Annotated in this window: 38 protein-coding genes (1 of these 38 running past the window's edge); 21 read left to right on the forward strand and 17 right to left on the reverse strand. The window is 71.6% G+C overall.

The window, feature by feature from the left end; translation table 11 throughout:
• The 4 genes from ACFO6Q_RS07745 to ACFO6Q_RS07760 form a co-directional block, all read left to right on the forward strand.
• The coding region (locus ACFO6Q_RS07745) for an HAD-IC family P-type ATPase (protein WP_380020048.1) at positions 1-776 on the forward strand (776 nt) is incomplete at its 5' end.
• Positions 773-961: a cbb3-type cytochrome oxidase assembly protein CcoS gene (ccoS, locus tag ACFO6Q_RS07750; protein WP_380020049.1), complete on the forward strand. Its 189-nt coding sequence runs from the start codon at positions 773-775 to the stop codon at positions 959-961. The genes ACFO6Q_RS07745 and ccoS, both read left to right, overlap by 4 nt.
• A complete protein-coding gene (locus ACFO6Q_RS07755; protein ID WP_380020050.1) occupies positions 958-1,683 on the forward strand; it encodes a sulfite exporter TauE/SafE family protein in 726 nt (241 codons plus the stop codon). Before ccoS ends, ACFO6Q_RS07755 begins: the two co-directional genes overlap by 4 nt.
• Before the next feature lie 118 nt (positions 1,684-1,801).
• A complete protein-coding gene (locus tag ACFO6Q_RS07760; protein WP_380020051.1) occupies positions 1,802-2,413 on the forward strand; it encodes a GNAT family N-acetyltransferase in 612 nt (203 codons plus the stop codon).
• A 6-nt stretch (positions 2,414-2,419) separates the two neighbouring features.
• Here the strand turns inward: ACFO6Q_RS07760 and ACFO6Q_RS07765 are convergent, their stop codons facing one another.
• Entirely contained in the window at positions 2,420-5,548 is a 3,129-nt protein-coding gene (locus ACFO6Q_RS07765) for an efflux RND transporter permease subunit (protein ID WP_380020052.1), read from the reverse strand.
• A complete protein-coding gene (locus ACFO6Q_RS07770; RefSeq protein WP_380020053.1) occupies positions 5,545-6,681 on the reverse strand; it encodes an efflux RND transporter periplasmic adaptor subunit in 1,137 nt (378 codons plus the stop codon). The genes ACFO6Q_RS07765 and ACFO6Q_RS07770 overlap by 4 nt, the downstream gene beginning before the upstream one ends.
• 198 nt (positions 6,682-6,879) lie before the next feature.
• Here ACFO6Q_RS07770 and ACFO6Q_RS07775 point away from each other — a divergent pair, with 198 nt between their 5' ends.
• From ACFO6Q_RS07775 to hslO, 3 genes are all read left to right on the forward strand, one after another.
• Positions 6,880-8,706 (forward strand): hypothetical protein, encoded by a 1,827-nt coding sequence (locus ACFO6Q_RS07775; RefSeq protein WP_380020054.1) that lies wholly within the window; start codon positions 6,880-6,882, stop codon positions 8,704-8,706.
• 55 nt (positions 8,707-8,761) lie between these two features.
• A complete protein-coding gene (gene mfd, locus ACFO6Q_RS07780) occupies positions 8,762-12,214 on the forward strand; it encodes a transcription-repair coupling factor (RefSeq protein ID WP_380020055.1) in 3,453 nt (1,150 codons plus the stop codon).
• Positions 12,215-12,278: 64 nt separating this feature from the next.
• On the forward strand, positions 12,279-13,163 hold the full coding sequence (hslO, locus tag ACFO6Q_RS07785) for an Hsp33 family molecular chaperone HslO (RefSeq protein ID WP_380020056.1): 885 nt from the start codon (positions 12,279-12,281) through the stop codon (positions 13,161-13,163).
• 22 nt (positions 13,164-13,185) lie between these two features.
• Here the strand turns inward: hslO and ACFO6Q_RS07790 are convergent, their stop codons facing one another.
• From ACFO6Q_RS07790 to ACFO6Q_RS07810, 5 genes are all read right to left on the reverse strand, one after another.
• A complete protein-coding gene (locus ACFO6Q_RS07790) occupies positions 13,186-15,651 on the reverse strand; it encodes a zinc-dependent metalloprotease (RefSeq protein ID WP_380020057.1) in 2,466 nt (821 codons plus the stop codon).
• An 82-nt stretch (positions 15,652-15,733) separates the two neighbouring features.
• Positions 15,734-16,849: an alpha/beta fold hydrolase gene (locus tag ACFO6Q_RS07795; RefSeq protein ID WP_380020058.1), complete on the reverse strand. Its 1,116-nt coding sequence runs from the start codon at positions 16,847-16,849 to the stop codon at positions 15,734-15,736.
• Positions 16,850-16,883: 34 nt separating this feature from the next.
• Positions 16,884-17,564: a YceH family protein gene (locus tag ACFO6Q_RS07800; RefSeq protein WP_380020059.1), complete on the reverse strand. Its 681-nt coding sequence runs from the start codon at positions 17,562-17,564 to the stop codon at positions 16,884-16,886.
• Positions 17,565-17,637: 73 nt separating this feature from the next.
• Positions 17,638-19,584 carry an LVIVD repeat-containing protein gene (locus ACFO6Q_RS07805; protein WP_380020060.1) on the reverse strand — a complete coding sequence of 649 codons (1,947 nt, stop codon included), beginning with the start codon at positions 19,582-19,584 and terminating at the stop codon, positions 17,638-17,640.
• 211 nt (positions 19,585-19,795) lie between these two features.
• Complete coding sequence (locus ACFO6Q_RS07810) at positions 19,796-22,192, reverse strand: winged helix-turn-helix domain-containing protein (RefSeq protein ID WP_380020061.1); 2,397 nt, start codon at positions 22,190-22,192, stop codon at positions 19,796-19,798.
• A gap of 93 nt (positions 22,193-22,285) precedes the next feature.
• On the opposite strand from ACFO6Q_RS07810, the gene ACFO6Q_RS07815 reads away from it, so the two are divergent.
• Both ACFO6Q_RS07815 and ACFO6Q_RS07820 read left to right on the forward strand, forming a co-directional pair.
• Complete coding sequence (locus tag ACFO6Q_RS07815; protein WP_380020062.1) at positions 22,286-22,966, forward strand: HAD family hydrolase; 681 nt, start codon at positions 22,286-22,288, stop codon at positions 22,964-22,966.
• A complete protein-coding gene (locus tag ACFO6Q_RS07820) occupies positions 22,966-23,667 on the forward strand; it encodes a YrbL family protein (protein ID WP_380020063.1) in 702 nt (233 codons plus the stop codon). Before ACFO6Q_RS07815 ends, ACFO6Q_RS07820 begins: the two co-directional genes overlap by 1 nt.
• 151 nt (positions 23,668-23,818) lie before the next feature.
• On the opposite strand, the gene ACFO6Q_RS07825 is transcribed toward ACFO6Q_RS07820, so the two are convergent.
• On the reverse strand, positions 23,819-25,555 hold the full coding sequence (locus tag ACFO6Q_RS07825; protein ID WP_380020064.1) for an ArnT family glycosyltransferase: 1,737 nt from the start codon (positions 25,553-25,555) through the stop codon (positions 23,819-23,821).
• 184 nt (positions 25,556-25,739) lie between these two features.
• Between ACFO6Q_RS07825 and ACFO6Q_RS07830 the strand changes: the two genes are divergently transcribed.
• The 3 genes from ACFO6Q_RS07830 to arsC are packed head-to-tail and all read left to right on the forward strand — an operon-like array spanning position 25,740 to position 29,355.
• Positions 25,740-28,610, forward strand: coding sequence for a PKD domain-containing protein (locus ACFO6Q_RS07830; protein WP_380020065.1), 2,871 nt, complete (start codon positions 25,740-25,742; stop codon positions 28,608-28,610).
• The gene (locus ACFO6Q_RS07835; protein WP_380020066.1) at positions 28,607-29,002 is read left to right on the forward strand and encodes a hypothetical protein; all 396 of its coding nucleotides are present in this window, start codon (positions 28,607-28,609) and stop codon (positions 29,000-29,002) included. Before ACFO6Q_RS07830 ends, ACFO6Q_RS07835 begins: the two co-directional genes overlap by 4 nt.
• 2 nt (positions 29,003-29,004) lie before the next feature.
• Positions 29,005-29,355, forward strand: a complete 351-nt coding sequence (gene arsC, locus ACFO6Q_RS07840) for an arsenate reductase (glutaredoxin) (protein WP_380020067.1) — start codon at positions 29,005-29,007, stop codon at positions 29,353-29,355.
• Positions 29,356-29,364: 9 nt separating this feature from the next.
• On the opposite strand, the gene ACFO6Q_RS07845 is transcribed toward arsC, so the two are convergent.
• The 5 genes from ACFO6Q_RS07845 to htpG all read right to left on the reverse strand — a co-directional run bounded on the left by ACFO6Q_RS07845 (position 29,365) and on the right by htpG (position 36,977).
• Positions 29,365-30,162, reverse strand: a complete 798-nt coding sequence (locus ACFO6Q_RS07845) for an amidohydrolase (RefSeq protein ID WP_380020068.1) — start codon at positions 30,160-30,162, stop codon at positions 29,365-29,367.
• Positions 30,163-30,187: 25 nt separating this feature from the next.
• The gene (locus ACFO6Q_RS07850; RefSeq protein ID WP_380020069.1) at positions 30,188-30,466 is read right to left on the reverse strand and encodes a hypothetical protein; all 279 of its coding nucleotides are present in this window, start codon (positions 30,464-30,466) and stop codon (positions 30,188-30,190) included.
• Positions 30,467-30,478: 12 nt separating this feature from the next.
• A complete protein-coding gene (locus ACFO6Q_RS07855) occupies positions 30,479-31,627 on the reverse strand; it encodes a pyridoxal phosphate-dependent aminotransferase (protein ID WP_380020070.1) in 1,149 nt (382 codons plus the stop codon).
• Positions 31,628-31,731: 104 nt separating this feature from the next.
• Positions 31,732-34,893: a M36 family metallopeptidase gene (locus ACFO6Q_RS07860; protein WP_380020071.1), complete on the reverse strand. Its 3,162-nt coding sequence runs from the start codon at positions 34,891-34,893 to the stop codon at positions 31,732-31,734.
• A 194-nt stretch (positions 34,894-35,087) separates the two neighbouring features.
• Positions 35,088-36,977, reverse strand: a complete 1,890-nt coding sequence (gene htpG / locus ACFO6Q_RS07865) for a molecular chaperone HtpG (protein WP_380020072.1) — start codon at positions 36,975-36,977, stop codon at positions 35,088-35,090.
• A gap of 179 nt (positions 36,978-37,156) precedes the next feature.
• On the opposite strand from htpG, the gene ACFO6Q_RS07870 reads away from it, so the two are divergent.
• The gene (locus ACFO6Q_RS07870; RefSeq protein WP_380020074.1) at positions 37,157-37,843 is read left to right on the forward strand and encodes a DUF2461 domain-containing protein; all 687 of its coding nucleotides are present in this window, start codon (positions 37,157-37,159) and stop codon (positions 37,841-37,843) included.
• Between the two features lie 154 nt (positions 37,844-37,997).
• Here ACFO6Q_RS07870 and ACFO6Q_RS07875 read toward each other — a convergent pair whose 3' ends face one another.
• The 4 genes from ACFO6Q_RS07875 to ACFO6Q_RS07890 are packed head-to-tail and all read right to left on the reverse strand — an operon-like array spanning position 37,998 to position 41,893.
• Positions 37,998-38,999 carry an HlyD family secretion protein gene (locus tag ACFO6Q_RS07875; RefSeq protein WP_380020075.1) on the reverse strand — a complete coding sequence of 334 codons (1,002 nt, stop codon included), beginning with the start codon at positions 38,997-38,999 and terminating at the stop codon, positions 37,998-38,000.
• Positions 39,000-39,059: 60 nt separating this feature from the next.
• Entirely contained in the window at positions 39,060-39,260 is a 201-nt protein-coding gene (locus ACFO6Q_RS07880) for a DUF1656 domain-containing protein (RefSeq protein ID WP_380020076.1), read from the reverse strand.
• Complete coding sequence (locus ACFO6Q_RS07885) at positions 39,250-41,376, reverse strand: FUSC family protein (RefSeq protein WP_380020077.1); 2,127 nt, start codon at positions 41,374-41,376, stop codon at positions 39,250-39,252. The genes ACFO6Q_RS07880 and ACFO6Q_RS07885 overlap by 11 nt, the downstream gene beginning before the upstream one ends.
• A 16-nt stretch (positions 41,377-41,392) precedes the next feature.
• Positions 41,393-41,893, reverse strand: a complete 501-nt coding sequence (locus ACFO6Q_RS07890; protein ID WP_380020078.1) for a MarR family winged helix-turn-helix transcriptional regulator — start codon at positions 41,891-41,893, stop codon at positions 41,393-41,395.
• Between the two features lie 314 nt (positions 41,894-42,207).
• On the opposite strand from ACFO6Q_RS07890, the gene ACFO6Q_RS07895 reads away from it, so the two are divergent.
• The 8 genes from ACFO6Q_RS07895 to ACFO6Q_RS07930 form a co-directional block, all read left to right on the forward strand.
• Positions 42,208-43,461, forward strand: coding sequence for an efflux RND transporter periplasmic adaptor subunit (locus ACFO6Q_RS07895; RefSeq protein WP_380020080.1), 1,254 nt, complete (start codon positions 42,208-42,210; stop codon positions 43,459-43,461).
• Positions 43,462-43,632: 171 nt separating this feature from the next.
• Positions 43,633-44,388, forward strand: coding sequence for an ABC transporter ATP-binding protein (locus ACFO6Q_RS07900; RefSeq protein WP_380020081.1), 756 nt, complete (start codon positions 43,633-43,635; stop codon positions 44,386-44,388).
• A 43-nt stretch (positions 44,389-44,431) separates the two neighbouring features.
• On the forward strand, positions 44,432-46,843 hold the full coding sequence (locus ACFO6Q_RS07905; RefSeq protein WP_380020082.1) for an ABC transporter permease: 2,412 nt from the start codon (positions 44,432-44,434) through the stop codon (positions 46,841-46,843).
• Positions 46,844-46,880: 37 nt separating this feature from the next.
• On the forward strand, positions 46,881-49,313 hold the full coding sequence (locus ACFO6Q_RS07910; protein ID WP_380020083.1) for an ABC transporter permease: 2,433 nt from the start codon (positions 46,881-46,883) through the stop codon (positions 49,311-49,313).
• A gap of 57 nt (positions 49,314-49,370) precedes the next feature.
• Entirely contained in the window at positions 49,371-51,803 is a 2,433-nt protein-coding gene (locus ACFO6Q_RS07915; RefSeq protein ID WP_380020085.1) for an ADOP family duplicated permease, read from the forward strand.
• 39 nt (positions 51,804-51,842) lie between these two features.
• A complete protein-coding gene (locus tag ACFO6Q_RS07920) occupies positions 51,843-54,266 on the forward strand; it encodes an ABC transporter permease (RefSeq protein WP_380020086.1) in 2,424 nt (807 codons plus the stop codon).
• Positions 54,267-54,356: 90 nt separating this feature from the next.
• On the forward strand, positions 54,357-56,753 hold the full coding sequence (locus tag ACFO6Q_RS07925; RefSeq protein ID WP_380020087.1) for an ADOP family duplicated permease: 2,397 nt from the start codon (positions 54,357-54,359) through the stop codon (positions 56,751-56,753).
• Positions 56,750-57,671: the 5' portion of an ADOP family duplicated permease gene (locus ACFO6Q_RS07930; protein WP_380020088.1), read on the forward strand. The gene runs 1,511 nt beyond the window's last position; the window shows 922 of its 2,433 coding nt (coding positions 1-922); it begins with the start codon at positions 56,750-56,752; its stop codon lies off the right edge, out of view. Before ACFO6Q_RS07925 ends, ACFO6Q_RS07930 begins: the two co-directional genes overlap by 4 nt.

Genomic DNA, 57,671 nt, shown 5'->3' on the forward strand with positions numbered 1-57,671 from the left:
ACGCCGCCGGACCCGCGCCGCAGCGCGACGCGCAGGCGCTGCGCGCCCAAGCCGGCAGCGGCCTGGAAGGCGTGGTCGACGGCCGCCGCCTGCGCCTGGGCCGCGCCGATTTCGCCGTCGGCGGCGCCTCCTGCGCGCCGTTCGACGACGCCGTCGTGCTGGCCGACGAGGACGGACCGATCGCCGCCTTCCGCTTCGGCGAACGCCTGCGCGCCGACGCGCGCGCGACGGTCGACGCGCTGCGCGCGGACGGCCTCGCCGTGGAGATCGTCAGCGGCGACGCGGCGCCGAAGGTCGCCGCCGCCGCCGCGCGGCTGGGCATCGACGACTGGCACGCGCGCCAGCGTCCGGCCGACAAGCTCGCACGGCTGGCCGCGCTGCGCGCCGGAGGCGCGCGCGTGATCGCCGTCGGCGACGGCATCAACGATGCGCCGGTACTGGCCGGTGCCGACGTCGCGGTCGCGCTGGCGGCCGGCGCCGAACTCGCGCAGGCCTCCAGCGACGTGGTGCTCGCCGGCGAGCGCCTCAGCGCGATCGCGCAGGCGCGCTCGATCGCGCGCGAAACGCTGGCGATCCTGCGCCAGAACCAGCGCTGGGCGCTGTGCTACAACCTGTCGGTGGTGCCGTTCGGCGCGCTCGGCTTCGTGCCGCCGTGGCTGGCCGCCATCGGCATGTCGCTCAGCTCGCTGTTCGTCGTGCTGAACGCGCTGCGCATCGGCCGCCGCGCGGAGCCGCCGCCGCGCGCGGCGCGATTCGCCCGGCAGGCTCCGGCATGAACATCCTGCTCGCCCTGATTCCGGTCTCGATCCTGCTGGTCGTCGGCGCCGGCATCGCCTTCTTCTGGGCGGTCGACCACGACCAGTTCGACGACATGGACACGCCCGCGCTGCTGCCCATGCTCGACGATCCCGACGCCGGTGTGGAACGCGCAGGCGACCCGTCGCGCGACGCAGCCCCGTGAGCGACGGCCTCACGCTCGGCGCCGCCCTGCTGCTCGGCCTCGCCGCGAGCGGGCACTGCCTGGTCATGTGCGGCGGCATCTCGGCCGCGCTGGGCATCGCCACCGCCAGGCGCGCCGACGGGCGGCCGCGGCTCGCGCTGCTGGCCGGCTACCAGTTCGGCCGCATCGCCTCGTACACGCTGGCCGGCCTGCTCATCGGCGGCGCGCTGGGCGGACTGGTCGGCCTGCTCGATCTCGACGCCGTGCGCCGCGCGCTGCGCGCGCTCGGCGCCGCCGCCCTGCTGCTCGGCGCACTGGTCGCGTTCGGCCGCGTGCGCGACCCGGGTTTCGGCATCGGCCGGCGCCTGTGGGCGAAGCTCGCCCCGCTCGGCCGGCGTCTGCTGCCGGTCGACAGCCTGCCGCGCGCGTTCGCCTTCGGCCTGCTCTGGGGCTGGATGCCGTGCGGCTTCGTCTACACCGTGCTGCTGATCGCGGCGACGCGCCTGGACGCATTCGACGCGGCGGCGACGATGGCCGCGTTCGGACTGGGCACCGCGCCGGCCCTGTTCGCCGGCGCGCTCGGCGCGCAGCGCCTGGCCGGCTACGCCGCGCGCCCCGGTGCGCGCCGGCTCGCCGGCGTGGTGCTGCTGGTCAGCGCCGCGCTGACCCTGCTCGGTCCCTGGCTGCCGGGCGGCGGCCACTGGATGCACGGCTGGTTGCCGTTCGATTGCCGTCACGTTTGACGACGACCACGCTTCGTTCACCGAAGTTGACCTATTTTTCGTTGCTGACTGCGCGCTGACACCGGCGCACGGCGAGGTCGCGCGGCCGTGCGCGTTCCGATATTGTGCAATGCGGCAAATGAATCCCTATCGCTCCCCCACCCGTCCGCCCCGTCGCGACCAGCGCAGCGCCGCGCAGGCACCGTCGCCTGCGCCCGCCGCGGCCGACGGCGAAGCGTTCCGCACCCTCGACGGGCAGACCCTGTGGCTGCGCCCGGTCCGGCCGGACGACGTCGAGGCCCTGCAGCGCGGCTTCGCACGCCTGACGCCGGAGCAGATCCGCCTGCGCGTGTTCCACCGCATGAACGAGCTGTCGCCGCAGATGCTGCACCTGCTCGCCAACGTCGATCCCGAGCGGGGCGCCGCCTACGTGGCGACCGACGCCGACGGCGAGATCCGCGGCGAGGGGCGCATCTACGTCGACCGCACGCTCGACGGCGCCGAGTTCGCGCTGATCGTCGATCCGGCGCTCACCGGAAAAGGCGTCGGACGCGCGCTGCTGCAACGCCTGATCGCCGAGAGCCGCCGCCGCGGCCTGCGCGAGCTGTGGGGCCTGGTGCTGACCGAGAACGTGGCCATGCTCGACCTCGCCGCGTATCTGGGTGCCGCGCGCGAGCCGGTGCCCGGGGAACTGGATACCGTGCGCGTGCGCTTCGACCTGACCGACCCGCGCATCGCCGCCGGCGGCTGAGCGCGCTCAGGCCGCCGCGCGTCGCTGCCGGCGCCGCTCCAGCCACTCCTGCAGCCGCTCGAAGTAGATGTAGATCACCGGCGTGATGTAGAGCGTGAGCAGCTGCGAGGTGATCAGGCCGCCGACCACGGCCAGGCCCAGCGGGCGGCGCGCGTCGGCGCCGGCGCCGAAGCCGAGCGCGATCGGCAGGGTGCCCATCAGCGCGGCGAACGTCGTCATCATGATCGGGCGGAAGCGGATCACGCTGGCGTCGACGATCGCCTGCGCGGCCGGCTCGCCCTCGCGCTGCTTCTCCAGCGCGAAGTCGATCATCATGATCGCGTTCTTCTTGACGATGCCGATCAGCATGATCAGGCCGACCGCGCCGTAGAGGTCGAGGTCGCGGCCGAACACCATCAGCGTCAGCAGCGCGCCGAAGATCGCGGTCGGCAGGCCGGACAGGATCGTCAGCGGGTGGATGAAGCTCTCGTAGAGGATGCCGAGCACCAGGTAGATCACGAAGATCGCCAGCAGCAGCAGCACGCCCATGCCGGCGACCGAGTCCTGGAACGACTGCGCGGTGCCCTGGAACGAGGTGGTGATCGACTCGGGCATCTTCAGTTCGGCGACGGCGCGGTCGACCGCGCTGACCGCATCGCTGAGCGACATGCCCGGCGCGAGATTGAACGACACCGTCGTCGCCGGCACCTGGCCGAGGTGGTTGATCGTCGCGGCGCCGACCGAATGGCCGGTGCGCGTGACCGCCGACAGCGGCACCAGCTGCGCGGACGGCGTGACGGTGGCGTCGCCGGCCATACTCTTGGGCGGCAGCGTCGGCGTGACGTAGATCGAGGACAGCACCGAGGTGTCGGCCTGCCGCTTCGGATCGACCTGCAGCAGCACCCAGAACTGGTCCGAGTCGGTGTAGATCGTCGACACCTGCGCCGGGCCGAACGCGTAGTACAGCGCGTTCTCGATCGCCTGCGGCGTGACGCCGTAGGCGGCGGCCGCGTCGCGGTCGATGCTCACGTCGAGCTGCGGATTGGCGATCAGCATGTCGCTGGTCACGTCGAGGAAGCCCGGCTGCCGGGTTAGCGCGGCGACCAGCTTCGGCGTCCACTCGAACAAGCGCTTGCTGTCGGTGTCCTGCAGCGCGAACTGGTAGGCGCTGTTGGTCAGGCGCCCGCCGATGCGGATCAGCGGCAGGTTCTGCGGAAACGCCTGCAGGCCGGCGATGCCCTGCAGCTGCGGGCGCAGCTGGCGCACCACCGTATCGGCGCTCTCGCGCTCGTGCGGCGGCTTCAGGTTGACGATGACGCGGCCCTGGTTCAGCGTGGCGCTGGCGCCGCCGGCGCCGACGAAGGCCATCGTGTTGGCCACGTTCGGGTTCTTGCGGATGATCTCGACCGCCGCGCGCTGCTTGGCCAGCATCGCGTCGAAACCGATGTCCTGCGCCGCCTGCGTGAACACGAACAGCTGGCCGGTGTCGTCGTTGGGCAGGAAGCCCTTCGGCACCCGCACCACCAGCAGCGCGGTGACGCCGACGAGCACCACGAACAGCGTCATCATGATGCGCGGATGGCGCACGCAGGCTTCCAGCGTGCGCCGGTAGAAATTCTGCACCGAGTCGAACGCGCGCTCGCTCCACTGGTACACGCGCCCGTGCTTGATCGAATGCGGCGAGCGCAGCCAGCGGCTGCACAGCATCGGCGTCAGGCTCAGCGAGACGAAGCCCGACACCAGCACGGCGGCGACGATGGTCACCGCGAACTCGTTGAGCAGGCGCCCGACGATGCCGCCCATGAACACCACCGGGATGAACACCGCCGCCAGCGACAGCGTCATCGACACGATCGTGAAGCCGATCTCGCGCGCGCCGTCGAGCGTGGCGGTCAGGCGGTCCTTGCCCATCTCCATGTGGCGCGCGATGTTCTCCAGCATCACGATCGCGTCGTCGACGACGAAGCCGACCGCCAGGGTCAGCGCCATCAGCGAGAGGTTGTCGATGCTGAAGCCGAACGCGTACATGATCGCGAAGGTGCCGACGATCGACATCGGCAGCGCCAGCGACGGAATCACCGTCGCCGACAGGTTGCGCAGGAACAGGAAGATCACCAGCACCACCAGCGCGAGCGCCAGCAGCAGGCTGAACTTTACCTCGGCGACCGACTCGCGGATGCTCTGCGAGCGGTCGTAGATGACGTCCAGCTGCGCGCCCGCCGGCAGCGAGTGCTGGAACGCCGGCAGCAGCTTCTTGATGTCGTCGACGACCTCGATCGTGTTCGCGCCGGGCTGCTTCTGGATCGCCAGCACCACGCCGCGCTCGCCGTTGAGCAGCGCGCCGCCCTTGTCGTTCTGCACGCCGTCGTAGACGTCGGCGACGTCCTTCAGGCGCACCGGCGCGCCGTTCTGGTAGCTGACGATCAGGTCGCCGAACGCGGCCGCGTCGAACATCTGGCCGTCGACCATCACGTTGTAGACGCGGTTCGGCCCGTACAGCGTGCCGGTCGGCAGGTTGACGTTGCCGCGGCCGACCGCATCGGCCACGGTGTCGATGCCGAGCCCGCGCGCGGCCAGCGCGTCGGGGTTCAGGTCGATGCGCACGGCGTATTTCTGCGAGCCGTACACGTTGACCTGCGCCACGCCGCCGACCATCGAGATGCGCTGCGCCAGCGTGTTCTCGGCGTACTCGTTGAGGTTGGACAGGCGCAGCGTCTTCGAAGTGAAGGCGATGTAGAAGATCGGCGAATCGGCCGGATTGACCTTGCGGAAGGTCGGCGGCGTCGTCATCTGCGTCGGCAGCTGGCGCAGCGCCGCCGAGATCGCCGCCTGCACGTCCTGCGCGGCGGCATCGATGTTGCGGTCGAGCGCGAACTGCAGGGTGATGTTGGTCGAGCCGAGCGCGCTCTGCGAGGTCATCGAGTCGATCGCCGGGATCGTCGAGAACTGCTTCTCCAGCGGTGTCGCCACCGCCGAGGCCATCGTCTCCGGCGAGGCGCCGGGCAGGCTCGCGTTGACCGAGATGGTCGGGAAATCGACGTTCGGCAGCGCCGCCACCGGCAGCGCGCGGTAGCCGACGATGCCGAACACCAGGATGCCGATCATGACCAGGGTGGTCATGACCGGGCGACGCACGAAGACTTCCGAGATGTTCACCGCGCGGCTTCCGCGGCCTGGCCGGCGCCGGCCGGCGCATCGATCTTCAGCTGCACGCCGTCCTCCACGCGCGACTGTCCGTCGAGCACGACGGTTTCGCCGACGGCGAGGCCGCTCTCGACCACCGCCTGTCCCTCGACGATGCGCGCGACCTTCACCGGACGCTGCTCGGCGTGTTCGTCGGCCTTGACGACGAAGACGTAGGTTCCGTTCGGGCCGTTCTGCACGGCCGCGTCCGGCAGCACGACGGCGTTCGCGTCGTGTCCGAGCGTCAGGCTGACGCCGACCAGCTGGCCCGGCCACAGCACGTGCCCGGCGTTGGCGAATTCGCCGCGCAGCTTGATCGTGCCGGTGGTGGTGTCGACCGCGTTGTCGACGAAGGCGATCTTGCCCTCGACCGGCTCGTCGATGCCGATCACGCTCGCCTTGACTGCCAGCGGCGCCTGCTTCTGCGCGGCGAGCAGGCGCCCGAGCAGCGAACTGGGCAGCGCGAAGTTCACGTAGATCGGCTCCACCTGGTTGATCACGACGAGAGGATTGACGTCGTTCGTCGTGACCACGTTGCCGGGCTGGATCAGGATGCGGCCGATGCGGCCGGCGATCGGCGCGCGGATCTGCGTGTATCCCAGCGTCAGCTTCGCCGCGGCGACGTTCGCCTCGTCGACCTTGACCGCCGCCAGCGCGACGCCGAGGTTGGTGCGGTACTGCTCCATCTGGTCGGCCGAGATGTAGCCCTTGGCGGCGACGTCCTGGTAGCGCTCGACCTGCGAGCGCGCCTGCGTCAGCGTGGCCTGGTCCTTGGCCAGGGTCGACTGCGCCTGCTGCAGGGCGGCCTGCGCCGGGCGCGGGTCGATCCGGAACAGCAGCTGGTCGCGCGCAACGTCGGCGCCGTCCTTGACCAGCGATTCGAGCAGCTGGCCTTCGATCTGCGCCCTGACCGCGACGCTGTTGATGGTTTCGACGCTGCCCGGCGCGGTGGCGAGCACCGGCATGTCGCGTGCGACGGCGCGCGTCACGGTGACCGGAACCGCCGCCGGTTTCGACGGCGCGTGTTCGTTCGAGCAGGCAGCCAGGGCCACGCTCGCGCTCCAGACGAACGCAGCGGCAAGGCGGGGAAAGACGGATCGTTGCATCCAGTACGGTCCGGAAAGCAGAGTGAGTCTCATTCTGAACGATCGCGATGACGCAGGTTCCGCGCACGCCGGTAAACCCACGTAAAGAGCCGCCATGACTTTCGGCCCGCGCATACGCCGCGGTCAAGCCGGCAGCGGCGCGGCTTGCGCGCCCGCGGACGGGCCGGGATCATGCGCGCCCGACATGACGGCCGTCCGATGACCCGCACGACCCGCTACTGCGTCCTGCTCGCACTGGCGTTCTGCTCGCTCGCGACGGCAGTCTACGGCGCCGCGCAGATGGACCTCGCGCGCGACGTGTTCACCGCGCTGCGCATCGTCGACGGACAAGCCTTCCCGCTGGTCGGCCCGGTCCTCACCGGCTCGTTCCATCTCGGCCCGGTCTGGTACTACGCCCTCGCCGGGCTGCTCGCACTGACCGGCGGCAGCTGGCTGCCGACGATGCTGGCGATGGCCGCGCTCGCCGCCACGCAGGTTCCGCTCGCCTATCTCGCCGGCAAGGCCGTGTACGACCGCCGCATGGGCATGGCTTGGGCCGCCCTGCTGGTGGTTCCCGGCTGGCAGACGTTCAATTCGCTCACCCCGTCCCATCCGCTTTTGGCGGCGGCGGCGATGCTCGCCTTCCTGCTGTGCGCGGCGCGCTTCTGGCGCCGCCCGCGGCGCCGCTACCTGTACGGCATGGCGGTGTGCTTCGCGCTCGCCGTGCACGCCCATCCGGCCTGCCTGGCGCTGGGCTGGGTTGCGCTGACCGTCGGCCTGCGCGCGCTGAAGCGGCGCGAATGCCGCTTCGTCGACCTCGCCGGCGCCGTCCTGGTCGTCCTGCTGCCGCTGCTGCCGATGCTGTACTGGGACGCCTCGCGCGGCTTCGTCGATTTCGGCGCCGCGCGCACGTACGCCGAACGCATCGACCTCGCCGGCAATCTCGCCAACGCATGGGCGCTGTTCGAAGGCGTCGCCTGGGGCGGCCTGCGCTACTGGTTCGGCACGATGCTGGGCTGGCCGCAGGCGCGCGTCGCCGCACTGCTCGTCGCGTTCGCCGCGCTGACCGTGCCGGCCGTGTACGGACTGCTGCGACTCGCTGTTTCGTCGCGACGCACGCGTGCGCTCGTGCTGTTCGCGCTGGCGACGACCGCCGCGGTGTTTCTCGGTGTCGCCGCGATGCGCGACGTGACGCCGTTCTACATGGCCACGCCGCCGCAGGTCGTGCTGGCCGGCCTGCTGGGCCTGGGCTTCGCCGGACTCGGCGCGGCGCGCCCGGCGGCCCTGCTGCGCGGCGCGATGATCGCCGCGGCCCTCGCCACGGGCTGCGTCGTCGCGGCCGGCTGCGCGCGCTTCCAGGTGCGCGGCGCGCTTCCCTTCGGCTGGCTGCCGCTGTTCGACGTCAAGAGCGCGCCGTCGCCGACCGCACCGCTGCTGCTGATGCCGGCCTACGCGATGGACGCCAGCGGGCGCTTCCTGTGCTCGCAGCCGGCGCCGAGCGTGCACGGCGCCTACGCCGCGCACGTGGTGATGAACTACGCGATCGAGATGCGCCTGGCCTGCGGCCGCAGCGACGTGCTCGCCGGCGGCGACGAAGCCGGCCGCCAGCACTGGCTCGGCCTGTCGCGCGCGCTGTTCGCGCAACTGGACGTCGAACCCGAGCGCCGCCTCGGCCCGCTCGGCCTGGTGCCGGCGCGGCCGCTGGCGCCGGCGCGCTCGATCCCGGCACTGACGCAGCCGAGCTATCCGGCCTACGTCGCGCCGCCCAGGCCGGCTCGCGAGCTGCGCGCGCAGGTCCAGCTCGCCCCCGGCGAATACCTTGCAATCAGCGACATCGCCTCGATGTTCGGCGACGGTTACGAGGTCGAGGCCCGCGTCGCCGGCCAGCGGCTGGAGCCGAAGGCGCGCGACCGCGTTTCCGTCGTCTACCGCTGCGAGTCCTGCGACACCGGCGAGCCCGCGACGGTCGACCTGTTCCTGCACGGCGGCAACCTCGACGCGCTCGACTTCGTCGCGTTCCGGGCGAGCCGTCCGCCGTTCCATTAGACTTCAGGGTTTGGCTCGCGGCAGGTTTCGCCGCAGCCCCGCAATCTCCGATCGCATGTCCTCCCCGCTGATTCTTCCGCCTCTCCCGACCTCGACCCGGCAGCGCCGCTACTGGTCGCCGCCGCACGGTTCCGCGCTGGCGCTGACGCTGGCGGAAGCCGCGCGCGCCTACGACGGGCTGCTCGTCGCGGTCGCGCCGGACACGCACGCGGCGCACGCGCTCGAAGCGGAACTGGCCGTGTTCGCCGGCGTCGATCTGGAGGTGCTGCAGTTCCCGGACTGGGAAACCCTGCCCTACGACCTGTTCTCGCCGCACCCGGACATCGTCTCGCAGCGCATCGCGACGCTGTACCGGCTGCCGTCGCTGCGGCGCGGCGTGCTGGTCGCGTCGGCCGCCACGCTCATGCAGCGGCTCGCGCCGCGCAGCTACGTGGCCGGCTCAGGCCTGGTGCTGGAGCTGCGGCAGAAACTCGACATGGCCGCCGAGCAGCGCCGCCTCGAGGCGGCCGGCTACCGCAACGTGCCGCAGGTGCAGGAGCCCGGCGACTTCGCCGTGCGCGGCGCTCTGCTCGACATCTTCCCGATGGGCAGCGCCGAGCCGTACCGCGTCGAGCTGTTCGACGACGAGATCGACTCCATCCGCAGCTTCGACCCGGAGACGCAGCGCTCGGCGCAGAAGGTCGAGTCGGTGCGCCTGTTGCCGGCGCGCGAGTTCCCGCTGACCGACGAGTCGGCGAAGGCGTTCCGCAACACCCTGCGCGAGCGCTTCCCGATCGATCCGCGCCGCTGCCCGCTGTACCAGGACATCAAGGAAGGCGCCACGCCGGCCGGCATCGAGTACTACCTGCCGCTGTTCTTCGCGCAGACGCAGACGCTGTTCGACTACCTCGGCGACGACGCCCTGTTCGTGCTCGGCGAAGGCGCGCTGGACGCGGCCGAGACGTTCTGGACGCAGACCGGCCAGCGCTACGAGCAGCGCGCGCACGACGTCGAGCGCCCGGTGCTGCCGCCGGCCGAGCTGTACCTGCCGCCGCAGCAGCTGCGCGAGCGGCTCAATCTCGTGCCGCGCGTGGACATCGTCGCACGGGGCACGAACGACCACGCGGTCGACCTCGGCACGCAGCCGGCGCCGACGTTGCCGCTCAACCGCAAGGGCGAGGAACCCGGCGAAGCGCTGCGCCGCTTCCTGGCCGCCTATCCCGGCCGCGTGCTGATCGCCACCGACTCGGCCGGCCGGCGCGAGGCGCTGATCGAGCAGCTCGCCGCGGCGCAGATGCGCCCGCAGACCTACGCCTCGTGGCGCGACTTCGCCGCCGACACGAACCGCTTCGGCATCGTCGTCGCTCCGCTCGAACAGGGCTTCGCCCTGACCGAGCCGGCGCTGACCGTGCTCACCGAGCGCGAGCTGTACGGCGAGCGCGCGCAGCAGGCGCGGCGGCGCAAGCGTGCCGCGCGCGATCCCGAAGCGGTGCTGCGCGACCTGTCCGAGCTGGTGCCCGGTGCGCCGATCGTGCACATCGACCACGGCGTCGGCCGCTACCAGGGCCTGCTCAAGCTCGACGTCGGCGGAGAGTCGTCGGAATTCCTCGCCATCGAATACGCCAAGGGCGACAAGCTCTATGTGCCGGTGGCCCAGCTGCACCTGGTCTCGCGCTACTCCGGCACCGCGCCGGAGCTGGCGCCGCTGCACGCGCTCGGCGGCGACGCCTGGGAGCGCGCGAAGAAGAAGGCCGCGCAGAAGGTGCGCGACGTCGCCGCCGAGCTGCTGGCGATCTACGCACAGCGCGAGGCGCGCCAGGGCACCGCGATCCCGGTCGACCGCGAGATGGCCGAGCAGTTCGCCGCGGCGTTCCCGTTCGAGGAGACGCCGGACCAGTCCAGCGCGATCGAGGCGGTCATCACCGACCTCGCCGCGAAGCGGCCGATGGATCGCGTCGTCTGCGGCGACGTCGGCTTCGGCAAGACCGAAGTCGCGCTGCGCGCCGCGTTCGTCGCGGCCACTGCGGGCAAGCAGGTCGCCGTGCTCGCGCCGACCACCCTGCTCGCCCAGCAGCACTACCAGAACTTCCGCGACCGCTACGCCGACTGGCCGATCAAGGTCGAGGTGCTGTCGCGCTTCAAGTCGAAGAAGGAGATCTCCGACGCGCTGGCGAAGCTGGCGGCCGGCCAGATCGACGTGATGATCGGCACGCACAAGCTGGTGCAGCCCGACGTGCGCTTCAAGGATCTGGGCCTGGTCATCATCGACGAGGAGCAGCGCTTCGGCGTGCGCCAGAAGGAGGCGCTGAAGAAGCTGCGTGCCGAAGTCGACCTGCTGACGCTGACCGCGACGCCGATCCCGCGCACCCTGAACATGGCGATGGCCGGGCTGCGCGACCTGTCGATCATCGCCACGCCGCCGGCGCACCGCCTGGCCGTGCAGACCTTCATCGGCCCGTACGATTCGGCGCTGATCCGCGAGGCGATGCAGCGCGAGCACGCGCGCGGCGGCCAGGTCTACTTCCTGCACAACGACGTCGAGACGATCGAGAAGACCGCGCGCGAACTCGGCGAGCTGATGCCGGACGCGCGCATCCGCCTCGCCCACGGCCAGATGCCGGACCGCGAACTCGAGCAGATCATGCTCGACTTCTACCGCCAGCGCTTCAACGTGCTGGTCGCCACGACGATCATCGAGTCCGGCATCGACGTGCCGAGTGCGAACACCATCATCATCAACCGCGCCGACCGCTTCGGCCTGGCCCAGCTGCACCAGCTGCGCGGCCGCGTCGGCCGTTCGCATCACCGCGCCTATGCCTACCTGATGACGCCGGAAGGCCGCTCGATCACCGCCGACGCGGAGAAGCGCCTGGAGGCGCTCGCCTCGCTCGACGAACTCGGCGCCGGCTTCACCCTGGCCACGCACGACCTGGAGATCCGCGGCGCCGGCGAACTGCTCGGCGAGGAGCAGAGCGGACAGATCGAGGAGGTCGGCTTCTCCCTCTACACCGAGATGCTCGACCGCGCCGTGCGCGCGCTGAAACAAGGCAAGGTGCCGGACTTCGACCTCGCCAGCGAACACGAGGCCGAGGTCGAGCTGCACCTGCCGGCGCTGATTCCGGACGACTACCTGCCCGACGTCAACACGCGCCTGACGCTGTACAAGCGCATCGCCAGCGCACGCGACGAGGACGCCCTGCGCGAGCTGCAGGTCGAGATGATCGACCGCTTCGGCCTGCTGCCGGACCCGGTCAGGCAGCTGTTCGCGGTGACCTCGCTCAAGCTCGCGGCGACGCCGCTGGGCATCCGCAAGCTGGAGGTCGGCGCCAACGGCGGCCGCGTGATCTTCCGTCCGCAGCCGGCGGTCGAACCGCTGACGGTGATCCGCCTGATCCAGTCGCAGCCGCGCGTGTACGCGCTCGACGGCCAGGACAAGCTGAAGTTCAAGATGCCGCTGGAAGGCGCCGCCGAACGCCTGCGCGCGGCCGGCGACCTGCTCGCCGCGCTCGGCGCGCGCCGGGCGGCGTGATCAGAAACGCGCGAAGAAAAGAAATGCCCCGAAGAAAAGAAACGCCCGAAGAAAACCTGCCCGAATGAAAGACGACGACTTCCTGTACCGCTTCCAGCTCGAACGCTCCGGCGTGCGCGGCGCGATCGCCCGCCTCGACCGGACCTGGCAGCGCATCCGCGGCAACGGCGGCTACGACGAGGCGACCGCGCAGCTGCTCGGCCGCACCCTTGCCGCCAACGCGCTGTTCACCAGCGCGCTGAAATTCGAAGGCCGGCTGTCGATCCATCTGCGCGACAGCGGCGCGCTGCGGCTGCTGTTCGCCGACTGCACGCACGACGGCCGGCTGCGTGGCATCGCGCGCACCGATCCGCTCGCCGCCGGGCAGATCGGCGCGACGCTGCGGCCCGGCGCGCGCCTGGCGATCACGATCGAGAACGCCGCCACCGACGCGCGCTACCAGGGGCTGGTACCGGTCGAGGACGGCGATCTCACGCGCGCGTTCGAGGGCTACTTCGACCGCTCCGAGCAGTTGCCGACCAAACTCGCGCTGGCAGTGGACGCCCAGCGCTGCGGCGGCCTGATGCTGCAGCAGATCGCCGTCGCCGGCGGCGCACCGCTCGGTGACGCGGACGGCTGGAACCGCGTCCAGCACCTGCTCGCCACGCTGACCGACGCCGAGCTGCTCGAGCTGCCGCCCGAACAGGTGCTGCTGCGCCTGTTCCATGAGGAAGACGTGCGCCTGCAACCGGCGCAGGCGCTGGCGTTCGGCTGCACCTGCTCGCGCGAGCGCGTCGGCAACGTGCTGCGCTCGCTCGGCCGCGAGGAGAACGAGTCGGTGCTGGCCGAACAGGGAACGATCCAGATCACCTGCGAGTTCTGCGGCCAACGCTACGTCTTCGACGACGAAGACGTCGCCGCGCTGTTCGCCTCCGAGGCGCCGGCCGAACCTCCGCCGACGCGGCACTGAGCCGCGCCGGCGCAGGCGGCGCTCAGATCGGCGCACCCGGCGGAATCGCCGGCAGCGGCCGCAGCTTCACCGACTTCGGATCGGCCAGGTATCTGCCGATCGTTTCGGCCGCCGCGGCGCGGCTCGCCGCGATCGCGCCGTCACCGCCCTGCTTGCCTAGCCAGGTCTTCCAGCGCAGCAGCGCGGCACGCACCTCGGCGTCGACCTGCGCGTGCAGCTGGCCACCGTCGAGCGCGTTCAACGCGGCGTCGAGCACGACCCAGTTCGCCGCCGTCTGCACTGCGTCTGCGGCGGGCGCCGCAGACGCTGCCGGCGCGCTCTGCCAAGTGCCGCGGAACGTCGCGTCGAGCACGTCGGCCACGCCGGGCGCGTCGGCGTCGCGCGCGTGCTGCCAGGCCAGGCGGTTCAGGCGCGCCGGCGCGAACAGGAACTGCAGGGTCTGCGCGCTGGCGGCCTCGACCGCGGCCAGCGGATCGAACAGCGGTCCGTTGCGCGTGGCGAAGTATTCGCGGCTGCGCGCGTAGTCGTTGCCCGGTGGCGTGACCAGGTCGAGCACGTTCGCCGGCAGCGCGAGCTGCGCGGCGCCGAGCGTGGCGACCAGGCGATCGAGCGCGGCGCGCTGCGTCGCCGCCGGCACCGCGCGCGTGCCGGCGCGGCGGTCGCCGGCTTCCGCGTACGCGTAGTCGGCGCCGGCGAGCAGGCGCGCGACGGCTTCGGTCTGGTAGCGATGCAGCAGGTACACCGGCACCAGGCGCGCCTCGATCTCGCCGGCCTGCCGGTCCGGCGGCAGCACGCCGATGGAGAAGTCCGCCAGCGCCTTGCGGCGCACGGCCAGCAGCTCGTCGAAGGCCTTCAGCGTGTCCGGGCCGAAGTCCCACAGCAGGCCGTCCGGCTCGGCGTCGCCGGGGGCGCGCGCGTCGGCGTCGCTGACGTAGCGGAAGCCGGCCGCGGCGACGTCGGCGCGCAGCTTGGCCAGCCCGGCCGCCTCGGCGCCGGGTGCGAACGCCGCGTAGCCGTGCGCGACGAGGAAGTCGTCCCACGGGCCGAGGCCGACGCCGTAGGCATCGGCCAGCGACACCGCGCCGCCGGCGCCGGGTTTCAGCAGCGGATGCGGATAGTCCATCACCGAGCCGTTGCCGAGCCGGCTGGCGGCGAAGTTGTGCGCGAAGCCGAGCGCGTGGCCGACCTCGTGCGCGGCCAGCTGGCGCAGGCGCGCCAGCGCCATGCGCTCGGCCTCGCCTTTCAGCTCCGCCGCGTTGGCCTTGTCGTACGGCGCCAGCAGCGCCTCGGCGATCAGGATGTCCTGGCGCACGCGCTGCGAGCCGAGCGTGACGTTGCCGCGGATGATCTCGCCGGTGCGCGGATCGACGATCGGCTGGCCGTACGACCAGCCGCGCGTGTAGCGGTGCGCCCAGGTGATCAGGCTGTAGCGCACGTCCATCGGGTCGACGCCTTCGGGCAGCAGCTCGACGCGGTAGGCGTCCTTGAAGCCGGCCTTCTCGAACGCGCTCCGCCACCAGTTCGCGCCCTCGAGCAGGGCCGTGCGCACCGGCTCCGGCGCGCCGCGGTCGAGGTAGAACACGATCGGCTTCTTCACCGCGCTGGCGGCGGCGGACGGGTCGGTCTTCTCCAGGCGGAAGCGCGGCTGGTAGCGGCGATCGATGCTCGACGCCAGCGGCTGCGCGAAGTCGTACCAGCCGACGCTGAAGGCACCCGAGGCCGGATGGTAGGCGCGCGGCACGTAGCCCGCTTCGGGCAGGCGCACGAAGCTCAGGTGCTGGCGCAGCGTCAGGCTGGACGGATCCATCGCCACGTCGCGCACGAACGATTCCTCGCCCGGGCCCTTGAAGGTCAGCAGTGCCTCGAGTTCGGTGTTGTCCGGAAAACTCTTCGCGTCGGCGAGGGAAACCGCGCTGCGCCGGTCGTCGACCTCGTAGCGGCCCTGCTTGGTCTCGGCCAGCCGGCGCGCGATGCCGTGACGGTCCGACAGCAGCAGCGCGGTGACGTCGACCAGCACCTGCGCGTCGGCACCCTTGCGCTCGCCGGCGATGTCGCCGGCCCACAGCACCGACTCGGCGAAGGCCTGGCGCACGCTGAGCGCCTCGTCCGGGTTGTTCGAGACGGCGCGGAATTTCATGTTGTCCTCGACCAGCAGCACGCGCGAACCGACGCGGCGGAACTCGACCAGATGCGAGTCGCCGCTCTGGCCGCGGTCGAGGCCGACGTCGTTGGAACCCAGCCCCCACGGCAGCGAGGCCACCATCAGGAACGGCGTGTCGAAGCGGCGCAGGCCGAGCAGCACGCGGCCCTTTCCGGCGTCGCGATAGACGTCGAAGAAGCCTTCCACGCGCTGCAGGCCGCGCGTGGCGGCGGCGAAGTCGGCCGGCGCACCGGGCGCGGGCTTCGCCGCCGGCGCGTCGGCCGCCTGCGCCATGGCGGCGAACAGCGCGCCGAGCACGGCGCCGAGAATTCGTGCGGAACCTTTCATCAGCCCTTCCCCGTTGGAATGCGGTCGTCCAGTGTGCCGCCTGCGTCCGCGCCGCCCATGCGCCGAAAGGCATGCCTGCCGGTCACGGCTGGCGCCCGGACGGTGGCCGCGTGCCTTCGCGCTTCCAGGCGACGAGCGCGTCGAAGGCGCGGCCGACCTGCGCCGGCGTGAACGTGCAGTGCCCTTCGGCAGCGACGTACTGCTGCACGAAACGGTCGGCACGGCCGGCGCGCTGCGCGAGCAGGGCGTAGTCGAACGCGGTGGAGGCGACGACCAGCGGATCGCCGGCGTTGTGCAGGGCGAGCATCGGCCGGCTCAGCCGGCCGCTCGGCGTGTACCAGTGCGACAGGTACGCCGCGGCGCGCGGCTCGGCGCGATGGCGCGCGACGCCGTCGTTGAGTGCGAAGTCGTCGCCGCTGCCGGTGTAGACCAGGTCCGCGTTGCCGAACGGATTGCCGCCGGCGCGCCGCTGCAGTTCGCCGACGAGGTAGCCGGCGAACGCGATCACGCCGGGCAGGCTGCGCTCGTCGCCGCCGCCGTTGAGCGCGCGCAGCGCGGCGTAGGCCCGCGGATCGGATTTCAGCGCCGCGTCGATGCGCGCGGTGATCGCGCCGGTCGGCCGGTAGTCGGCGGGCACCGGCACCAGCGGGCCGAGCAGATCGGGGAAGTAATGGTCGAACGCGGCGCGCAGCGCGAAATCGCGCTGCAGGAAGCGGTCGCTGGCGCCGAGCACGCCGCACAAGGACAGCGCGCCGTCGTACAGCTGCGGCTTCGTCTCGATCGTCATCGCAGTCAGCAGGCCGCCCATAGACATGCCCATGACGTAGCTTTCCTTCGGCGCGCCGCGCGCGGCGACGAAGCGGCGGCGCAGCTTCTCGGTGTCGGCGGCGGCCTGCTCGAGCGCCCAGCCGGTGCTCGAATAGGCGGACTGGATCACCGCGAAGCCGCGCGCGAGGATCGGATCGAACATCGGCGAGAGGCGCTCGCCCTCGCGGAACACCACCGGATCGATGGCATAGCCGTGAAAGAACACGACCACGCCGCGGTTCCAGCCGGCCGGGACGTCGATGCGGTAGCCGGCGCCGTCGAGCTGGCCGATCTCGGTCGACGGTGCCGCCGGCGTGTCGCTGCGCGGCTCGCGCGCGCCTGCCGGCGCGGCGCCGAGCAGGCAGGCCAGCAGCAGGACGGCGAAGCGCATCGGCCGCGTTGTCGGCATCGTGCGCGGCGCCGACTCAGACGCCGGCCGCGTCGAGCCGGTCGCGCAGCCGGGCCAGTTCCTCGCGCAGCTGCGCGACCTCGGCTTCGAGCTGTTCGATGCGCTCGTGCGCGCCGCCGCGCGCGGACGCCGCGGGCGGTGGTGCGCTGGCCAGCGCTTCGACGTCGACGGGACCTGCGAGCAGGTGCATGTAGCGGTCCTCGCGCTGGCCGGCGCCGCGGCCGAGGCGGACCACGCAGGCCGGCTCGCGCTGGATCAGGCGATCGAGCGTGTCGCGCAGGTCGTCCACGCTGGGGAACTCGGCCAGGCGCTCGGTGCGCGTGTGCAGTTCGTTGAGGGTCTGCGGGCCGCGCAGCAGCAACGCGCACAGCACTGCGCGCTGGCGCGCCGTGGTGCCGTAGACCGGATCGAAGCGGTGTTCGTAGCGCAGCGCGCGCTGCGAGGCCGGCGCGATCTTGACCAGGCCGCGTCGCTCCAGTTCGTTCAGCGCATGGCCCACCGCGCCGGGCTCGAGGTTCATGACCGGCTCACGGCTGGTCTTCTGGTTGCACGCGGCGACCAGCGCGTTGAGGGTCAGCGGATAAGCTTCCGGCGTGATCGCTGCCTTCTCGACCAGGCAGCCGAGGATGCGCGCCTGGGCGTCGTCGAGCGGCACCAGCGATGCCGCTGCGGATTCGGGGGAATCGGTGTTTTCCAAGAAGGCGCTCGCGCATGTGGGAGTGCGCGAGTGTAGCGCGCGGCCGCATTGCGGCGGCCGCGCGCGATGCGCTTCAGTCGAAGCCGTCGGCGAAGATCGTGTCCGAACCCGGCGCGAACACGTAGGCGCCGGCGACCTGGGTCAGCGCGAACACGCGGCCGTCCGGAGCCTGCTCGACCTTGCTGACGAAGAAGCCGGTCTCGTGGCGCACGCCGGCCACCGGGGCGTCCGGCACCGACACGTCCACTTCGTCCACGCCGTACTCGTTGCCGACGTAGGCGATCCCGCCGGAGACCACCACCGAGTGCGCGGAGTTGTAGTCCGGCAGGCTCGGCACGCCGGGCAAGGTCACGCTGCCGATCTCCTGCGGGGCGCTGCGGTCGGTGGTGTCGACGATGCGCAGACTGCCGTCGCTGCAGGCGATGTAGGCCGTGTTGCCGTCGGCGCTGACGTCCAGACCGTTGGCGTAGGGGCAGCTCATCTCCTGGCCGACCACGGCCGGATTGGCCGCATCGGACACGTCGACCACGCGCAGGCCGCCGTCGCCGAAATCGGCGCCGTCGGCGAGATAGGCGTAGTCGCCGCGCACGGTCAGGTCGTAGGTCTTGCTGGTGAGCAGAGCGCCCAGTTCGGTGGGCTGCGCCGGATTGCTGACGTCGAGCACGCGGAACACGCCGCCGTTGGTCGTGCTGCCGACGTAGAGGCGGTCGCCGTGCGCCTCGATCGCGGTCGCGGCGAAGAACGGGAAGCGGCCCAGCTCGGTCGGCGCGGCCGGATCGGCGAGATCGGCGATGACCACGCCGTAGCCCCAGGCGGCCAGATACGCGCGCCCCGAATCGATCGAAAGGCCTTCGAAGTCGCGCGCTGCCAGGCTCGGCGGCAGGTCGGCGTCGAAGCGTCCGAGCGGCGCCAGGCTGTGCGCGTCGGCGCTGGCCAGGCCGTAGCCTTCTTCGGCGAAATAGGCTTGATCGCCGTCGAATGCGATGGCTTTGGCCGCCACGCCGATCGGCAGGGTGAACTGCGCGGCGACCGTCGGCGTCTGCGGATCGTCGGTGCCGAGCAGGACGCCGCGGTCGGTGTGGGTCAGGATCAGCGGGCCGAACGCGGTCAGCGCGGTCTGGTCCGGCGCGAACGTCGGCGCCGGCACCGTGCGCAGCAGCGCCGGGGCGCTGGGCGTGGCGAAGTCCCACACCTGGATGCCGCTGTCGCCGACCAGGTAGAGCGTGTCCCCGTCGCGGATGGCGCCGGTGGCCTGGTCGATCGGCGCATCGAAGATCTGCGTGATGTTGGCGGGGTCGTGCAGGTCGTAGACCATGAGGTCGTTGCCGACGCCGATCGCGTAGCCGTCGGTCAGCGCCGCGCGCAGCACCAGCGTGCCGTCGAGCGAGGTGCTGCCGGCCAGCACCGGCGCGGCCGGGTCGGTGATGTCGATGACGTCGACGATGCGTCCGCCGAGGAAGCTGTTGCCGCTGGCCAGCAGCTGCGTGCCGAACACGGCCATCGAGTCGAACACGTAGGCGCCCTCGACCTGGCCGAGCACGGCCGGCGCGAGCGGCTGCTGCGCGTCGAGCACGAACAGGCCGTTCTGCGAATCGCCGAGGTAGACGTGGCTGCCCGAGGCGGCAAGGCCCAGCGGCCCCTTGAAGTCGGACTGCACGTAGTCGTCGAACTCGCCGGCCACGGCCGGCTGCGCCGGCACGTCGAGCGCGTAGATGGTGATGCCCGCGGTGGCATCGGGCCGGCTCCAGGCCGCGTACAGGTAGCCGTCGACCTCGACCAGCGAGTCGATGGCGCCGACCGCCGGCGCGGTGCGGCCGGCGAACGCCGGGTGCGCCGGGTCGTGCATGTCCCACACGCCGATGGTCGCGCCGGTGGCCACGTAGAGGTAGTCGCCCCGTGCGACCGGCGGGGCGACCGCGCCGCCGCCGGCGGTGGCGAATTCGAGGGTCTGGGCGCGCGGCGCCGCGGCTGCGGCGAAGGCGCCCAGGAGCAGACAGGCGGCAGCATGGAGAAACTTCATTCGGAGATCCTCGGACGGGGAACGGGACGGCGGCCGGCGCCCGCTGTGCGGCCGCGCGGCGGCTGTCGGCGACTATGCATCCCGTCCGCGGCGGCGGCATGCAGCATCCATGCGCGAGCGATGTGCATTGCATGCAAACGCCGGCGAAGGCCGCGGCAAGCCGCGGTTTTCGCTGAGGTTTGCGCACCGACCGGCGACCCGGCGACGGCACCTACGGATGCGGCGGAGCGTCCGCCGCGGCCGAGCGGCGCAGGCGTTCCAGGCTCTGCTCGGCCTTGCGCGCGGCGTCGTCCTGGCCGATCGCGCGGAACAGCCGTGCCTGCGCGGCGGCCGCGCGCGGATCGTGGTCGGCCCACATCGCGATGCGGCCGCTGACCGTGCGCGCGGTGTCGAGCTGGCTGGTCTCGATCAGCAGGTCGAGATAGGCCGTGCCGACCGCGACCAGGTCCTCCGGCACGTTCAGGCGCTCGGCGGTGCGCATCGCGGCGGCGAACTGCGTCAGCGCGGGCTCGCGCCGACGCTCGGCCATCGCCTGTTCGGCGGCCGCGAGGTTGGCGTACATCGTCAGCCACTCGTTGCCGGCGGCGCCTTCCGCCAGGGCCTGCGCCGCGCGCGCCGCCTCGGCCGGCCGGTCGCTGCCGCGCAACGCCCGCGCCTGCAGCAGCAGGCCGCGCGCATAGGCCGCCGGGTCCTCGTTGCGCAGGGCCGGACTCAGCGCCGACTGCGCGAACCCGGCCGCCGCCGCGGCGTCGCCGCGCAGCATCGCGATGCGGGCGGCGAGCAGTTCCGCGCGGCCGCGCGCAATGGCATCCTGGCGCGCGTCCGTCTCGCGGCGGATGCGTCCGACCAGCACCTGCGCCTCCTCGAAGCGGCCGACCCCGGCCAGCGCGGTAGCGCGCGCCGCGGTCAGGGTCCAGCGCATGCGCTGGTTGTTGGTGTTGGATTCCGGCGGCCAGAAGCGCTCGCTGGTGGCCAGCGCCGCATCGCTGTCGAGCAGCTCGCTCTCGGCGCCGATCTGCTGCACCAGCGCATAGGCGCGGCCTTCGCGCGCGTCGAGCCGCTCGAACTGGCGCGCCGCGTTCTTGAGGATCGGCAACGCGTCGGCCGGCCGGTGGCGCATCTGCTGGAATTCGCCCAGGTTCACGTCGACGCTGGCGACGCCGAAGCTGTCGCCGATGGCCTCCAGCTCGGTGCGCGCGCGCGACAGCTCGGCGGTGCCTTCCTCGAACTTTCCGCGCTGCGCCAGGATCGTGCCGCGACCCAGGCGCGCGATGCCGAGCACGCTGTGGTCGTTGTGTTCCTGACGCAGCGCGATCGCTTCCTCGTACAGCTCCAGCGCGCGGTCGAACTGGCCGCGCCGCACGTGCGAGGCCGCCAGGGTCACCATCGACCGCGCGCGCACCGCGTCGTCGCGGCCGGGCGGCAGGCGGTCGAGCAGCGCGAGCAGGCGCGTCTCCACCGCCGGGTTCTCGCCCGCGCGCAATTCGATCTGCGCCATGCGCTGCTGCACCTTCGGTTCCTGCTGCAGCTCGGGCGGCGCGTGCTCGATCAGCGCGCGCGCCTGCTCGAGCTGGTCGGCCAGCATCGCCGCACCGGAACGCTGCAGCAGCTCGTCGAGCACCGGCGAGGCCGAGGCGGAATTCGGCGTGCGGCCGAGCTTGCGCAGCAGGGCATCGGCGGCCAGGTGCGCCGCCTGGATCGCATCGCCGGCCTCGGCTTCGACGCTGACCGCCTGCTGCGCACCGAAGCCCTCCAGCTGCACCCGCCAGCGCCCCTGCTCCAGCCGCACCCGCGGCAGCACGCGCAGCGCGGCGAACTGCGACAGACTGGCGTCGCGCAGCAGCGCCTCGCCGTCCATCGCCGGGCGCTGCTTGAGCAGGCCGACCACGCTTTCGCTCGGCGCGGTCGGCACCGCGCCGTCACGCAGCTGGTTGGCGACGAGATCCATGAGCCCGAAGCGCAGCCAGCGCCACTCGTCCGGCGCGCCGACGTCGGCCGGCAGCACCAGCACCGGCGCGGCCGGCGCCATCTCGACCGCCGCGGTGTCCGCCGGCGGCCGCGCGGGGCGCTGCGACAGCAGCCACGCTGCCGCCGCCAGCAGCAGCGCCGCGGCGAGCGCCGCACCGATCAGCCGGCGCCGTCCCGGCGGCAATGCGCGGCCGCCGGCCGCCTCGGCGTCGACACCGCCGGAAGCCGGCGCATCCTCGGGCGCACGCGCCGGCGGCGCCTCGGGCGGCAGCGATTCCTCCACCTCGGCGGCCGCGGCGACGGCCGGCGCGGCGCTGTCGGGCGAGGATGCCTCGACGGTCGTCGCGCTGCCCCAGCGGTAGCCGAAGCGCGGCACCGTGCGCACCGTGCGCTGTTCGTTGCCGGTGTCGCCCAGGCCGCGGCGCAGCTTCACGATCGTATGACTGAGCAGCGCCTCGCTGATCTCGGCGCGGCCCCACACGGCGGCGATCAGCTCGTCGCGGCCGACGGCGCGGTCGCGATGCTCGATCAGGTACGCCAGGCAGTCGAACGCGCGCGCCGGCAGCACGATCGGTTCGCCGGCCTTGCTCAGTTCGCGGGTCGCGCAGTTGAGGACGAAGTCGTCGAAGCGGTAGATCATTCGGCCTAGGTTAGCGGCTTGCCAATCGCGGCGCGCGAACTCGCGCCGCAGCGAATAGACTTGACGGTTTCCGGACCCCGATCGTCGCCGCCGATGAAGACCTCGCCGCAACCCTGCTTCCTGTTCGACCTCGACGGCACGCTCGTCGACAGCGTGTACGAGCACGTGCTGGCCTGGCAGGAAGCGCTCGACTCGGAAGGCATCCAGCTGTCGGTGTGGCGCATCCATCGCCGCATCGGCATGAGCGGCGGCCTGATGATGAACGTGCTCGCGCGCGAGAGCGGCATCCGCATCGACGATGCGGGCGCCGACCGGCTGCGGCGCGCGCATGCGGCCGCCTACAACCGTCGCTCCGCGGCAATCCGGCCGCTGCCCGGTGCGCGCGAGCTGGTGGCCTGGCTCGACGAGGCGCGGCTGCCGTGGGCGATCGCCACCAGCGGACGCATGGAGACCGCCGGCCCGGTGCTCGAATCGCTCGGCGTGGACCTGTCGCGCACGCCGGTCGTCACGCGCGACCAGGTCAAGTACGCCAAGCCCGATCCGGACCTGTTCCTCGCCGCCGCCGACCGCCTCGGCGTGCCGATCGAACGCGCGACGGTGGTCGGCGATGCGGTCTGGGACATGCTCGCCGCGACGCGCGCACGCGCGCTCGGCATCGGCCTGCTGTCGGGCGGCTATTCCACCGACGAACTCGAACGCGCCGGCGCCTACCGCGTGTTCGACGATCCCGCCGACCTGCTCGAGCACATCGACGAAGTCGGCGGACGCCGCTGATGGCCGGCGCCGACACGCACGGTCCGCCGCCCTCGCCTTCCCCGTCGGTGCTGCGCCTCGCGCAGACCGAGCCGCTCGCGGTCGGGCACCTGCGCAAGGTGTACCAGCATCCGCTCGAACGCGACTTCGTCGTCAAGGTCATGCGCGAGGACGCGGTCGAGGCACGCTGGGGCGCCGGCGGGCGCTGGTACAAGAAGCTCGTGCGCGCGCGCCAGTACGCCGGCTACGTGCGCGAGCTGAAGGAATACATCGCCGCGCAGGCGCGCTTCGCCGCGGGCAACGCGCCGATCGCGCGCATGGTCGGGCTGGCCGAGACCGATCTCGGCCTCGGCCTGGTCTCGGAGAAGGTGCGCGGCGCCGACGGCGGACTGGCGCCGACCCTGGCCGCGCTGTACGCGCGCGAGGGCGGTTTCGACGCGCGCATCGAAAGCGACCTGGAACGCTTCCTCGCCGGCCTGCTCGCCTGCAACGTCATCGTCGGCGACATGCACGCCTGGAACATCGTGCACGGCGCGGATTCGCGCGGCGGCCCGCGCTTCGTGCTGATCGACGGCTTCGGCGAGAAGCACGTGCTGCCGCGCTCGTCGATGAGCCGCAGGCTCAACGCCTGGAACACGCGCAAGCTGTTCCGGCGCATGCGCGAGCAGCTGGTGCGGCTGGTGCCGCTGGAGGCTGCGGCGAGCGATCGAGAGGCGTCTTGAAAGCGAAAGATTGAAACACGAAGGACACGAAGAGCACGAAGTAAAGGCGGATTTTGGCTGGCCGCAGCGAGCTTCGTACGGCTTTGGCCTATTCGTTCTTCGATCTGTCTTCGTGCTCTTCGTGTCCTTCGTGTTTCAATCTTTTCCACCTCTACGGATCCCCGCCGTCCTTGAGCAGTTCTTCGTCCTTGCGCGTGACCGGAATGCAGGCCGGCACGATCGCCTCGATGCCGAGCAGCCACCATTCGCGGCGATTGGCGCGGCCCACGCGCACGGCCTTGGACTGGTCCACGCAGTTGCCCATCGCCTCGTCGAGGATGAACAGGCGACGCTTGTCCGGCGCCTGCGCCAGCCAGTGCACGGCTTCCTCGTACTGGCGGTTCCAGCCGGCGGTGAAACCGAACTCGCGCACCGGCCCTTCCGCCATCAGCAGGTTCTGCTCCTTCCACGCGACCAGGCCGATCTCGGTGTCGGCTCCGGCCAGCTCGCGCGCGCGGCGCATGACGCCGGCCGCCGAGCTGGAATCGTTGAGCAGCGGATACGCCCACACGCTCCACACGATCCACAGCGCGGCGATGCCGGCCAGCAGCGCGTGCACGCCGCGGCGCGGCCGGAACCACGCGGCGGCGAGCACGAACGCGGCGCCGATGGCCAGGAACATGCCCCACACGGCGTGGTCGAGGTCTTCCAGCTCGCGCCGCTGCAGCATGTCCTCGAAGCGCGCGGAATGGCCGAGCGCGGCCCAGAGGCCGGCGCCGACGACGATCAGGCCGACGCCCAGCGCGATCGCGAACGCGGTGTTGCGCAGCCAGCGCGCGTTCGCGATCTCGGTCAGGTACGGCGACATCGCCAGCGCGATCATCGGCAGGGTCGGCATCAGGTAGACGTCGCGCTTGCCGGTCGGGATGCTGAAGAACACGATCGTCAGCAGGCCCCAGAACAGCGGCAGCATGACGCGCGCCTCACCCAGCCGCAGGTCTTTCCACCAGCGCGGCACCGCGCCGAAATAGGCCAGGGACAGCGGGAACCAGTTGAACAGCACGATCGGCAGGTAGTACCAGAACGGCTGCGGGTGATCCCACGACTTCGCGTAGCGGCCGGCGGTCTGGCGGAAGAACAGGTCGTCGACGTAGGCCTGGTACTCCGCGCCGCCGCGCGCCTTCGCCACCAGCAGCACCGACAGGCCCCAGGCCAGGATCGGCGCGAGGAAGGCCAGCGCGCCGCCCGCCCAGCGCAACGCCGAGTTCGACGTCCGCACGACGCCTTCCCAGCCGCGCAGGCGCGCGAACAGGTACGGCACGAACATCAGCAGCGCGAGGATGCCCACGCCCTTGGTGATGACGCCGACGCCGGCGGCGAAGCAGCCGAGCCAGTACGCACGCCAGTTCGGCCCGCGCAGGAAATGCAGCAGCAGGCCCCAGTTGGCCAGCGTGATCCAGCCCATGATCACCGGATCAATCTGCGCGCGCTTGACCTGGTACATGAACTGGAACGCGAACAGCACCGCGATCGCGGCGTACAGGCCGGCCCGGTGGTTCCACAGCCTCCGTCCGAGGTCGTAGGTCAGTCCCAGGGTCAGCAGGCCGGCCAGCAGCGACGGCAGCAGGAACGCGATGCGCCAGTTGCGCACTACCTCGTACGCGCTCGCCTGCAGCCAGAACATCACCGGCGGCTTGTCCGAATACAGCTCGCGGCCGCGATGCGGGAACAGCCAGTCGCCCGATTCGACCATCTGCTTGGCGGTCAGGGCGAAACGCGGCTCGTCCGACGGCCAGGGATCGCGCAAACCGATGCCGATACCGAGCAGGACCAGCGCGAACAGCATGAACAGCCAGAATTCGCGGCGCTGCCGGGTCAGCGGGAGGTCCGGCGTATCGATGCGGGGCATGGCGACGAGGCCTGTGGGCGGGGCGCGCATGGTACCAGCCTGGACATTTCAGTCACTTTGAATGAATCGGCTGTACGCCTTCGGATGCATTTCCAATAGTCTTGGAGACGGAGCCTTGAAGCACGCCGGCGGACGCCACGTCCGGTCGGCCCACCGTCCAACCGCACCAGGGGAGAATCGAACGATGTCGGGATCCGTCGACGGCCGCCGTGGCCGCCTCGCGCTGCTCGTGCTGCTGACCGTCCTCGCGCAACCCGCGGCGGCGGAGCGCGAAAAGGAAGGGGAAAACCCGCGCGAAGAGAGCTGGCAGATCGAGCAGCGCCAGTTGTGGTTCGAGCGCACGCGCGGCCTGCGCGCGAACGCCGACGCCTCGCGCCTGCGCGCGAACGCGGCCGGCGAGCTGAAGCAGCAGCGCCGCATCACCCAGGCGCGGCACCTGGCCGGCGGCGAGGTCTGGCAGGAACTGGGCCCGTCCTCGATGGACATGACCGACTGGGTCATGGGCCGCGTCTCCGGTCGCCTCAACGCGATCACGCCCGACCCGACCGACGACGACACGGTCTACGTCGGCGCCGCGGCCGGCGGCGTGTGGAAGACGACCAACGGCGGCGTCGACTGGCAGCCGGTGTTCGACGAGGTCGGCACCCTGCCGATCGGCGCGATCACGCTCGACCCGGCCGACCCGGAATCGGTCTGGGTCGGCACCGGCGACAAGAACGGCGGCGGCTGCGCCGGCTACTTCGGCCAGGGCGTGTGGCTCAGCGAGGACGGCGGCGAGACGTGGAGCGCACGCAACGGCAACGGCAGCGGCGCGATGCCGCTGTCGATCGTCAACGCGGTGGCGATCCAGCCGACCGATTCCGACGTGATCCTGGCCGGCGGCTCGGGCTCGTGCGGCGCCGACGGCGGGCTATCCGGCGCCGGCGTGTTCCGTTCCGCCGATCGCGGCCTGACCTGGGCCCGCGTGCTCGACGGCGACGTCGAGGACTTCGTGTTCGTGCCGGGAACGGCCACGGTCTACGCCGGCCTGATCGGCACCGGCGTGCGCAAGTCGACCGACGGCGGCGCCACCTGGACCGACTCGAGCAGCGGACTGGTCGCCAGCGGGTTCCGCATGCGCCTGGCGATGGCGCCGAGCGACAGCGACGTGCTGTACGCGCTGATCGGCCGCGCCAACGGCAGCCGGCTGTTCCGCAGCGGCGACGGCGGCGCGACCTGGAGCCAGCGCAACACCACGCTGTGCGAGGGCCAGTGCACCTACAACCAGACCCTGGCCGTGCATCCGACCGATCCCGATACGGTGCTGGTCGGCACGATCCGCGCCGCGCGCTCGACCAACGGCGGCACCAGCTTCACGCCGCTGACCGAAACCTGGGGCAGCAGCCAGAGCGTGCACCAGGACACCCACGTGGTGCTCTACTCGCACACCGACCCGGACCGCTTCTGGATCGGCAGCGACGGCGGCATCTGGCGCAGCGACGACGCCGGCGCCTCGTTCCGCAACATGAACTCCAACCTCAACATCACCCAGTTCTACGACATCGCCGTGCATCCGGGCGACGTCAACGTGGTGTTCGGCGGCGCGCAGGACAACGGCTCTTCCGGCCGGCGCACCAGCCTGCTGTGGGATCTCACCTTCGCCAGCGGCGACGGCTTCATGAACGCGTTCGACCAGACCGATCCGTCGGTCGTGTTCCAGACCAGCTATCCGTCCGGCGATCCGCCGCTGCCCTACATCGTGCGTTCGATGCAGGGCGGCAGCAACGGCAGCTACTCGGCGATGCCGACCACCGGCCTGGTCGGCTCGGGCAACTTCCCGTGGGTGACGCCGCTGGCGACCGCCGGCAACCAGCTGTTCGTCGCCTCGGACGTGCTGTACCGCGCGCAGACCACGGGCGATGCGTGGACCGCGATCTCGCCGAGCCTGGGCGCACCCGCCTCGGTGATCACGCCGCAGCGGCACGGCAGCCTGACCACCACCTACGTCGGCACCTCCAACGGCCGCATCTGGGCCAGCGCCGACGCCGGCGTGCCGTCGCCGCTGTTCACCAACGTCACCGGGGACTACCCCGGCGGCTACGTGTCGGACGTCGCCGTCGATCCGCTCGACGCGCAGCGCGTGTTCGTCACGCGCGAGGGCTTCGGCGCGGCGCGCCTGTATCGCTCGGTCAGCGGCGGCACCACCTGGACCGCGGTCGGCGCCGGCCTGCCGAACGTACCGGCGAACAGCGTGGCGATCGATCCACTGGACACCGACCGCGTCTTCGTGGCCACCGACATCGGCGTGTACGAGAGCACCGACGGCGGCGACAACTTCGCCGCGTTCTCCACCGGCATGCCGCTCGGCGTGGTGGTGGTGGACCTGGAGATCGACGACTCGCCGCACGTGCTCACCGCCGGCACCTACAGCCGCGGCGCATGGCGGGTCGTGCTCGCCGGCGGCGCCTCGAACCTGCCGCCGACCGCCGACTTCACCGCCGACACCGCCGGGCTGGTCGCGAACTTCACCGACCGCTCGATCGACAGCGACGGCAGCATCGTCGCGCACAGCTGGGACTTCGGCGACGGCAGCGCGCCGTCCATCGCCGCCGCTCCAAGCCACACGTATCCGGACTACGGCCGCTACACCGTCACGCTGAGCGTGACCGACGACGGCGGCCTCTCCGGCAGCTACGCCAAGATCGTGCGCCTGGCCGCGCCGCCGGTCCCGCTCGCCAACGGCGTCACGCTCGGCGGCCAGCACGCGCCGCAGGGCGACGACCTGCTCTACACGCTGGACGTGCCGGCCGGCGCGACGAACCTGCGCTTCACCGTCGACGGCGTCGACGGCGAGGACGCCGACCTCACGGTGCGCTTCGGCGATGCCTTCGTCTGCCAGTCGGCCGGCGCCACCGCGGACGAGAGCTGCGGCACGCCGGCCCCGCAGGCGGGCACCTACACCGCGGTGGTGAACGCGTATTCGGCGCTGAGCGATTTCTCGATCACCGGCAGCTACGACGAACCCGATTCGATCTTCGCCGACGGCTTCGACGGGAGCGCTCCGGGACACAGATGAACGCCGCTCGAACGCGATCGGAAACGCGCAACTTTCGTGCGCTTCGCCGGTCGGAAAATGGACCCGCCGTCTGCGGCGGCGGGTCCAGCGCGACGCGGTTAACCCCCTCGCAACGGGTCGTTAACCGGATGCACATCGCCGTCGCGTATCGTTCGCGCCATTGCATCAAGGAGTACGCCATGCGTCATCAGCGCCACATTGAAGTCAACGTTCTCGGCTACCGAATCGAACGCATCCGCCAGATCGACGCCGAGGGAGAAGTGACGATGCAGTGGTACGAAGTGCTGGCCCCCGAATCCGAGCAGGTGCTCGGCCGCTTCGCGCAGCGCGCCGAGGCCGAACGCGAAATCGTCACGCGCGAACTCGCCGCGCTGCCGCGTGCGGCAGCGTGACCGTGGGCAAGATCGTCATCCTGCACAATCCGCGCTGCTCGAAGTCGCGCGAGACGCTCGCCCTGCTGCAGCAACGCGGCATCGAACCGGAAATCGTCGACTACCTCGCCTCGCCGCCGTCGGCGCACGAGATCGAGCGCATCCTCGGCAAGCTCGACCTGCCGCCGCGCGCGCTGATGCGCCGCGACGAGCCGGACTACGCGGAACTCAATCTCGACGATCCGTCGCTGAGCCGCGCGCAGCTCGTCACCGTGATGCACGAACGGCCGCGGCTGATCCAGCGTCCGATCGTGCTCGCCAACGGCAAGGCCGCGATCGGGCGGCCGCCGGAAAACGTGCTGTCGATCCTCTGACGGAGCGTCTCAGCGGACGATCGTGAAATCGTCCGCGTCCATCCAGGCCGGAAAGCGTTCGCGGTGCGCCGCGAGCGCGACCGGGTCGAGCACCACCGTGGCGACCTGCTCCTGCGCGCCGAGTTCGATCAGCGGCTGGCCGAGGAAATCGAGCGCGACGCTGTCGCCCGAGTAGTGCAGGTCGTTGCCGTCGACGCCGACGCGATTGACGCCGACGCAGTAGCTCAGGTTCTCGATCGCGCGGGCACGCAGCAGCGTGCTCCACGCGTAGCGGCGCGCACTCGGCCAGTTGGCGACGAAGATCAGCAGGTCGTAGTCGAAACGCTGAGCCGCGCGGTCGTAGCGGTTGCGCAGCCAGACCGGGAAGCGCAGGTCGTAGCAGACCTGCGGGCAGATGCGCCAGCCGTTCAGTTCGACGACCAGCCGCTCCTCGCCTCCAGCGTAGCGCTCGTGTTCCTTCGCCATGCGGAACAGGTGGCGCTTGTCGTACTGCAGGTGGCTGCCGTCGGGGCGCATCCACACCAGCCGGTTGACGCAGCGCTCGCCTTCGCGCACCACCAGGCTGCCGGTGATCGTCGCGCCGGATTCCAGCGCCAGCCCGCGCAGCCAGCGCAGGCCCTCGCCGTCCATCGTCTCGGCATTGCCGAGCGTCTCGTTGGTGAAGCCGGACAGGAACGTCTCCGGCAGCACGACGAGGTCGCTGCGCCCTTTCAGCCCACGCACCAGATCGCCGTAATAGGCGCGGTTGGCGGCCGCGTCGTGCCAGCGCGTTGCGCCTTGAATAATCGAAATACGCAGAGGTTCCATCTTTGAGGACTTCCCATCCTTTCGGCTAACGTCGGCTCGATCGTCCGCGCAAGGCGTCGACCATTGCTTCCAACCATCGGTCCGCCGACCGCACGCACAGCCACATTGCCACGGTCATGGCAGCGACGCTCGCGGCGAGGATCCAAAACGCCGCCTGCTGCGGGCGAAGGATCAAGGGCAGCTCGAAAAGAACGCACAACGACAATGCCAGCAGCGCGCCCGATCCGGCTCCCAGCATCAGCACTCGAGCGCCTCGCAGCACCGCATCGATCGCCTTGACGGAAACCTCGGCGTCATCTTCCACGGGAGCGAACTCTCAGAGCGCCGTCAAGCGTTCGGCCGCCTGCTCCAGCGTCGCGTCGTTCTTGGCGAAGCAGAAGCGGATCAGGCGCTGCTCGGCCGGCGGCGTCTCGTAGAACGCCGAGATCGGAATCGCGGCGACGCCGGCCTCCTTGATCAGCCATTCGCAGAACGCGAGGTCGTCGCGATCGCTCAACGCCGAGTAGTCGACGACCTGGAAGTAGGCGCCGGCGACCGGCAGCAGGCGGAACTTCGTTCCGGCCAGCAGCTCGCGGAAGCGGTCGCGCTTGGCCTGGTAGAACGCCGGCAGGTCGAGGTAGTGCTGCGGATCCTTCTCGAGGATCTCGGCGAACGCCACCTGCGCCGGCGTGAAAGTGCAGAACGTGAGGTACTGGTGCACCTTGCGGAACTCGGCCGACAGCGCGCGCGGCGCCACGCAATAGCCGACCTTCCAGCCGGTGGTGTGGTAGGTCTTGCCGAACGAGGACACGACGAAGCTGCGCTCGGCCAGTTCCGCGTGGCGCAGCACGCTCTGGTGCGGCGCCTCGTCGAACACGATGTGCTCGTAGACCTCGTCCGACAGCACGAGGATGTCGCTGCCGCGCACGAGCTCGGCGAGCCGGTCGAGGTCGGCCGCGCTGAACACCGAGCCGCACGGATTGTGCGGCGTGTTGATCAGGATCATGCGCGTCTTCGGCGTGATCGCGTCCTTGATGCGCTGCCAGTCCGGCGAAAAATCGCGCGGGTCGAGCGGCACGTGCACGGCGCGGCCGCCGTTGAGCTCGATCGCCGGCTCGTAGCTGTCGTAGCACGGATCGAGGACGATCACCTCGTCGCCGGCGCGCACCACCGCGGCGATCGCGGCGAACAGCGCCTCGGTCGCGCCGGAGGTGACCGTGACCTCCGTATCCGGATTGACCTTGCGCCCGTACAGGCGCTCGGTCTTGCGCGCGATCTGCTCGCGCAGCGCCGGCACCCCGGTCATTGGTGCGTACTGGTTGCGGCCGGCGTTCATCGCCGCGGCGAGCGCGTCGCGCAGCGCCTGCGGGCCGTCGAAATCGGGAAAGCCCTGGCCCAGGTTCACCGCCTTGTGCTCCAGCGCGAGCTGGCTCATGACGGTGAATATCGTCGTGCCGACTTTCGGCAGCTTGGTCTGGATCTGCATCGCGCTCGTTTGGACGGCCAAATGAACGCCGATGGTAGCACGCGCGAAGCGGCGAACGGCTCCGCCGCGTCGCCGCAGGCGGAACCGGCGGCCCGGGCGTCGCGTCAGTCGAGGTCCGCGTGCAGCGTGGTGAACATCGGCTGCGCCGCGCCCTGCACCTCGACGCGGGCGATCGCCCAATGGGCGAAGTGCGCGAAATACCCAATGTCCGTCGCGGCGTACCAGCGCAGCTGCAGCGTGCGGCCGGCCAGCGCGGTGCCGAAATCCAGCGTGTCGCTGCGCCAGCCCGAGGAGCTGCCGGCGAAGATCGCGGTGCCGCCGGTCAGATACGCATCGGCGGGCTCCCACTCGCCGCCGTCCACGCTGACCTCCAGCGTGCCCGCGCCGCCCCCGCCCGAATCGCCGGGCAGCCGGTCGAAGTCGTAGTCGTGGCGCAGCACGATGCGCAGCGGATCGGACGACACCTGGAACGGCACGCCGACGAGCTGCGCGTCGACCGCCGCGCGCACGTCGCCGATCACGTAGGCCGCCTCGCCGAGGTAGCTCGTGCGCTGCCAGTGCGCCTCGCAGGTGTAGTAGCAGTAACCGGGATAGCTGCCGTCGCGCAGCTGCGACGTCCAGTCGGCGGCGAAGCCCTGCTCGGTGGCCAGCGTGTCGACGAAGCCGTCGCGCACGCGGTCGTAGTTGACGCGGAACGCCGGTTGCCTGCGGTCGCGCACGCCGGTCCGGCGCTGGTCCATGGCGAGCAGATCGAAACCGAGCTCGGCCGCCGGCTGCGCGCTGCGCACGCTCACCGCGAACGTGGCCGTGTAGCTCGCGCCGGGCGCGAGCGCAATGCCGGTGACCTCGTGTCCGTCCGGGAACGCGTAGGCACCGTCCACCGCCTGTGCGCGCACGCGCACCTTGCGCAGCGACGAGAAGCCGGTGTTCTTCACCGTGACGGCCAGCGTGCCGGCTTCGCCGCGATCGAGCACGCCGTCGCCGTCGCCGCCGCCCGCCTCGGACAGCGAGACGTCGACGATGCCGAGCGCGTATTCGGCGTCGTCGAAGCTCTCGACCGCGCCACGCAGGTCCACCGAGTAGCGTGGCGGCGCGAGCGCGCCCGCGCCCATGCCGCGCTCGGCGAAGCCGGCACGGCAGAGGCGGTAGTCGGCCTCGCTGTCGGCGCGGATCGCCGCCAGCAGCATGTCGCGCGCCTCGACGTAGTCCGCGTCCGCCGGCGCCAGCTTCAGCGAGGCGACGAGGTTGGAAAGGAAACGATCGCGCGCCTCGTAGAAGCGGCGCGGCGGCGCGGCGGCGAGGAGCTTGCGCGAACACTGCCACAGCGCCTCGGTCCAGACCTCGCCGGCTGTGTGGATTTCCGCGTTGGTGAGGAAGCGCCCCTTCCAGTCGTAGGCGTGCGCGTCGTCCGGCAGCGGATGGTCCATGCCGATGTGCTTGAACGTGAGCGGATTGACGGTGAGATCGGCCGAATGCGGGAAGCGGCGGATGCCGTGGTAGTAGGTGTCGTCCGCGTATCCCGGCGAGCCGGCCTGCGGGTACGGATCCCACGGGAACTCATAGTCGCGGTTCATGTAGGCGCCGATCGCGTAGCTGGCGGAGAACGCCGGCCTGCCGCGCAGCGCATGGCGGTCCTGCGGACGCACGCTGAGGATCAGCCCGACGAAATCTGCGATGCCTTCGTTGAGCGCGCCCTGCTGGCCGACGTACTGCATGCTGGTGAGGCGGCCGAACATCGTGTGCGACCACTCGTGCGCCAGCACGCCGAAGTCGAGCGCGCTGACGTCGCGCCGCGACTGGCTGTAGGTGTTGATGCCCAGATACAGGCCGGTCAGGTCGCCGTCGAACTCGGAAACGGCGGCGAAGGTCGTGCCGACGCCGGCGGAGACGTGCAGCGGATCACCGCCGACGCCGCCGCGGCCGTAGTTGTCGGCTTGCAGGTTGCCGGCGGTTTCGTCGAAGCCCAGGTCGTAGAACAGGTCGTGCAGCCAGTTCACCGCGTAGAACGCCTGCACGATCTTCGCGTGCAGCCGTTCGCGCTGCGCCGGGGTCGGCGGCAGCGAGGCGCCGCCGGAGGTGTCGCATTGCAGGTAGTCGTTGCGCGTGTCGTTCGCGTCGAAGGCGTAGTCGAACGTGCGCGTGGAAGTCACCGGCGCACGGAAATCGCCCTGCGCCGGCTGCACCTGCAGCCAGTCGTCGGACGCGTCGTCGATGCAGTTGCCGTCCGCGTCGAGCGGGTCGGCGTTGAAGAACGCGTCGACGTTGTTGCCCAGGGTCTGGGTCGCGCCGTCGGCGAGCCAGGGATCGCCGGTGCTGATTCCGGCGTGGGCCAGCGCCAGCAGGCTCATCGGCGCCGGCGTGTCCGGCAGGTAGCCGCTGGGCAGGCGCGTCGGATACGGATTGGTGAAGCCGTAGGGATCGACGTACGGATACCCCGCCCTGTCGGCGAACACGCGGTAGCGGAACGGCCGCTCGAGATCGTGCACGAGGTCGCTGCTCGACAGCACGCGTCCGTCCGCGTCGGCGACGATCACGGCACGCGCGAGCGGCCGCCCGACGCCAGGCCGGCGGCCGGCGATCTGCACGTGATACGCCGCGACCAGCCCCTGCGCCGTCGGATACCACAGGCGCCGTACCTTCGAATCCGCGCCGGGAACGAAGGTCGGCGAGCGCTCGAAACGGAAATAGGCGTCCTGCCCCTGCGTCTTCAGCGCGTGCAGCGGGCTCGCCGCGAGCAGGCCGTCCACCGCTCCCGCGGCCGAGCGCAGCGCAGTCGTGGCGTCGCGCGCGAAGCCGATCCGCGACGCATCCGCGGCGACCGCGCCGCCGGTGATCGCGCGCACCGCAAGCGAGCGGTCGAGCAGCACGTTGACGCGCGCGCCGTACACCTCCACGCCGTCCACGCGCTGGGCGAACTGCACCACGTACGGACCGTAGCGCGTCGCGTGCACGCGCACGTCGCCGGGCGCCGCGTTCGCGGCCAGATCCGCATTCGCCGTGCCGGCCAGCGCCGCCCTGGCGGCGGCGAGGATCGCGGCGCGCGCGGCGACCGGTCGCGGCGCGAATTCGGCGGCGTCGGCCGTTCCCTCGTCGAGCGGAGCCGCCTTGGCGACGACGTCCTCCGCCTCCGCCAGCCAGCCCGCCTGGGCCTGCAGATGAAGCGGCTCGCCTCGCCCGCCTGCCGGCGGCGAGGCCTCCGCCGCGGAAACGCCCAGGCCGGCGGTGCCGGCCAGCAGTCCTGCCAGAACGCCGCGCAACGTTCGCATGGTCGACTCCCCGCTGATGGCAGCAGGGAACCTGCCCCGCCGCCGCGATGACGGACGCGGCGGCCTGCGGGGCACCCGTCGCCGGGGCCACGCCGGACCTTCGCGCGCCAAATACCCTACGTTTCGTACGTAGACTATGGCAGATATGCGATGGAAGTCATGGCGCGCCGCAGCGCGGGCGCGGCGAGCCGGCTTCAGCCGCCGTGCGCGGCGCCGAGCGCGATGCGGTTGACGCGCGCGACGAACGCCGCCGGATCGGCCAGCTGGTCGCCGGCGGCCACCTGGGCCTCCTCGAACAGCAGCCAGCCCAGATCCTCCGCGCGCGCGGCGTCCGCCTCGTCGGCCAGGGCGCGCACCAGCGGATGCGTCGGGTTGATCTCCAGCGCCGGTTCGTTGCCGGGCACGTCGTGGCCGGCCTCGCGCAGCAGCCGCTGCATGTGCAGAGCCATGTCGTGTTCGCCCAGCACCAGGCACGACGGCGACTGCGTCAGGCGATGGCTGACGCGCACCTCGCTGACGCGCCCGCCGAGCAGGCCGGCGAGCTTCTGCACGACCGGCTGCGCGGCCTCGGCAGCCTGCTTGCGGCGCTCGGCCTCGCTGCCGTCGACCTCCGCGTCGACCTCGCCCTTGCCTGCGTGGCGCAGCTTCTTGCCGGCGTATTCGCCGAGGTAGCCGATCATCCACTCGTCGATGCGGTCGCTCAGCAGCAGCACTTCCACGCCTTTCGCGCGCAGACCTTCGATCTGCGGACTGCCCTTGGCCGCCGCGTGCGAATCGGCGGTGATGTACCAGATGGTGTCCTGCCCGGCCTGCATGCGGCCGATGTAGTCGTCCAGCGAAACGGTCTTGGCCTCGCCCTCGGAGGCGGTCGAGGCAAAGCGCAGCAGCTTGGCGATGCGCTCGCGGTTGGCGCCGTCCTCGGCGATGCCTTCCTTCAGCACGTTGCCGAACGTGGCGCTGAACCTGGCGAACTTCTCCGGCTCGTCCTTGGCCAGCTTCTCCAGCAGGTCCAGCGTGCGCTTGACGCAGGCGCCGCGGATCTGCGCGACGAGGCGGTTCTCCTGCAGGATTTCGCGGCTGACGTTGAGCGGCAGGTCGTCCGAATCGACCACGCCGCGCACGAAGCGCAGGTACGACGGCAGCAGCTGTTCGCTCGCGTCCATGATGAACACGCGGCGGATGTAGAGCTTGAGCCCCTTGCGCTCGTCGCGGCCGCTGAGCACGGCGTCGAACGGCGGCTTCTCCGGCACGTACAGCAGCAGCGTGTAGCTCTGCGAACCCTCGACGCGGTTGTGCGTCCACGCCAGCGCGTCGCCGAAATCGTGCGAGATCGACTTGTAGAAGCCCTGGTAGTCCTCGTCCTTCAGCTCGTTCTTCGGCCGCGTCCACAGCGCGGCGGCGTGGTTGACGGTCTCGAACTCGTCGGTCGGCGCGCCCTCGTGCATCTTCGGCAGGCGGATCGGGAACGCGACGTGGTCGGAATAGCGCGTGATCAGATCGCGCAGCTTCCACACGTCGAGGAACTCGCTCTCGTCCTCCTTCAGGTGCAGCGTCGCCGTCGTGCCGCGCTGCGCGGCGTCGACCGTCTCCAGCGTGTACTCGCCGCTGCCGCCCGACTCCCAGCGCACGCCCTCGCCCGCCGGCGCGCCGGCCTTGCGCGTGGTCAGCGTGACCTTGTCGGCGACGATGAAGGCGGAATAGAAGCCGACGCCGAACTGGCCGATCAGCTGCGTGTCCCTGCGCGCGTCGCCCGAGAGCGACTCGAGGAAGCGGCGCGTGCCCGAGCGCGCGACCGTGCCGATGTTCTCGATCACCTCGTCACGCGTCATGCCGATGCCGTTGTCGCGGATCGTCAGCGTGCGCGCGTCCTTGTCGGCGACGATCTCGATGCGAAGCTCGGCGTCGTCGGCGGTCAGCGCGGCGTCGGACAGCGCGGCGAAGCGCAGCTTGTCGCAGGCGTCGGACGCGTTGGAGATCAGCTCGCGCAGGAAGATTTCCTTGTGCGAATACAGCGAATGCGTGACCAGGTGCAGGACCTGGGACACCTCGGCCTCGAAGGCTCGGGTCTCGGGCTTGGAACTCATGGGACTCCTCGATGTTTCCTTGGATTGCCGCGCAGATAGGGCCACGCGACGGCGTTTCCAATCGCCATCCGCGGCCGCGACGACCGGGCATGATAGCCGCATCGACGGCACTGTCGGAGCGGGGATGTATCCGGCGTCCGCGGCTGGAATAATCCCCCGCTCCTCGCCTGGAGCCCGCGATGGCCGACACCTACTTCACGAAGAAGACCTTCACCTTCCTGCGCGACCTCGCCGCGAACAACAACCGCGAGTGGTTCGCCGCGAACCGGCGCCGCTACGAGGACGACCTGCGCAACCCGTACCTGCGCCTGATCGGCGACCTGCAGGCGCCGCTGGCGAAGATCAGCCCGCGCTACCGCGCCGATCCGCGCGCGCAGGGCGGCTCGCTGTTCCGCATCCACCGCGACACGCGCTTCGCCAACGACAAGACGCCGTACAAGACCTGGGCCGGCGCGCGCTTCGGCCACGAGCGCCGGCGCGAGATCGAGGCGCCCTCGTTCTACATGCACCTGCAGCCGCGCGACTGCTTCGCCGGCGGCGGCATCTGGCACCCGGAGTCGTCGACCTTGAAGAAGATCCGCGACTTCCTCGCCGACAACCCGGCCGCGTGGAAGAAGGCCGTGCACACCAAGGCGTTCGAGCAGCGCTTCGAGTTCTGGGGCGAGAAGCTGACGCGGCCGCCGCGCGGCTTCGATCCGGCGCACGAGCTGATCGAGGACATCAAGCTGAAGAACTACGCCGCCGGCCAGGGCTTCCCCGATGCGCTCGCCTGCTCGGACGAGCTGCACCCGTACCTCGTCGACACGTTCAAGCGCATCGCGCCGATGATCGACTACCTGTGCGCTGCGGTGGAACTGGAATTCTGAGAGTCGGGGTCTGCTTTTCTCCCTCGCCCGCTTGCGGGAGAGGGTCGGGGTGAGGGAAATCGAAGCGCAACACTCCCACTCCCCTCACCCGCGCCTGTGGCGCGACCTCTCCCGCAAGCGGGAGAGGCAACATCCTGCGGCGACGCGTCCGGCTTCATCCCCGCACCGGATGCAACACGACCGTCGCCGTCATCCCCGCCGCCAGCGTCGTTCCGGCCGGCAGGTGCTGCGTGTCGATCGCGATGCGCACCGGTACGCGCTGCGCGAGGCGCACCCAGCTGAAGGTCGGCGTCACGTTCGCCAGCAGGTTCGCGCCGGTCGGGTTGTCGACGTCGCCGATGCCGCGCGCGATGCTCTCCACGCGCCCCTGCAGCTGCGCATCACCGGCCATCAGACGGATCTCCACGTCGTCGCCGACGTGCACGTACGGCAGCTTGGTTTCCTCGAAATAGCCGTAGATCCAGTAGCTGTCGCGATCGACCAGCGCCAGCCGCGCGGTGCCGGCCGCGGCGTAGTCGCCGGGATGGACGTCGAGGTTGGTCACGTAGCCGTCGACCGGCGCACGCACCTCGGTGCGTTCCAGATCCAGCTTCGCGCGATCGAGCGCCACCATCGCCTGCTGCACGGCGGCGACGGCCTGCTCGCGCGCCGCGGTGGCCTGGTGATGCGCGGCCTCGGCCTGGTGCAGGGTCGCGCGCGCCGAACTCGCGCTCGCCGCCGCGTCCGAACGCATTTCCGCCGAGATCACGTTGCCGGGCATCTTCTGGCGCCGCTCGGACTGCTCGGCCGCCTTCTGGTAGTCGGCGCGGCGTGCGGCGATCGCGGCGCCGGCCGCGTCGCTGCTGGCGCCGGCCGCGCGCGCGGCCGCCTCGGCCGCGGCCAGGGTCGCCTCGGCCTGCTCGACCGCGTAGCGGAAGCGCGCCTGGTCGATCACGAACAGCACCTCGCCCTTGCGCACTTCCTGGTTGTCGCGCACGGCCACCGAGGCGACGACGCCGGTCACGTCCGGCGTGATGCGCACGACGTCGGCGCGCACGCGCGCATCGCGCGTCCACGGCGAGTACATGTAGCGCTTCCACAGCGCGTGCGCGACGAAGGCCGAGACCAGCACGATCAGTGCGGTCAGCGCGAAACGCAGGATCGATGGCAGTTTCATGTCGGTTTTCCGTTGAATGAAGGTTCGCGCGACGGGCCGGCGCGGACGGCGCCGGCCCGGTCAGCGCATCGAAATCAGGCCGAGCGTGCCGAACACGCAGGCGAACAGGGCGAGCCGGAACAGCGGCGGATGCCACACGTGCCGGTACAGGCCGAAGCGGCCGAACAGCCAGTCCAGCGGCCACTGCAGCAGCAGGGCGAGCAGGAAGACCGGCAGCAGCCCCGGCATCAGGGCGTCGAGGAACGCGATCTCACGCGGCATGCGCATTCTCCTTCTGCGGCGGCGCCTGCACGTACCCGGCCAGCGCCGAGCCGGCGTCGAGCAGCGCCAGGCGGATCAGGTGCAGCGGCGCCATCAGCGCGGCGCGTCCCGCGGCCTCGTCGATCGCCGCGGACAGCCGGTCGCGCGCGACGCGATAGCGCTCCGGTCCGGGCTCGGCGTACAGCGCCGCCAGCGCGGCCAGCGCCGACGCGACCTCGCCGCGCAGGGCCGCCGGCACTTCGCTGGCGGCCAGCGCCCGGCGCAGTTCGATCACCGCGCGGCCGGTTTCCTGCACGGCCAGCGACCACGCCAGCAGTTCGCGCGACTGCGCGCTGCCGCTGCGCGTGTGCGCGACGATCTGCGCGGCGGCGTCGCGGCTGGCGCTCTCGAAGCGCGGCAGCAGGCCGCGCAGCGGCAGTTCGCACGCGCGCACCAGCTGCAGGCGCAGCTTGCGCAGCAGGCGGCGCTGCAGCCACGGGCTGTCGGAGGCGGCGGCGAACAGCATGAACGACACGCCGGCGCAGCCGACGCCGATCAGCTGGGCGAGGCTGTCGTTGATCGCGTGCAGCGCGTCGTACTGCATCGGGTTCTTCGCCGCGATCGTGTACAGCAGCGCGAGCAGGTAGCCGGTGCCGACGCCGGGCCAGGCCGGCCGCGTGGAGAGATAGAAGCCCGGCAGCAGGAACGGCACCAGCGCGGCGGCAAACAGTGCGAAGCCGTCCATCCGCACCAGCACGCCGTACACGCAGAACAGCGCCGCGAGCGTGCCCAGCGCATAGCCTGCGAGCATGTAGCGGATCGCGCGCAGCGGGTCCGGCACGGTCGCCATCAGGCCGCTGAAGATGGTCGCGATCAGCATCGCGCCGGCGCCCTCCGGCCAGGCGCTGGCGAACCAGAACGCGCCCATCGCGAGCATGGTCAGCGTGGTGCGCACGCAGGCGACCGCGGCGCCAGCCCAGTCGTTGGAATGGCTGAACGGCGCCGGCGGCTCGGCCGGACTGCGCACCGCCTGCGGCGAGGCCAGCACCGCGTACGCGTTCGCGTAGTCGCGCAGCTCGGCGGCGATGCGCGCGAGCAGCTCGGCGCCGGTGTCGAAGTCGAGGCGGTCGGCGCGCGCGTGCAGGCCCTCGCGCGACGCGGCGATGCGCGCGGGCAGGCACTCGCCGAGCGCGGCCAGGCGCCGCGCCAGCGCCTCGGCCTGCGCGCCCATGCGCGGCGCGCTCTCCACCGCGGCGAGTTCGGCGGCGAGGTCGCCGGCCAACGCCATCAGGCGCGAGCGCACCGGCTCGTGCGCGGCGTCCTGCAGGCGGTTGAGCAGGTGATGCAGCGAGTGGTAGCTGGTCGAGGCCGCCATGAAGGTGTGGTTGAGCAGGCGCAGGCGCGGGCTGCGCAGGCGCACGCCGGCGTCCTCGAACACCACCGAGCTGCGCTGGTTCTCGATCTGCACGACCTCACGCACGAAACGCAGGTGCGCTTTCTCCAGATCGCCGCGCGGCAGCGCGCCGCGCAGGCTGTCACGCACGAAGACCACGAAGCCGGCGAACTGCGCGCGCACGCTCTCGCGCAGCACGTCGCCCAGGCGCTGCGGGAACACCGCATCGCTGACCACGCCGGCGACGAGGATGCCGAGCATGACCTCGCCGACGCGCATCACCGCCGAATCGAACACGTTCTGCGGATGGTTGACCACCGGCAGCGCGACGATCGCGGCGGTGTAGCCGGCGAGCACGAAGCCGTAGGACTTGAAGTTCCGGTGCAGCGAGGCGCCGCCCGCGCACAGCCCGATCCACAGCGCCGTGGCGAGCAGGAACGGCACGCGCTGCTGCGCGAACGCGCCGACGATGGCGAACGCGGCGGCGCAGCCGACCAGGGTACCGAGCGTGCGGTAGAAGCTCTTGGCGACGACCATGCCGCTCTGCGGGTGGATCACGATCGCCACCGTCATCATCGCCGTACCCGGCTGCTCGAGGCTGAAGCGCATCGCCAGCCAGCCGGTCAGCAGCACGGCGAAGGCCGCCTTGGCGACGAACAGCCAGTCCAGCGCCGCGCCGCGCAGCCAGGCGGTGATTTCGCCCGAGGCGGCGGGGAACAGCGTGTCGAGGACGCGGGCGCTCATCGTGCGACCGGGCGGATCAGCCCGCCGCCTCGGCGTTGTCGAGCAGGCGCTTGAGCAGGCGCTCCAGCTCAGCGCACTCGGTTGCATCCAGGCCCTGCGTGTAGGTCTCCAGCAGCGTCGCCATCGTCGGCAGCAGCGATTCGATCAGCTGCCGGCCGCGCTCGGTCAGCGACAGCACCACCTTGCGCCGGTCGCCGCCCGGATCGGCGACGCGATCGATCAGGCCCTTCTCGCTCAGCGCGTTGCAGATGCGCGTGATGTTGGCCGACTTCTCGCCCGCCGCGCCGCCGAGCAGCGAGGGATTCACCGCATTGTCCCGGCTGCCGTACAGCATCATCAGCAGGTTGTAGTCGGTGTGGTTGAGACCGTGCTCGCGCAGCACGACGTTGGCCGCGTCGTGCACCTGCGCATAGATGTGCTTGATCAGGCGCACCAGCACGGCGGCGTCGCGCGGGAATCCGGGAAAACGTTCGCGGGTGTGCAGGATGCGCGTTTCGGTGGCGTCGAAGCTGCTCATGGGCCGGCCGGCGGGAATCGAGGCAGCTATCTTACTTCTGAATCATTCATTAGTAAATTACCAATAACTGAATTAGAAGCCGGCTGTTCGCCCGCGTTCACGCACCGTCCGGAAGCGGACGCTCGCGCCGGCGCGCCGCTCGGCAACCAGGTTGGCGTACCGGCACGAAGCGCCGCCGACGGACTTCGACAGCGCCGGCATAAGCTCTCGTAACCAATTGTTTAGAAATCGGATTCCCGGAATGCAGGATCGCCCGCAGCGAACCGCTTCGGCCCTTTCCCGGCCGTTGGCACGGTCCGTGCTGTAGGACCGGCATGGACATCGCCCGCCCCGAACTCAAGCAGCGCAAACGCCGCCGCCAACTCACCCTCTCCGCCGTCGTGGTCGGCCTGGTCGCCGCTGCCGGCATCGGCCTGGCCAAGCTCGGCCCCGCCCTGCCCTCGGTCGAGCGCAGCAGCGTGCTGATCGACACCGTCAAGCGCGGCGAACTGCTGCGCGAGGTCCGCGGCCCCGGCACCCTGGTGCCGAAGGAGATCCGCTGGATCGCCGCCGAGACCGCCGCGCGCGTCGAGCGCATCGTGGTCAAGCCCGGCGCCGCGGTGGAACCGGACACGGTGATCCTCGAACTGAGCAACCCGGAGCTGGAAGAGCAGCTGCTCGCCGCCAAGGCCGCCGTGACCGCGGCCGAATCCGACCTCGCCGCCAAGCGCACCGACCTGAAATCGAAGCTGCTCGACGAGCAGTCCGCCCTCGCCGCCGCCACCAGCGACTACGAGACCGCGCGCATGCAGGCCGAAGCGGAGAAGTCGGTCGCCGAGAAGGGCGTCATTCCGGCCGTGCAGTACAAGAAGAGCCTGGTCACGCTCGAGCAGCTCAAGACGCGCATGACGATCGAGCAGCAGCGCGTTACCGAGTTCGGCCACAACATCGCCGCCCAGCTCGCCGCCGAGCAGGCGCGACTGAACCAGCTGGTCGGTACGCGCGAACTGCGCCAGCGTCAGGTCGACGCGCTGCACCTGCGCGCCGGCATCGCCGGCGTGCTGCAGCAGGTGCCGCTGGAGGAAGGCCAGCAGGTGGCCGCCGGCACCAACCTCGCGCGCGTGGCGCGGCCCGGCGAGCTGATGGCCGAGCTGCGCATCGCCGAAACGCAGGCCAAGGACGTCACGCTGGACCAGCCGGTGCGCGTGGACACGCGCAACGGCATCGTCGAGGGCCGCGTGCTGCGCGTCGATCCGGCGGTGCAGAACGGCAGCGTGCAGGTGGACGTCGAGCTGACCGGCAAGTTGCCGCCCGGCGCGCGCCCGGACCTGTCGGTCGACGGCACGATCGAGATCGAGCGCCTGCCCGACGTGCTCTACGTCGGCCGCCCCGCCTTCGGCCAGCCCGATTCGGAGGTGCGCCTGTTCCGCCTCGACCCGGCCGACGGCGTCGCCGCGCGCGTACCGGTGCGGCTGGGCAAGAGCTCGGTCAACCAGATCGAGGTCAGCCAGGGCCTGGCCGTCGGCGATCGCGTGGTGCTGTCGGACACCAGTGCCTACGATCAGTACGACCGCATCCGCCTGAAATAACCCTTTGCCCTTCCGACGCATCGCAGAGATTCAAGCTTCGAAGATCGAAACACGAAGGACACGAAGAACACGAAGGAAGAATCCCGCCTTGCGCCGCTCCTGCTTTGAATCGTTTTTCTTCGTGTCCTTCGTGTTGAAGGCTCTTTCTTCCCCCTTCCGAGACACAGCCCCATGACCCAAGACAGCCTGATCCACCTCGACGCGATCAAGAAGGTCTTCCTGACCGACGAAGTCGAAACGCACGCGCTGGCCGAAGTGCACTTCGACATCGCCAAGGGCGAGTACGTGTCGATCACCGGCCCGTCGGGCTGCGGCAAGTCGACCCTGCTGGCGATCCTCGGCCTGCTCGACACGCCCAGCGGCGGCACCTACCGCCTGAACGGGCGCGAGGTGGCCGACATCGGCCCCGGCGAGCGCGCGACGATCCGCAACCAGGAAATCGGCTTCGTGTTCCAGGCCTTCAACCTGATCGGCGACCTGACCGTGTTCGAGAACGTCGAGCTGCCGCTGACCTACCGCGACGGCGTGTCGAAGGCCGAACGCCGCGACCGCGCGATCGCCGCGCTCGAGCGCGTGGGCATGGCGCACCGCGTGAAGCACTACCCGGCGCAGCTGTCGGGCGGTCAGCAGCAGCGCGTCGCGGTGGCACGCGCGCTGGTCGGACAGCCGTCGATCCTGCTCGCCGACGAACCGACCGGCAACCTCGACTCGAAGAACGGCGAGGCGGTCATGTCCCTGCTCGACGAGCTGCACAAGGCCGGCTCGACGATCTGCATGGTCACGCACGATCCGCGCTACGCCGATTTCGCCGGCCGCAAGATCTTCATGTTCGACGGCCGCATCGTCGACGAGGAGACCATGCACCGCCTGCGCCACGAGGAAGACCAGCGCCTGATGCGTCCGGCGCGCACCGCGGCGAGCGCGTGACGCCCGCCCGCACCGCCGCCGGAACCGAAACGAGATCCGAACCATGAACGATTTCCGCCTCGCCCTGCGCCAGCTGCTCAAGACGCCCGGCTTCACCGCCGTGGCGGTGCTGACGCTCGCCTTCGGCATCGGCGCCTGCGCCGCGATGTTCGGCATCATCAACGCCGTGCTGTTCAAGCCGCTGCCGTTCCGCGACGCGCAGCGGCTGGCCTGGATCGAGAACGGCAGCTTCGGCACCAGCAGCATGTCCGCGCGCACCACCCGCGCCGACGTCCTGCTCGACTGGCGCCGGCAGAGCCGCTCGTTCGAGGAACTGGGCGGCTACAACGCGTTCTCCGACTACGCGCAGTACACGCTGATCGGCAAGTCCGGCCCGCAGCGCGTGCGCAGCGTGCAGGTCACGCAGAACTTCCTCGACGTGCTCGGCGTGCGGCCGTCGCTCGGCCGCAACTTCGTCGCCGACGAGGCGAAGGACTGGAACGCGCCGGCCGCGATCCTCAGCCACCGCTTCTGGCAGCAGCAGTTCGGCGCCAGCGCCGGCGTCGTCGGCAGCACGATCACCGTCAACGACAAGTCGGTGCAGGTGGTCGGCGTGCTGCCGCCGGAGTTCGACTTCGACTCGGTGTTCTCGCCCGGCTCGAAGGTCGACCTGCTGACGCCGTTCCCGCTCAACGACGACACCGCCGCCTGGGGCAACACTCTGTTCGTGGTCGGCCGCCTCAAGCCCGGCAGCACGCCGCCCAGCGCGCAGACCGAGCTGGAGACAATTAACGTCGCGCTGCAGGCCGAACATCCCGAACGCGGCCAGTTCGGCGCGGCCACCACCAGCGTCGAGCAGCACATCCGCGGCCCGTTCCGGCCGGCCTTCCTGATTCTGTTCGGCGCGGTTCTGTGCCTGCTGCTGATCGCCTGCCTGAACCTGTCGAACCTGCTGCTGACGCGCGGCCAGGCGCGGCGCAAGGAGATCGCCGTGCGCGTGGCGCTCGGCGCCAGCCGCATGGACATCGCGCGCCAGGCGATGGCCGAGAGCCTGGTGCTGGCTTTCGCCGGCGGACTGCTCGGCGTGGGCCTGGCCGTATTCGCCACCTCCGGCCTGGCGCAGCTGCAGGCCTTCGACGTCCCGCTGCTGCGCCAGGCCGGCATCGACACCAGCGCGCTGTTCTTCGCGCTCGCCGTCATCTGCGCCTCGGGCGCGCTGTGCGGCGCGCTGCCGGCGGTGCAGCTGTGGCGCGGCGACCTGCGCGGCGCGCTGGTCGAGGTGGGCAGCAGCGGCAACTCCGGCACCGATGCCGCGCGCGTGCGCAGGGTCCTGGTCGTGTCGCAGGTCGCGCTCGCCTGCGTGCTGCTGATCGGCGCGGGCCTGCTGATCCGCAGCTTCGTCGAGGTACTCGGCGTCAAGCTCGGCTTCCAGCCGCGCCAGGCGATGTCCTGGCGCCTGGACACCGCGCGCACGTTCGACAAGAACGCCGAGCGCGCCGCCTACTACGAGCGCCTGCTGCAGCGCGTGCTGGCGGTGCCCGGCGTGGAATCGGCCGGAATGAGCGATACCCTGCCGCTCGGCCGCAACCGCACCTGGAGCGCCGGCGCCGAAGGAGCGGCCTATGCGCAGTACCAGTATCCGGTCGCCTCGCCGCGCCTGATCGACCATCGCTATCTGCAGACCATGCACGTGCCGCTGCTCGCCGGCCGCTACTTCGACGCGCGCGACGCCAGCGAGGCCGCGCCGGCGGTCGTCGTCAACGAAACCATGGCGCGCACGCTGTGGCCGGGCCGCGACCCGCTCGGCCAGAAGGTCATGAGCGGCCGCGGCTCCGGCGAGAACTACGGCGTGGTGGTCGGCGTGGTCGGCGACATCCCGCGCGGCATCGAGGACCGCGCGTACGCGGAAATGTACTTCGACATGCGCCAGAACCAGGACTGGGGTTCGGTCGAGCTGGTCGTACGCACCAGCCAGCCGCTCGCCACGCTGATCCCGGCCGTGCGCGCGGCGCTGCACGAGGCCGATCCGGAGCTGGCCAGCGAGGACTACGTCGCGCTGGACGAGGTGGTCGACCGCGCGGTCGCGCCGCGCCGGCTGACAACGTCGATGCTCGGCGGCTTCTCCTCGCTGGCGCTGCTGCTCGCGGGCCTGGGCCTGTACGGCGTGATCGCGTACTCGGTCACCCAGCGTTCGCGCGAGATCGCCATCCGCGTCGCGGTCGGCAGCCGGCGCAGCCGCGTGGTGCGCCTGATCGTCGGCGAGGGCCTGCGCATCGCCGCGATCGGCGTCGGCATCGGCCTGGTCGTGGCACTGCTCGGCTCGCAGCTGCTCAAGAGCCTGCTGTTCGGCATCAGCGCGCTCGACCCCGGCGTGTTCGCGCTGAACGGCGCGATCGTGCTCGGCGTGGCCCTGCTCGCCTCGCTGATCCCGGCGCTGCGCGCGGCGGCGACGGATCCGGTGTCCGCCCTGCGATGACCTCCAAGCAAGATCCAGCCAAGGAAACCCCTCGACCATGAAGTCGTTTCTTTCCGACCTGCGCCTGGCCTTCCGCACGCTTCGCGGCAAGCCCGGCTTCGCGCTGACCGCCGTGCTGACGCTGATGCTCGGCATCGGCGCGGTCGCGGCGATCTTCACGGTCTACGACGCGGTGCTGCTCAAGCCGCTGCCGTTCGCCGACTCGGCGCGCATCGTGCGCGTGATGCGCGAGCAGCCACCGGTGAAGAACTCTCCCGTGTCGCCGCCGGTGTTCCGCGAATGGGCCGAGCGCAGCGGCGCGGCCTTCGACGCGATCGGCGCCTACGTGCCGCAGACGATGAACCTGACCGGCGCCGGCAACGCGCAGCGCCTGACCGGCTACACCGTCACGCCGGGATTCTGGAACGTGTTCGGCCAGCCGCTCGCGCTCGGCCGCAGCTTCGGCGATGCGGAGGAGACATCCAACGAGCGCGTGGTCGTGCTCGGCGACGCGCTCTGGCGCACGCGTTTCGCCGCCGACCCGTCGGTGGTCGGCCGCGACGTCGACCTCAACGGCGAGCGCTGGCGCGTGATCGGCGTCGCCGCGGCGGCGTTCCGCTATCCGTCCGACGCGCAATTGTGGGTCCCGACCTACCTGCCGGCGAACACCGCCGGCCGCGGCGCCAACTCGCTGGCGCCGGTTGCGCACCTGGCGCCCGGCGTCACGCTCGACCAGGCGCGCGAGGTCATGCGCGGGATCACCGATTGGCAGGCGGAAACCTTTCCGCAAGGAAGCGGCGCGCTCACCGCCAAGGTCGAACGCCTCGAAGACCTCGTCGGCCGCAACCTGCGCGGGTCGCTGTCGGTGCTGCTCGGCGCGGCGCTGCTGGTGCTGCTGATCGCCTGCGCCAATCTCGCCAGCCTGATGCTCACGCGCGGCCAGATCCGCGCGCAGGAACTGGCCGTGCGCAGCGCGCTCGGCGCCGGTCACGCCCGGCTGATGCGCAGCGTGCTCGCCGAAGCCGCCCTTCTCGCCGGTGCGGGCGCGCTCGCCGCGCTGCTGTTCGCGCAGGCCGCGGTTCCCGCCCTGCTGCACCTCGCGCCCGATCTGCTGCCGACCTACAACGCGCCGGCGATCGACCTGCGCGTGGTGCTCGCCACCACCCTGATCGCGATGGCGACGCTGGTCCTGTTCGGCCTCGCGCCGGCCTGGAAGGCCGGACGCGCCGATCCCGCACTGGCCTTGCGCGGCGGCGCGCGCGGACAGGTCGGCCACCAGGGACAGGCGCGCGCGCGCGGCGTGCTGGTCGCGGCCGAAATCGCGCTGGCGATGACCCTGCTGTCCGGCGCGGGCTTGCTCATCGACAGCCTGCGCCAGTTGTCGAAGGTCGACTCCGGCCTGCGCGATTCCGAACAGGTGCTCGCGGCGAACTTCTCGCTGCCGGTGCCGGCGATGCAGCCTGGCGAGGACTTCGCGACGTGGTACGCCCGCGTCAAGGCCGCGCTCGAACCGCAGCTGGACCTGCTGCAGGCGCGCCTGCGCGCGCTGCCGGGCGTGACCTCGATCGCGCTCACCAACGCCTTGCCCGCATCCGGCCAGGGCGGCTGGAACGGCGGCTTCCGGATCGCCGGCCGGGACGTCCCGCAGGACGCGATCGCCGAGTTCCGTTTCGGCAGCCCCGACACCCTGCGCACCTTCGGCATCCCGCTGAAGGCCGGCCGCGCGTTCGACGAGGCCGACGGCTCGCGCGCGCTGTTCCCGACCGAAGTGCTGGTCAACCAGACCTTCGTCGACCGCTACCTCGGCGGCGGCGACGCGCTGGGCAAGCAGGTGTCGATCTACGACGACTCGCCCAAGACCGTCGTCGGCATCATCGGCGACGTGCGCCAGTCCGGCCTCGACCAGGCGGCCGACGCCGAGGTCTGGATGCCCGTGCGGACCGTCCCGGTCGGCGATCTCGCGCTGGCGCTGAAGACCGGCGGCGACGCGCTCGCGCTGGCGCCGACGCTGCGCCGCGCGATGCAGGAGAGCTTTCCCGACGTGCCGGTGTACGCCGTGCGCACAATGGACGAGGTCACTAGCGAGACCACGCGCCTGCGCCGCTTCAACATGACCTTGATGAGCGCGTTCGCCGGCTGCGCGCTCGCCCTCGCCGGCATCGGCCTGTACGGCGTGATCGCCTGGATCGCCGCGCAGCGCCGCCGCGAGATCGGCGTGCGCCAGTCCTTCGGCGCGACCCGCGCGCACATCCACGCGATGATGCTGAAAAGTGGCCTGCGCATGGTCGTGCCCGGCCTCCTCGCCGGACTCGCCGGCGCACTGGCGATCGGCCAGCTGATCGGCAGCCAGCTCTACGGCGTCGGCAGCGCCGATCCGCGCGTGCTCGCCGGCGTGGTGGCCGTGCTCGGCCTGGTCGCGCTCGCCGCCTGCCTGATTCCTTCGTGGCGCGCGCTGCGCGTCGCACCGATGGATGCGCTGCGCAATGACTGAATCACTTCCGTTCCGCGCGGCCGCGGCCGACGCCTCCCCGGCCGGGATCCGCTGCCCGTGAACGCATTGGCCCGCGACCTCCGGCACGCCGCCCGCACGCTGCTCATGCGGCCGACGTTCTTCCTCACCGCCGTGCTGACCTTGACGCTCGGCATCGGCGCCGTCGCCGCGATCTTCACGGTCTACGACGCGGTGCTGCTCAAGCCGCTGCCGTTCGCCCACGCCGACCGCATCGTACGCGTCACGCGCGAGCAGCCGCCGGCGAGCCGGAGCACGATCTCGGCGCAAGCGTTCGAGGAATGGCGCGAGCGCAGCGGCGAGGCATTCGACGCGATCGGCGCATTCGTGGTCGAGACGCGCAACCTGACCAGTGCCGGCGAGGCGCAGCGGCTGACGGTGTACAAGGTCACGCCCGGTTTCTGGAACGTCTTCGGCCAGCCGGTCGCGCTCGGCCGTGCGTTCGGCGACGCGGAAGAACAGCACAACGAGCGCGTCGTCGTGCTCGGCGACGCGTTGTGGCGAACCCGGTTCGGCGGCGACGCCGCGGTGATCGGCCGCGACATCGCGCTCAACGGCGAGTCGTTCCGCGTCGTCGGCGTCGCCGCCGCGACCTTCCGCTATCCGGCCGACGCCCAGGTCTGGATCCCGACCTTCCTGCCCGGCAACACCACACGTACGCGCGGCATGAACTACCTGCGCCCGGTCGCGCGCCTGCGCGACGGCGTTTCGCTGGCGCAGGCGAAAGCCGTCATGCGGGGCATCTCGGACTGGCAGGCGCGCACCTATCCGGACGAGCACGCCGGCATGAGCGCCGGCGTCACACCGCTGAAGGACCTGCTCAGCGGCGACGTGCGCCGGCCGTTGCAGATGCTGCTGATCGCGGCGGCGCTGGTGCTGCTGATCGCCTGCGCGAACCTGGCCAACCTGATGCTCGCGCGCGGCCAGACGCGCGAGCACGAACTCGCGCTGCGCAGCGCGCTCGGCGCCGGGCAGACGCGGCTGGTGCGCCAGGTGCTGGCCGAATCGCTGCTGATCGCGATCGCCGGCGCGGCTGCCGGGCTCGCCCTCGCCCGGCCTGCGATCGTCGCGCTGACGGCTCTCGCCCCCGACCTGCTGCCCGCCTACAACGCACCGGCGATCGACCTGCGCGTGATCGCGACCACGGCGGCCGTCGCCCTGGCGACCTTGCTGCTGTTCGGCCTGCTGCCGGCCTGGCGCGCCGCGCAGTCCGATCCGCTGCATGCGCTGCGCGGCGCATCGCGCAGCCAGACGGGCTCGCGCGCGCAGGTCCGCGCGCGCTCCGCGCTGGTCTCGGCGGAAATCGCGCTGGCGCTGACCTTGCTCGCCGGAGCGTCGCTGCTCATCGGCAGCCTGCGCCAGCTCGGCAAGGTGGAATCGGGCATCGGCTCGCCGCAGGTGCTGACCGCGGCGTTCTCGGTGTCGCTGCCGGCGCAGCAGCCGGGCGACGTGGCCGAGGAATGGGCCGCGCGCGCGATCGGCCAGCTGGCGCCCCGCCTGGACGCGATCGAGCAGCGCCTGCGCGCGCTGCCCGGCGTGGCGGCCGTCGCGCTGGCGAACCGCCTGCCGGCGTCCGGCGACTGGGGCTGGAACAGCCGCTTCACGATTCCCGGTCGCGCGCTCGACGACAAGGCGCTGGCCGAATACCGCTTCGTCAGCGCGGACTATTTCCGCACGTTCGGCATCCCGGTCGAAGCCGGCCGCGCGTTCACCGCGACCGACGGCGCCGCCTCGCTGTATCCGACCGAAGTGCTGGTCAACCAGGCGTTCGCCGACCGCTACCTGGCCGGCTCCGATCCGCTCAGCCAGACCATCACGATCTTCGGCGACCAGCCCAAGCGCATCGTCGGCGTCGTCGGCAACGTGCGCCAGGCCGGGCTCGACCAGCCGCCGAACACGGAAGTCTATTTTCCGGTGAGCAAGTCCGCCGTCGGCGACCTCGTGCTGGCGATCCAGGTCGAGGGCGACGCCTTGGCCTACGCCGAACCGCTGCGGCGCGCGATGCGCGAGATCGCGCCCGACGTGCCGGTGTACTCGATCCGCACGATGGACGAGGTGACCGGCGTGACCCAGCGCCTGCGCGAGTTCAACATGATCCTGATGAGCGCGTTCGCCGCCGTCGCTCTGCTGCTCGCCGCGATCGGCCTGTACGGCGTGATCGCGTTCTCGGTCGGGCGCCGCCGCCGCGAGATCGGCGTGCGCCAGGCGCTCGGCGCCGCCGGCGGCGACATCCGCCGGCTGATCCTCGGCGACGGCCTGCGCATGATCGTGCCCGGCATCGCGCTCGGACTGCTCGGCGCGCTCGCGCTCGGCCGCCTGATCGCCGCGCAGCTCTACGGCGTCGGCGCGGCCGATCCGTGGGTGCTCGGCGGCACGGCGATGTTCCTGGCCGCCGCGGCGCTGGCGGCCTGCGCGATTCCCGTCCTGCATGCGAGCCGCGTGCCGCCGATGGAGGCCCTGCGCAATGAATGAGCGCCGCCACACCTGCATCGCGAATACGGAGCCGGCACGATGAGACTTCTCGCCGATCTCCTCGCCACGCTGCGCCGCCTCGCGCGCGCACCGGCCTTCCCCGCCGCGGCGATCGCGATGCTCGCGCTCGGCATCGGACTGACCGTGGCGATGGTCTGCACGGTCGACGGCGTGCTGCTGCGCGGACTGCCGGTGCCCGACGGCGAGCGGCTGGTCGCGGTGGTCGCCGACAATCCGGCGCAGCGCGTCGCGCGCGCGCAGCTCACCGTCGCCGAGGCCGAGCAGCTGGTCGCCGGCACGCCGGGTTTCGAGAGCCTGGGCTACTTCCAGTGGACCGGCGTCAACGTGCTCGACGGCGGCCACGCGCGCGAGATCCCGGCGCAGTTCGTCGGCACCGGCTTCTTCGCCTCGCTCGGCGCCGCGCCGCTGCTCGGACGCGTGCCGAGCGATGCCGACGTGCGCGCCGGCCTGCCGCTGGCGGTGCTCTCGCACCAGGAATGGCAGCGCTCCTTCGGCGGCGATCCGGCGGTGATCGGCCGGCGCCTGGAGACGATCGGCCACGCGCCGCTGGAGATCGTCGGCGTGATGCCGCCGTCGATCGAGGCGATCACCGGCGACGCCGGCCTGTGGACCGCGCTGCTGCCGTCCGAACTGCCGCAGGACGCGGCGCGGCGGCTGGACCTGCGCATCCTGCAGGTGATCGGCCGGCTGCGCGCGGACACCTCGACGGCGCAGGCGGACGCCGCGCTGGCAGCGCGCCTCGCCGCGCTGCGCGAAGCGCACGGCCTGCGCGACGGCGACGGCTGGCGCCTGCGCGCGCGCAGCCAGCTCGACCTGCTCGTCGGCGGCGCCCGCGGTGCGCTGTGGGGCGCGTTCGCGCTCGCCTGCATGGTGCTGCTGATCGCCTGCGCCAACGTGGCGATCCTGCTCGACGCGCGCCAAGCCGCGCGCCGCCGCGAACTGGCCGTGATGCAGGCGCTCGGCGCCAGTCGCGACCGTCTGCGCGGCCAGCTCGTGCTGGAACTGTGCCTGCTCGGCGCGATCGCGCTCGCGCTCGGCGTCGGCCTCGCCCACGCCGGCATCGCGCTGCTGCGCGGACTCGCCGAAGGCAGCGTGCCGCGCGTGGACGGCATCGTCATGGACTGGCGCGTGTTCGCCATCGCCGCCGTGCTCGGACTCGCCGCGCCGCTGTGCGCGGTGCTCGGCGGCAGCCTGCGCCTGCCCGGCGCGCCGGCCGAAGCCGTGCGCGGCGGCGGCAAGGGCGTGGTCGGCGGCGCGCGTCCGCAGCGCCTGCTGCCGGCGGCGGCGATGGCGCTGTCGACCGCCAGTCTGGTCGCCGCGCTCGGCTTCGGCCTCGGCCTGTGGCGGCTGCAGCGCGTCGATCCCGGTTTCCGCGCCGAGGCGGTGCACGCGCTGACCTTGTTCCGCGAGAGCCTGGGCACCGACAGCGGCGCGAGCGGACCGCCGGAATGGACGCGTTTCTCCGACGACCTGCTGCAGCGCCTGGCCGCGCTGCCCGGCGCCGAGGGCGTGGCGCTGACGACGGTCGCGCCACTGGCGCAGATCGGCGGCGCCAGCGCCAACGTGCACGCCAGCGGACGCGACGACGACGTGCCGGTGCAGGCCGCCGTGCGCCGCGTTTCACCCGGTTACCACGCCCTGCTCGGCGTCCCGCTGCTGGCCGGTCGCGACTTCGCCGCCGACGACCGCGCCGGCGCCGAGCCGGTGGCGATTATCAACCGTGCGCTCGCGAGGCGCCTGTTCGGCGACGCCTCGCCGCTGAACCGCACGATCGACCTGCCGCTGGCGCGCAGCGGGCGTTCGAGCTGCCGCATCGTCGGCGTGGTCGAGGACATCCGCAACGATGGCCTGCGCGCGGCGCCGGCGCCGGAGGTGCTGGTGCCGTTCGCGCAGGCGCCGCGCGTGGCGATGACGTTCCTGCTGCGCTCCCGGCCGGGATTGCAGGGCATCGACGCGGCGATGGCGCAGGCGCTGTGGAGCGTCGATCCGCGCCAGAGCGTCACGCGCCAGTTCGGCCTCGACGAACGCCTCGCCGCCGAGCTGCGTCCGGCGCGCTTCTTCGCCCGCGTGGTCGGCGCGTTCGCCTTCGCCGCGCTGCTGCTGGCGGTGCTCGGCGTGTACGCCGTCGCTTCTCTGCAGCAGCGCCGCCGCGTCGCCGAGTTCGGCCTGCGCCTGGCGGTCGGCGCCACGCCGGCGCGGCTGGCGCGCACGATCCTGCGCGACAGCCTGCTGGTCAGCGCCGTCGGCATCGGCGCCGGCCTCGCCCTTGCCGCCGCCGGTGCGCGCCTGCTCGGCCCGCTGCGCGCGGTCGGCGACGTCGACCTGCCGTTCGCGCTCTCGCTCGGCCTCGGCGCGATGGGCCTCGCCGCCGCACTGGCTGCGCTGCTGCCGGCGCTGCGCGCCGCGCGCGTGCCGCCGATGGAGGCGCTGCGTGACCGCTGATTCCACCCGCCGCACGCGCGCGAAGGCCGGCCCGTCCGGCGTCGCGACGAGCGGCCTGTCTCTTTCCGTCCGCTGCATCGAAGGCCGCCGATGATTTCCCTGCAAGATCTCCGCTTCGCCGTGCGCAGCCTGCGTTCCCACGCCGGCACGATGGGCTTCGCGACCCTGACCCTGGCGTGCGGCCTCGCCGCGGCGCTGGCGATCCTCGCCGTGGTCGACACCCTGCTGCTGCGTGCGCTGCCATATCCGAACGCCGAGCGCATCGTCGAACTGGACGAGCTGGCCGACGACGGCCACGCGATGAACTTCGCCAAGCCCAACTACGACGACCTCGTCGCCAACGTGTCCGCCTTCGAGGCGACCTCGTTCTACGCCGCCTGGACCGACACCGTCGGCAAGGGCGGCGAAGCGGCGCGCAGCAACGTCGTCTTCAGCGGCGGCGCGTTCTTCCGCACGCTCGGCGCGCAGCCGCAGCTGGGCCGGCTGTACGACGCCGGCGAGCGCGAGCGCGTCGTGGTAATCGGCCATGCGCTGTGGCAGAGCCTGTTCGGCGGGCGCGCCGACGCGCTCGGCGAGCGGCTCGACGTCGCCGGCGAGCCCTACACGGTCATCGGCGTGATGCCGGCCGGGTTCGCCTTTCCGGAAGGATCGGCGGTGTGGATGCCGACCACGCAGACCGATTTCGGTCCCTCGCGCACCGCGCACAACTGGCGCGCGGTCGGCCTGCTGCGCTCGGCGGACGCGCTGGCCGAGGCGCAGGCCGCGGCGAACGCGGTGGCGACGCGGCTGAAGCAGCAGTACGGCGACCAGACCAACGCCGTCGCGTTCGGCGTCACGCCGCTGGCCGCGGCGGTCGCCGCGCCGGTGCGCGGCGCGCTGCTGGTGCTCGCCGGCGGCGCGCTGCTCCTGCTGCTGATCGCGATCAGCAACGCGTTCAACCTGCTGCTCGCGCTGGCCGCGGCGCGCGGCCGCGAATTCGCCGTGCGCAGCGCGCTCGGCGCCAGCCGCGGGCGATTGCGCCGGCAGGCGTTCCTGGAAAGCCTGCTGCTGTCGGCGGCGGCCGCCGCCATCGGCCTGCTGCTCGCGCTGGCCGCCATCCGCGTGCTGGTGCGGCTGGCCGGCGGCACGCTGCCGCGCGCGGCCGAGATCGGCCTTTCGCCGGGCACGCTCGCCGCTGCCGCGATCGGCGCGGTGCTGATCGCGGCGGTGCTGAGCTTCACGCAGACCGCCGGCGGATCGCAGCTGGCGCAGCGCCTGCGCGAATCCGGCCGCGGCCAGACCGACGGCCGCCGGCACCTGTGGACGCGCAGCGGCCTGCTCGTCGCGCAGACCGCGCTGACCACCGCGCTGCTGGTCGGCGCCGGCCTGCTCACGCGCAGCTTCGTCGGCCTGCTCGCGGTGAATCCGGGCTTCGATCTCGACGGCGCGATCAACGTGCAGCTGTCGTTCCCCGGTACGCGCGACGCGCAGCAGGACGCGGCGATGCTCCAGCGCATCGCCGACGTGACCGAACAGATCCGGCGCCTGCCCGGCGTCAGCGCGGTCGGCGGCGTGAACGCCCTGCCGCTGACCGGCGACGGCGCCAACGGCGCGTTCTGGGACGCCGGCGTGAAGGAGATCGGCGGCAACATGCCGCCGCAGCTGGGCTACGCCGAGTTCCGCGTCGCCGGCGCGGACTACTTCGACGCCGCCGGCATCCGCCTGCTGCAGGGACGCAAGTTCGATTCGCGCGACCGCGCCGACGGCGAGCACGTCGCGCTGGTCAGCGAGGCGGTGGCGCGGCAGACCTGGCCCGGCCGCGATCCGATCGGCCAGCGCATCCAGTACGGCAACATGGACGGCGACGTGCGCCCGCTGACGGTGATCGGCGTGGTCGGCGACGTGCACGAACGCCGCCTCGAGCGCGCGCCGGCGGGCGCGGTGTACGTGAACCTCGAGCAGCGCCCGAAATCGCTGGGCGACCTCAACCTCGTCGTGCGCACCGGCGTTGCGCTCGGCGCGATGCTGCCGTCGCTGCGCAGCGTGCTCGACCGCAGCGCGGCGGACCTGCCGCATTCGCTGCGGCCGCTGGCGGAACTGCGCGTGACCGCGACCCAGCAGCGCCGCTTCAACCTGGTCCTGCTCGGCAGCTTCGCGCTGGTCGCGCTGGTGCTGGCGAGCAGCGGCCTGTACGGCCTGATGGCCTTCGCCGTCGGCCGCCGCGAGAACGAGTTCGCGCTGCGCCAGGCGCTCGGCGCGAGCCGGCGCAGCATCGCGCAGCTGGTGCTCGGCAGCGGCCTGCGCACCGGCGGCCTGGGCGTGGCGATCGGGCTGGTGCTGTCGCTGGCCGGCGCGCAGCTGCTGCGCGGCCTGCTCTACGGCGTGCCGGCGAACGATCCGCTGACCCTGCTCGGCGTCAGCGCGCTGCTGCTCGCCACGATCCTGCTCGCCTGCCTGCTGCCGGCGCGGCGTGCCTGCGCGGTCGCACCGAGGGAGGCGCTGGGATGACTGTCTGGATCGATGAACTGCGCCGCAGCGTCCGCGGGCTGGCGCGCCGGCCGGGATTCGCGCTGCTCGCCGGTGCCACGCTCGCGCTCGGCATCGGCGCCGGCACGGCGGTGTTCGCGCTGATCGACGCGGTGCTGCTGGCGCCGCCGCCGTATCCGCAACCCGAGCGGATCGCCGTGGTCGGCAAGGGCGACGGGCATCCCTGGTCGACGATCTCACCGCAGCAGTATCAGCAGCTCAACGGCGTCGACGGCATCGAACGCTTCGGCGCGGTGTTCGCGCCGAAGGACGTCAACGTCGCCGGCGGCGGCGATCCGGAACTGGTCACCGCCTGGCCGGTGGATGCGGGCCTGCTGCCCACGCTCGGCGTCGCGCCCGCGCTCGGACGCAATTTCTCCGCCGAGGAGGATCGTCCGAACGGCGCGCGCGCGGCGATCCTCGGCCACGCGTTCTGGCAACGCCACTTCGGCGCCGATGCGAACGTGGTCGGCCGCAGCGTGCTGGTCGACGGCGTGTCGACGCCGATCGTCGGCGTGCTGCCGCCGACGTTCCGTCTGCAAGGCGCGCCGGACGTCCTGCTGCCGCTCGCGCTGCCGGCGTCGAGCCAGGATCGCGCCACAAACCTGCTGACGATCGCGCGCCTGGGTGCCGGCACGACCCTGGCGGCGGCCGGCGCGGCGATCGACGCCCGCCTGCAGTCGCGCGCCGAGGAACTGGGTTTCGCCGACGGCTCGTGGCGGCCGCACTTCTCGGCCACGCCGCTGGCGCAGGACATGAACGCGACGGCACGGCCGGTCCTGCTGCTGTTCGTCGCCTGCGCCGCCTGCGTGCTGCTGCTGGTGGCGGTCAATCTGTCCAACCTGATGCTGCTGCGCGCGCTCGCGCGCGGGCGCGACGGCGCGGTGCGCTCGGCGCTCG

Origin of the sequence: Dokdonella ginsengisoli (assembly GCF_042652785.1) — a bacterium.
Taxonomy (GTDB): domain Bacteria; phylum Pseudomonadota; class Gammaproteobacteria; order Xanthomonadales; family Rhodanobacteraceae; genus Dokdonella_A; species Dokdonella_A ginsengisoli.

Coding starts and splice junctions, on each gene's coding strand:
- ACFO6Q_RS07825 (WP_380020064.1), bottom strand. CDS start 25,555: ATGCCCCGCATCGATACGCCGGACCTCCCGCTGACCCGGCAGCGCCGC.
- ACFO6Q_RS07810 (WP_380020061.1), bottom strand. CDS start 22,192: ATGATCTACCGCTTCGACGACTTCGTCCTCAACTGCGCGACCCGCGAA.
- ACFO6Q_RS07805 (WP_380020060.1), bottom strand. CDS start 19,584: ATGAAGTTTCTCCATGCTGCCGCCTGTCTGCTCCTGGGCGCCTTCGCC.
- ACFO6Q_RS07905 (WP_380020082.1), top strand. CDS start 44,432: ATGAACGATTTCCGCCTCGCCCTGCGCCAGCTGCTCAAGACGCCCGGC.
- ACFO6Q_RS07890 (WP_380020078.1), bottom strand. CDS start 41,893: ATGAGCAGCTTCGACGCCACCGAAACGCGCATCCTGCACACCCGCGAA.
- ACFO6Q_RS07770 (WP_380020053.1), bottom strand. CDS start 6,681: ATGCAACGATCCGTCTTTCCCCGCCTTGCCGCTGCGTTCGTCTGGAGC.
- ACFO6Q_RS07910 (WP_380020083.1), top strand. CDS start 46,881: ATGAAGTCGTTTCTTTCCGACCTGCGCCTGGCCTTCCGCACGCTTCGC.
- ACFO6Q_RS07815 (WP_380020062.1), top strand. CDS start 22,286: ATGAAGACCTCGCCGCAACCCTGCTTCCTGTTCGACCTCGACGGCACG.
- ACFO6Q_RS07885 (WP_380020077.1), bottom strand. CDS start 41,376: ATGAGCGCCCGCGTCCTCGACACGCTGTTCCCCGCCGCCTCGGGCGAA.
- ACFO6Q_RS07855 (WP_380020070.1), bottom strand. CDS start 31,627: ATGCAGATCCAGACCAAGCTGCCGAAAGTCGGCACGACGATATTCACC.
- ccoS (WP_380020049.1), top strand. CDS start 773: ATGAACATCCTGCTCGCCCTGATTCCGGTCTCGATCCTGCTGGTCGTC.
- mfd (WP_380020055.1), top strand. CDS start 8,762: ATGTCCTCCCCGCTGATTCTTCCGCCTCTCCCGACCTCGACCCGGCAG.
- ACFO6Q_RS07870 (WP_380020074.1), top strand. CDS start 37,157: ATGGCCGACACCTACTTCACGAAGAAGACCTTCACCTTCCTGCGCGAC.
- ACFO6Q_RS07820 (WP_380020063.1), top strand. CDS start 22,966: ATGGCCGGCGCCGACACGCACGGTCCGCCGCCCTCGCCTTCCCCGTCG.
- ACFO6Q_RS07860 (WP_380020071.1), bottom strand. CDS start 34,893: ATGCGAACGTTGCGCGGCGTTCTGGCAGGACTGCTGGCCGGCACCGCC.
- ACFO6Q_RS07845 (WP_380020068.1), bottom strand. CDS start 30,162: ATGGAACCTCTGCGTATTTCGATTATTCAAGGCGCAACGCGCTGGCAC.
- ACFO6Q_RS07900 (WP_380020081.1), top strand. CDS start 43,633: ATGACCCAAGACAGCCTGATCCACCTCGACGCGATCAAGAAGGTCTTC.
- hslO (WP_380020056.1), top strand. CDS start 12,279: ATGAAAGACGACGACTTCCTGTACCGCTTCCAGCTCGAACGCTCCGGC.
- ACFO6Q_RS07880 (WP_380020076.1), bottom strand. CDS start 39,260: ATGCCGCGTGAGATCGCGTTCCTCGACGCCCTGATGCCGGGGCTGCTG.
- ACFO6Q_RS07830 (WP_380020065.1), top strand. CDS start 25,740: ATGTCGGGATCCGTCGACGGCCGCCGTGGCCGCCTCGCGCTGCTCGTG.
- ACFO6Q_RS07790 (WP_380020057.1), bottom strand. CDS start 15,651: ATGAAAGGTTCCGCACGAATTCTCGGCGCCGTGCTCGGCGCGCTGTTC.
- ACFO6Q_RS07775 (WP_380020054.1), top strand. CDS start 6,880: ATGACCCGCACGACCCGCTACTGCGTCCTGCTCGCACTGGCGTTCTGC.
- ACFO6Q_RS07875 (WP_380020075.1), bottom strand. CDS start 38,999: ATGAAACTGCCATCGATCCTGCGTTTCGCGCTGACCGCACTGATCGTG.
- ACFO6Q_RS07795 (WP_380020058.1), bottom strand. CDS start 16,849: ATGCGCTTCGCCGTCCTGCTGCTGGCCTGCCTGCTCGGCGCCGCGCCG.
- htpG (WP_380020072.1), bottom strand. CDS start 36,977: ATGAGTTCCAAGCCCGAGACCCGAGCCTTCGAGGCCGAGGTGTCCCAG.
- ACFO6Q_RS07895 (WP_380020080.1), top strand. CDS start 42,208: ATGGACATCGCCCGCCCCGAACTCAAGCAGCGCAAACGCCGCCGCCAA.
- ACFO6Q_RS07925 (WP_380020087.1), top strand. CDS start 54,357: ATGATTTCCCTGCAAGATCTCCGCTTCGCCGTGCGCAGCCTGCGTTCC.
- ACFO6Q_RS07760 (WP_380020051.1), top strand. CDS start 1,802: ATGAATCCCTATCGCTCCCCCACCCGTCCGCCCCGTCGCGACCAGCGC.
- ACFO6Q_RS07920 (WP_380020086.1), top strand. CDS start 51,843: ATGAGACTTCTCGCCGATCTCCTCGCCACGCTGCGCCGCCTCGCGCGC.
- ACFO6Q_RS07835 (WP_380020066.1), top strand. CDS start 28,607: ATGAACGCCGCTCGAACGCGATCGGAAACGCGCAACTTTCGTGCGCTT.